The following is a 55,851-nucleotide window of genomic DNA, read 5'->3' on the forward strand; positions in this document are numbered from 1 at the left end:
GCGAGCGGATCGACCGACGGCGGTTTGCGCTGCTGACGGGCAACTAGTGCGATCATCCTGGCACGAACAGGCATGCGAGTTTGAAGGGGGTGCGGTTGATGCAAGCGCCGCCCTCGGCCTGCCCTTGCGTCACACGATCCATGACAACTGCCGCTAAACTAGCCAATGCAACGTTTTCCGCGCGGCGGCGTTTGTTGCAGGTTGATTTGCCAGTTCCAGGATGGCTTCGTCGCAAGCCTGGGGGGACCGATGTCCGATTTCGTGATCGAGGAAGGGCTGCCCTATCCGCTGGGGGCCCATTGGAGCGGCCATGGCACCAATTTCGCGGTGTTCTCCGCCAACGCCACCAAGGTCGAGGTCTGCCTGTTCGACGGCGAGCGCGAGACGCATCGCTTCGAGCTGCCCGAATATACCGACCAGGTGTTTCACGGCTTCATCAACGGCGTACAGCCCGGCACGTTCTACGGCTATCGCGTGTACGGCCCCTACCAGCCCGACGGCGGCCACAGGTTCAATCCGAACAAGCTGCTGCTCGATCCCTATGCCTGTGCCCATGCCGGCAGCCTGACCTGGAATCCGGCGGTGTTCGGCTACAAGATGGAGACCGGCGACGATTTGACCTTCGACGAGCGCGACAGCGCGCCGTTCATGCCGAAATGCGTGGTGGTCGATCCCAATTTCGACTGGGTCCAGGAAGCGCAGCGGCAGGACGTGCACTGGGACGAGACCGTGGTCTACGAGACCCACGTCAAGGGTTTCACCAAACAGCATCCGGGCATCCCCGAGAACCTGCGCGGCACCTATGCCGGCTTCGGCGCGAACGCGGCGATCGATCATCTGAAGGCGCTCGGCATCACTTCGGTCGAGCTGCTGCCGGTGCATTCCTTCATCAACGACAGCAATCTGCTCGAAAAGCACCTCACCAATTATTGGGGCTACAACACAATCGGCTTCTTCGCGCCGGACCCGCGCTATGCCGCCGACGTGCCGAACAGCCTGCGCGAATTCAAGGAGATGGTGTCGCGGCTGCATGGCGCCGGGCTCGAAGTCATTCTGGATGTCGTCTACAACCACACCGCCGAAGGCAATGAGCGCGGCCCGACGCTGTCGTTCAAGGGCATCGACAATGCGAGCTATTACCGGCTGCTGCCCGACAAGAGGCGCTACTACATCAACGACACCGGCACCGGCAACACGGTGAACCTGTCGCATCCACGGGTGATCCAGCTGGTGATGGACAGCCTGCGCTACTGGGCCGGCCACATGCATGTCGACGGCTTCCGCTTCGATCTCGGCACCATCCTGGCGCGCGAGGTCTATGGCTTCGACGAGCAGTCCGGATTTCTCAAGGCGATGAACCAGGACCCGCTGCTCGCGACCGTCAAGCTGATCGCCGAGCCCTGGGACTGCGGCCCCGGCGGCTATCAGGTCGGCGGCTTCCCGCCGGGCTGGGCGGAATGGAACGACAAGTATCGCAACACCGTGCGCGATTTCTGGCGCGGCGAGGCGGCGCCCGGCGCGCTCGCGCCGCGGCTGCTTGGCTCGCACGACGTGTTCAACCGCGAGGGCCGCCGCACCTGGGCCAGCGTCAACTTTATCACCGCGCATGACGGTTTCACGCTGAACGACTGGGCGAGCTACAACAACAAGCACAACGAGGCCAACGGCGAGCACAACAACGACGGCACGTCCGACAACCACTCCTGGAATTGCGGCGCCGAAGGTGCGACCGACAACCCCGAGATCCGCACTTTGCGCGAACGCCAGAAGCGCAACATGCTGGCGACGCTATTGGCCTCGCAGGGCACACCGATGCTGCTCGGCGGCGACGAGTTCGGCCGCACCCAGCGCGGCAACAACAACGCCTATTGCCAGGACAACGACATCTCCTGGTTCGACTGGAATTTTTCCGACGACGCCGAGAAGCTGCTCGCCTTCACCAGGCGGATGATCAAGCTGCGGCGCGACTATCCGATCCTGCGCCGCAGCCGCTTCCTCTCCGGCGATCGCGATTCCCAGCTTGAGATCCGCGACGTGGTCTGGATCAACAGCTCGGGCGTGGAGATGGCACAGGCCGACTGGACCACCGGCTGGATCAAATGCTTCGGCGTCGTGCTCGACGGCCGCGCCCGCAAGACCGCCATCGCCCGCGCGGGCGAGGACGACACCGTGCTTGTGATCCTCAACAGCTACGAGGGCGAGGTCGACTTCAAGCTGCCGCCGACGTCCGCCGGCCCGCAGTGGTCGCTGCTGCTCGATACCAACGCGCCGGAGGAACCGGCGGGCGCGCAGTTTGGGTTCGGGGGCACCTACAAGACGGCCGGGCGTTCGTTCGTGCTGCTCACGGCCGGTGAGATCAAGTAGGGCGGATTAGCCGAAGGCGTAATCCGCCGCAAACCGACCACGGATGGCGGATTACGCTTCGCTAATCCGCCCTACAAAGTTGCTCGCCGCGGCTGGCGTGCAGCTCCACTCAGACCGTGCAGGCCTGAACGATCTTCGGCAGATAGCCCTGGCAGAAATCCAGATAGGTTCGCACGATGGTCGATTGGTGACGGTGCGGCGGATAGAGCAGATTGAGCGACCACTCGGGCAGCGGATGCTGCGGCAGCAACCGGACCAGGCGTTTCTCTTGGATCGCCGCCGCTGCCAGGAAGGGCGGCAGCTCCGTGACCACGTCGCCGCGCAGCGCGCGGGTGCACAAATGATGATAGTCGTTGGTGGACAGCACAGCCTTGGGCTCAACCACATGCCCGCCCAGCTCCCATCGCACCTGGGTGTCGATCCGCGATGCCCATACCGCGCACGGCAGGTGACGTAGCGCGTCCGGATCTTTCGGTTGCCCGAAGCGCTTGACCAAGCGCGGACTGGCCACGAGCACATTGCGGAACGACAGCACGCGGCGCGCCACCATCGCCTCGTGAACGATCGCACCGACCCGAAGCGCGACATCGATACCGTCCTCGACCAAATCGACGCGACGCTCGGTCGAGTAGAGGTGAACCTGGATGTCCGGATAGCGCTGCTGGAAGGCGGCCAGCAGCTCCCACCACGGCTCGAATGTCTGCGGCAGCGACAGGCGCAAACGTCCCTTCAACTGCATCTGGTCGTTGACGACGGCCTGCTCGGCTTCCAGCAGCTGCTCGATGCCCTGGACGGCGCGCTCGTGCAGCCGCGTGCCGGCATCCGTCAGTTTCGCGCCGCGCGCCGATCGCTCCAGCAACTGGACCTTGAGCTGCCGTTCGAGGTCCCTGATCCGGCGGCTCAAGGTCGGCAGCGGAACGTCGAGGCGGGCGGCTCCCGCCGAGAGGCTGCCGGCCTGAACGACCGCGACGAACATCCTGACCGCGTTGAGATCCATGCGAGCAGCCTATCATATCTGGAAGGCTTGTTGCCAATCGTAGGCATTCATTTTCATATCTGGTTGGCCTACCTCTCCGGCCATGAGGGACCTCGCCTCCGGAGAGCCTATGAAAACGAGCATCCTGACAGCCATGACATTCGCGCTCGCAAGTTCGGCCGCATCGGCCCAAACACCAGCGTCACCGCCGCAACCCGTCACCGTCGCGAACTACGCGCGGGCACAAACCGACGTCTATTTCGCCGGCGTGGTCAAAGGCGGCGGCTTCGGAAAATTCCGTCATGGCCGCGAGCTTGCACCACCGGTGCAGCAAGGCATCGTCCGCCCCAACCGCGACACGCTGTACTCGTTCGCGATCTTCGATCTCGATGCCGGGCCGGTGACGATCACGCTGCCGGACGGCGCCAGGCGCTTCATGGCGATGCAGATCGTCAATGAGGACCAATACACAACTGGTGTCTATTACGGCGCGGGCAGCCACACCCTGACGCGCGAGGCGATCGGCACGCGCTATGCCATTGCGGTGCTCCGCTTCCTGGTCGATTTCTCTGATAGCGAAGAGATCCGGCAGGTTCACGCGCTGCAAGACGCAATTGTATCGAACCAGCAGCGCCCCGGTACGTTCGATATTCCGAACTGGGATGAAGCCAGCCTCAACAAGGTCAAGGCGGCGCTGCTGCAGCTCGGCACCACGGTCTCCGATACGCGGCGCATGTTCGGCGCCGACGCGCACCAGGTCGATCCGGTGAAGCATTTGATCGGCAGCGCCATGCTGTGGGGCGGCAATCCCGAGAAGGACGCGCTTTATCTCCCGGTCACGCCGGCGCGCAACGACGGCAGCACGGTCCACACGCTGACGGTGAAGAACGTTCCCGTCGATGGTTTCTGGTCGCTCACGGTCTACAACAGTGACGGCTATTTGCAGCCGAACCCAGCCAACCTCTATGCGGTGAACAGCATCACCGCCGCGAAGGCCGCCGATGGTACGACCACCATCCAGTTCGGCGGCTGCGACGGCAAGGTCGCCAACTGCCTGCCGATCACGCAGGGGTGGAATTACACGGTGCGGCTGTTTCAACCGCGGCCCGACGTTCTCGATGGCAACTGGAGATTTCCCGAGGCGCGGCCTGCGGATTGAGCCGCATCCGATGTAATGATCCCTCCAAGGTCCCCTCCCCGCGACCCCGTCGGCCAATTGACATTCGCCGTCGGGGTGCCAGACTTCGCGGAAAATTAGGGGTGGAGACCTCTGGATGGCCAATCTTTCGGCCTCGAATCACGTCGCCCGTGTTTTATCGGCGGCCAATCAGCTGGCCGGCGTCGACACCGAGGCGCGGATTGCTGCGTCCTGGCGGCGCTGCGTGGTCAATCACAACCTCGATCCGGCCCGGCGCGGGCCGCCGCAGACCCTGACCGAAGCCGAGGTCCGGCATATCGCCGAACCGATGGAGGATTTGATCCAGGTCGCGATCCCGGAGCTTGAGGATCTTGCCCGCCTGCTCCACGACTCCGGCTACTGCGTCAACCTCGCCGATCCCAACGCCACGATGCTGGTGAGCCGCCTGCCCGGGGGCGACTACGCGCGGATGTTCCTGGAGTGGAAGATCTACACCGGCTCGAACTTCGCCGAGACCTTCGAGGGCACCAACGGGCTCGGCACCGCGCTCGCCGAGCAGCGGCCGATCATCGTGCATGGCGACGAGCATTTCCGCGAGCAGTGGCACATGTTCACCTGCGCGGTGTCGCCGCTGTTCGATCATGCCGGCCGGCTCGCCGGCGCCGTCAACATCTCATCGTGCCGCAGCGATCTCGGCCGCAGCGCGCATGAACTGGCGCTCGCCGTCACCGCGGAAGCGACGCGGCGGATCGAGCAGTCGTTCTTCCGCCGGCGCTACCGCGCCTCATGGATCGCGACGCTGCCCGGCGACGGCCACGGCATGCTCGCCTATGACGACGACCGCCGCGTCGTCGGCGCCTGCCGCACCGCGCGCGGCGAGTTCGGGCTGACCGATGCGATGATCGATGACGGCATCGACCTGTCGCGCCTGGTTCAACTGGACGATCGCGCGACGCATTCCGCGGACGAACCGGTCACGCTGCGCCGTGCCGACGGCACGCCGTGGGGCCGCGGCTACCTCGCGCCGCCGGTGCGCGCGCGCGTCTCCCGCCTGCCGCCGGCCCCATCGCGCGAGGCGCCGGCCGGACAGTTTTCCGGCCTGCACCGGCTGGCGGGGCGCGATCCCGTGCTGATCAAGGGCGTGAAGCGGCTGATGACAGTCGGCAATCTCGATCTGCCGATCCTGCTGCGGGGCGAGACCGGCGCCGGCAAGGACGTGTTCGCGCGCGCGATCCATGCGGCGAGCAATCGCGCCGGCCGCAACTATGTCGCGCTGAACTGCGCGGCGATGCCGGAGAGCCTGATCGACGCCGAGCTGTTCGGCTACGAGGCCGGCGCCTTCACGGGCGCGCGGCGCGAGGGATCGAAAGGGCTGATCGTGCAGGCCTCTGGCGGCACATTGTTCCTCGACGAGATCGGCGACATGCCGCTGTCGCTGCAGACACGTCTGCTCCGCGTGCTGGAGAACCGCGAGGTCTGGCCGCTCGGCGCGCTGAAGCCCGTCGCCGTCGACATCCGCCTGATCAGCGCCACCCATCGCGACCTCGCGCGGATGGCCGAGGACGGCAGCTTCCGCTCCGACCTGTATTACCGGCTGCGCGGCATGGAGATCCGGCTGCCCGCCTTGCGCGAACGCACCGACCGCAGGGACATCATCGTGCAGATCGCCGACGAGGAAGCGCCGCTCTGCCGGATCGCGCCCGATGCCTGGGCGCAGCTGATGGCCTATCCGTTCCCCGGCAACATGCGCCAGCTCCGCCATGTGCTGCGGCTCGCAGGCGCCACCGCCGAGGGCGGCGTCATCACCGAGGCCGATCTCGATTTGCCGCCGTTCGGCACCCGCCATGTGGAGGCCGATCACGCGGCGGCCGAGCGCGCCGCGATCGTCGATGCGTTGCGGACCAATGACGGAAGAGTGACGAACGCTGCCAAGGCGCTCGGGCTCAGCCGCGCGACGTTGTACCGGAAGATCAAGGCGTTAGGGATCGAGCTGGACGGCTAGATCAGAACGGCACCTGTTGTTCCGGCCGTGCGGGAAAGGTGCTATCCTACGCCTTTCATTCAACGCCACGGAGCGGGTCCCATGACACGGTTTCCCCTCGCAGTGGTCGTTGGCCTGTTTGCCGCGACCATTTCGCAGCCTGCCGCCTCGGATTCTACTGAACAACGATTGGGCAAAGTCCATTTTGCGACATCCTGCAAACCGGAAGCGCAGGAGGCGTTCGATCGCGCCATGCTGTATCAGCATTCGTTCTGGTACAGCGCATCGCGACGCACCTTCGAGGAGGTGCTCGAGGCCGACCCGCAATGCGCCATCGCCTATTGGGGGATCGCGCTCAGCTATCTCTACAATCCGCACGGCCCGCCGCCGCCGGAGAACCTTCCGCTCGGCCTCGAAGCCGTGAAGAAAGGCCAGGCGCTGGGCGCGAGCACTCCGCGCGAGCGCGAATACATCGATGCGATCGCGGCGATGTATGTCGACTATGACAAGGTCGATCACCGCACCCGCGTGCAGAGATTCCTCGCGGCTGAAGAGCAGGTCGCGACGCACTATGCCGACGATGACGAGGCGCAGATCGCCTATGCGATCACGCTCAACGTCGCAGCATCCCCGAGCGACAAGACCTATGCCAACCAGCTGAAAGGTGCGGCGCTGCTCGAGCCGATCTTCAAGCGCCAGCCCGAGCACCCCGGCATCGCCCACTATCTGATCCATCTCTACGACTATCCAGCACTCGCGGAGAAGGGCCTGCCCGCGGCGATGCGCTATGCGAAGATCGCCGAACGCGCGCCGCATGCCCAGCACATGCCGTCGCACATCTTCACGCGCGTCGGCTACTGGAAGGAGTCGATCGCCTCGAACAAGGAATCCGCGCGCATCGCCAAGGAAGACGGCGAACAGCAGGATCAGGCGCACGCGATGGACTATCTGGTCTATGCCTATCTCCAGCTGGGCCAGGACAAGGAGGCGCGCGCGGTGGTCGACGAGCTCGGCAAGCTCGAGTTCAAGCAGGATCGGTTCGCCGGGCCTTACGCGGTGGCGGCAAGCCAGGCCCGCTATGTGTTCGAACGCGGCGACTGGAAGGGCGCTGCGGCGCTTGTAGTCCGTCCGACCAAGTACGCTTACGCGGACGCCATCACATATTTCGCACGGGCGGTCGGCGCAGCGCGCTCCGGTGATCCGGCCGCGGCCAAGGCCGACATCGCCAAGCTCGTCGAGCTGCGCGACAAGTTGAAGGACGCCAAGGACGCCTACTGGTCGAACATCGTCGACATCCAGCAGCAGATCGCGAGCGCCTGGGTGCTATATGCCGAAGGCAAATACGACGAGGCGCTCGGCGCGATGAATGCCGCCGCGGAGGCGGAAGACAAGACCGAGAAGCATCCCGTCACACCGGGGCCGCTCGCGCCGGCGCGCGAGCTCTACGCCGCCATGCTGCTCGATCGCGGCAAGGCCGCCGACGCGCTTGCCGCCTACGAGGCCGTGCTCAAGAAGGAGCCCAACCGGCTGGCGGCCTATGTCGGGATGATCAAGAGTGCCAGGGCGGCCGGCGATCAGGCCAAGACCCGGGAATGTGCCGATCACATCGCCCGGCTCACCGCGGATGCGGATCTATCGCGGCCGGAGCTGATCGAATTGCGCCAGACAACCGGAAGCAAGCTGTGATGCCGGTGACCACATGGCGCAACGGTGGTGCGGCGCTGCTCGTCGCCGTTGCGCTCTGTCTTTGCCACGTGCGGCCACTTGGCGCGATGGAGATCCTCGGCCAGGCCGGCGTGCTCGGCGAATGGGAGCTGACCGGGCATCTCACCGAAAGCGGACCGGATGCGCGCAAGCAGTTCGCCGGACCGCTGAAGATGAAGCATGTCGGAATCTGCGCCCAGGATGGACCCGAGGAACGCGCCGGCGAGATCCGGCTGCAATTCACGGGCACGGATTCGCAGGTCACGGCCGAACTGGTGCTGGACGGCGCGCCCTGCACCTACAGTGCCCGCAAGACGCACAATTACGAGGGCACGCTGTCCTGCGAGGGCCGCGCGCCTGTCCCGCTGCTGGTGTGGCTCAAGTAGCTGCTCCCGTCAGGCCGCCGGTCGCGAGCGGCGCAGCCATTCGTTCAGATCGATGCGGCCGAGGCGCGCCTCGCCCAACGGCACGAGCGAGTGCTCCTCGACCCGGCCGCCCCAGTAGAGCGCGTCTGGGTCTCGCACCACCTGACGCGGGTCGCCGATCGTCTTCAGGTAGCGGGCCACGATTTCGTTGAACGGCGCGCGTTCCGGTCCGGCAATCTCGACGATGCCGTTGCGCGGCGGCTCGAGCGCCACATCGGCCACAAGGGCGGACACATCCTCCGCCGCGATCGGCTGGAACAGGCCAGGCGAGAGTCTGACGGTGTTTCCAGCTGCACCCGCATCAGCGATGGCTCCGACGAATTCCATGAACTGCGTCGCGCGGATGATGGTGTAGGGGATGCCGGACGCCTCGATGAGTTTTTCCTGGGCGACCTTGGCGCGGAAGTATCCGTTCTCGGGCGTGCGGTCGGTTCCGACGATCGACAGAGCGACATGGTGCTTGACGCCGGCCGGCGCCTCCGCCGCCAGCAGGTTGCGTCCGGAAGTCTCGAAGAACGCCATCACCGCCTTGTCCTCGAATGATGGCGAGTTGGCCAGGTCGATCACGACAGCCGCGCCGGCCAGTGCCTCCTTGAGCCCCTCGCCGGTGATGGTGTTGACGCCGCTCTTCGGCGAGGCGGCGACAACGTCGTGGCCGCGTTGCCGCAGAATGGCAACGGTCCTGGAGCCGATCAGTCCGGTGCCGCCGATCACAACGATCTTCATGATTTGGTCTCCCTTGTCGATGACCAGAGATCTAGCGATCTCGGGACGAGCCTGTGCTTCAAGCTTGCCGGCGGCAAGCGCGATGAGCGCCGCGGTTGATCGACATATCGACGAACGTTGCGGACTCGCAAAGCGAGATCGCGCGGACGTGCGGCTGACGAGGAGAGTTGAAGAACTCGCGCCACCGTATCGATCGCTCCTGCATGCGCGACAGCAATTATATCATGCCGCTCGCGTTGATTGCCCGTTCGTCAAATTGATCAGGATTGGTCAGCAGTGCTGATTGACTTGGGAGCCATGCCGCTCGTCGCGGCTTCAGGAAAACTCGTTCCAGCTGACGCGCCGCGCGTCGATGTCGCCGAGCGTGATCGGATCGTGGATGTTGCGCACGCTCTGGAAGCCGCTGCGCAGATAGATCAGCGGATCGACCGTGGTCACGGCGCGGACATGCTGGACTTCGCCGATGAAGATCGAATGGGTCTTGGTCTCGAGCTCCTGCGCCAGCACACAGTCGAACGCCGCGACGGCATCCTCCAGCACCGGGGCGCCGGTGGCGCCAGTGGTCCAGCGGCCGAAGCCAAAGCGGTCGTCCCCGTTGACGCCCTTCTGGCCGGAGAAGGTCAGCGCCAGCAGCGCGTGGTCCTCGTTCAGGAAGTTGATGACGAAATGGCGCTCGGCGCGGATGCGCTCATGCGCGCTGGCATTGCGGTTGACGCAGACCAGCACCGAGGGCGGATTGTCCGACAGCGAGCAGGCCGAGGTCACCGTCAGGCCGGTGCGCTGTCCCGGCTCGCGGCCGACCGTCACCAGCGCCACTGCGCCTGCGCAATGCCGCATCGCCTGCTTGAAACTCTGTGCGTCGACCGTCATGCCCTGACCCTGAACCGAAATAGCTCCCTCAAAGATATGCGAGACGGGGTGCGAGGCAAGCCCCGCACCCCGCCTATCTGTCATGCAGCCTTCTCGAACTCGGCGCCGAGATGCTTGAGCCGCGGCATCACCTCGTTCTTGAGCAGGTCCAGCGAGTGCCGCCAGGCTTCCGGCTTGTGCTTGTAGTCGAAGCCGAACACGCAGAGCACGCCGAAGCCGCCGACCTCCCGGTAGATCTTCTCGATCTTCTCGGTCACCGTCGCGGGCGAGCCGACGACCCAATTCCGGCGTGCGCAATATTCGACAGTGACGTCGCTGTCGGGCACGTCGGGCGCGTGCTTCAGATAGTCCTTGAAGCCGAAATGACCGAGCAGCGGCAGGAAATACTCGCCCATCATCCGGCCCATCATGTCGCCGGTCGACAGCCTCCACGCCTCCTCATCAGTGTCCGCCACGAACACTTCGCGCACCAGCCGCCAATCCCTGCGGCTGGGCTTGCGGCCGGTCTTGGCCGCGCCGGCTTCCACCGAGTCCCAGTGGCTGCCGACATAGGCTGGGTTGAGGTTGAGGCTCATCGGGATGAAGCCGCGCTCGCCTGCGAGCTTGAGCGTGTCGGAATTCTTCGACAGGCCGGCGACGCCGATCGGCGGATGCGGGCCCTGTAACGGCTTGATGTGGGGCTTGAGGAAGTCGAACATCGTGTCCGGCTTCGACACCGTCCAATACTTGCCCTTGTGCGTCCAGGGGCCCGGCTCCGACCACATCTTCAGGATGATCTCGAGCGCCTCGCGGGTCATGTCGCGGTTCTGGCCGGACATGCCGTCGACATTGAACATCGCCCAGTCGCTTGGCAGGCCGGAGGCGGCGACGCCGAAGTTCAGGCGGCCGTTCGAGAGATGGTCGAGCATCGCCACGCGGTTGGCGAGCTCCGCCGGGTGATGATACGGCAGCAGGAAGCCGCCGGGTCCGATGCGGATGTTCTTGGTCTGCAGCAGCGCTTGCGCGACCAACAGGTCGGGCGACGGATGCGGCTCCCACGGCGCGGTGTGATGCTCGCCGATCCAGGCTTCCTGATAGCCGAGCTCGTCGAGCCAGCGCAGCGTCTGCAGGTCCCAGTCGTGGCCCTCTTTCAGTCCGCACTCCGGCGGGTGCGAGGGCATGGTGAAGTAGCCAAGCTCCATGTGCGTTTCCTTCCTTCGCTTGAGGTTCAGTCATGCAATGCGTCTTGCCGCGCATTCGAAGATGCGTTGAGCAAGCGCTGTGCCAGCGTGGAAATCGCAGGAGAGGAGGAGAAAGGCGGCGTTTTCGGCTAGGTGCAAGCCATGCCTCGGGCCGAGCGAGGCGCTTGCCGCCTCATCGTCGCGAGACGGTGTCGCAGCGATGAGACGGACGCGGCGTCGGAAATCAACCGGCCGCGCGGCGCGGCAGCTTGTTGGAATCCGGCTCCGATGGCGCGGGAAGCTGCATCAGGATGGTCTGGCCCATCGAGGCGATCTCGATGCCCTCCTCCTGGAAGCGCCGCTTCATGCGGCGGTTGAACTCGCGCTGCACCGACCAGCGGCCGCCGTCGGTGCAGCGGATCTGGCCGACGATGGTCACGACGGAGCCGTCGACCTTGTCGACGCCCCACAATTCGAGATCGCCGCGGATCAGCGCGCGATACGCCGTCTCCTGGCGCATTTGGGCGACGATGTCCTTCAGCACGTCGCCGGCGCGGTCGGTGTCCTCCTTGTAGGACACGTTGACGCTGACCGCGGCATTGCCGGCGCCACGGCTGGCATTGGTGATCGTCGTCACCGCGCTGAACGGCACGATATGCACCGAGCCGTCGCCGGCACGCAGCCGCATGGTGCGGATTGAAACGTTCTCGACCACGCCCGACAGGCCCGACACCGTGACGGTGTCGCCGACCTGCACGGTGTTCTCGATCAGCAGGAACAGCCCGGTGATGAGATCCTGCACCAGCTTCTGCGAACCGAAGCCGATCGCGATACCGACGATGCCGGCGCCGGCGAGCAGCGGCGCGACATTGACGCCGATCTCGCTGAGCGCGGTGAGCCCGACCACCGCGACGATGATGCAGAACAGCGCGGTGCGCAGCATCGGCTGGAAGGTGCGCAGGCGCGCGGCGCGGGCGAAATGTCCCTCGCGCGACAGCGTATCGATCTGCCGGTCCATCAACGCATTGGCGACTTCCCAGATCACGGCCGCGGCGAGCGCGGCAATGCCGATCGTCACCAGGGCCGAGATCAGCCGAGAGCCGATCTGGCCGCCATAGAACCAGACGACGGCATCGACGCCCCACACCTCGAGCAGCGCGACGAAGCCGACCACGGCGATCACCGTCGTGACCACCTTGCGCAGCAGCGGCAGATAGCGGTTGGCGCGGGTCTCGAGCCCCGGGAAGCGCTGCATCAGGTCCGGGCTGATGCGGAAGCCGCGATCGATCAGGCTCAGCACCACCATGGTGACGAGCCGGGTGACCAGCAGCACCGCGACGGTGCCGACGAAATATTGCAGCAGCAGCGAATAGCCGTTGCGGATGTTGAGCGCCCACACCGCCCACAGCGCGAGATCGAGCGCGATCGCCAGCACATGCCAGAGCGAAGCGAGACGATTGCGCGTCCGTGCCGCAAGGCCGGTGCGATCGGCCGGCGCGCGGATGAATTCGGCGACCTGGCGGCGGCATTGCAGGATGATGACGACGACGAAGAGGTGCACCACCAGCATCACGAGCCGGAGCAGCGCGGCGTAGCCGGCGCGATGCAGCCCGAGCAGCAGCGCGACATTGGCAAAGGCGATGCCGGAGACGCCGACGGCGACGATGCGCCGCGCCCAGATCTCGATATAGGCCGCGGTCTCGGCACGGACCCGAAACAGACCGAACGGCCCCGCCAGCGCGCGTACCGCGCAGATCAGGACCCGCGAGAACACATAGGCGTTGACGACGGCGAGGATCACCAGCCGCGTGGTCGACTGATCGCCGATCTCGGTGCCGAGCAGCGCGGTGGCGATGCCGCCGAACACCACTACCGGCAGCAATTCGAGCAGCAGGCGGCCGAGCACGAAAGGCAGCCGGACCAGGGACTGCCAGGCCCGCGCCAGGCTGAGCCGGCGCCGATGCAGTTCCGGTTCCGGCGTGACGTCGGCGACCGACGACGGCGGATCGACGCCGGCGAGCGTCTGCACCGGCACGCGCGCGGTCTGCGGCAGCCGCGCCTCGAGGAACGCGACCGGCCGCTTGATCAGGCGGAACACCACCCATTCGGCAGCGAGCGCGCAGCCGAACACAAGCGCCAGCTTCCAGGCGATATCGATCAGCAGGCCATAGGCGGCGGGATCGTTGGCCGTACGCACGAACCAATAATAGAACGCGGGAAAATGCGTCAGCGTGCGCGCGACGTCGGCGACCTCGCGCGACATCTCGCCGACCTGCTCGGACACCATCAGCAAAAGCTGCGCGCCGAGGCTGTCGGCGGTGAGCGGGATCGGCGAATGCTGCTCGGGTGCGGGCTCCGCCGAGGGCTGGGCAGCAGCCTGCGGCGAGGCATTGGCGATGGCGCGCAACGTGTTGATCATCTCGCCGCGCTTCTTGTCGTCCTGCAGCGTCTCAAGCGCGCGCTTCGCCTGCTCGGGCGTCAGTGCATCGCCGGTACTGGGCTGCGGCGGCGCCGGCTTTGCGCCCGGCTGCGCAAGCGCGGGCGAGACGAACAGGGTGAGGATGAGAAGAATCGCAAAACGAAATCTGTGCGACACGATGGCCTCTATTAAAAGTCATTGCGCGACGGCTGATCCCTGGAAGGAATCAGCTCTCGCGCTCGCGCCATGTCGGATGCTCCTTTTCGCTCCGATGATGTGTCGGAAGTTTGCCTCTGTGGCGGCCATGTCTTGGCATTTGCCGCAACACAGACGTCACAAGTGTTGAGCGGCGTTTACGCATGCAGCGCGCACCCGGCTGGCCGGCCGATCGGCTCACCACACGTCAGGGATGAAGCCGCGGAATCTTTCGCTTGACGCAGGCCAGCGGCCGTGATGTTCTTATTTTGTTCTTTTGGTTCCGATTACGTTTCGAGGTGATCATGCACGATGTCTTTGCCGAGGGCGGCCCGATCAAGCTGTTCATTCACGACGATAGCGAGACACCGATAGAATTCATGCGCGACCTGCTGCGCACGGTATTCGGCAAGTCCCGGAAAGAGGCGGTTGCCGCCACCGCACGGATCGAGACCCTGAACGGAATCGCCTGCGGCCCCTATCCAGCGGCCGTGGCCCAGGCGCTGTTGGAGTCCGCCCAGCAGCTGATCCGCAGCAATGGTCATTCGTTGCTGATCACGAGCACAGCTGCCGATGCGGCCCGGCCGTGTGACCTCTGTGGCGCGCTGGATCCTGTGACGGACGTTTTTCTCAGTCGCAAGACGGTCTGCCTGTGCAGCAACTGCCTGCTCGCCGCCAGGGCCAGTTCGGAAAAGCTGCCGGGCGAGGAGTTCCGATATGCCTTCATAGCACTCGATTGGCATTTTGCGGGAGTGCCACGCAACCAGATCCTGACCCGGTCGCGGCAATTTCCCGGTCACATGCGTGCCGATGTTCAGATCGCGATCGACCGGCTGTTCGATACGCCGCTCCATTTCTTCGGCCTCCATGAGGAGCATCGCTACGAGACCCTCGCTTTCGCCGCGCTGATGGAAAACAGCCGCAACGCTCCGGCGATCGCGCCGCCGCAATATCACGACGTCGACGTCGGCGAGTCCGAGCCGGTGAAATGCCTCACCAATGGCTTGTGGCTGTGCCAGACCGAAGAGCTGCGCTACGCGGTGCTGCTCAGCTACCATCGAGATTATCGGAGCGAGCCGGGCTTGCGGATCGAGCTCGCGGTGCCCGCAGGCATCGCCGGAAACGCCTTGGTGCAACGGACCTTTGCCGAGCTGGAAGCGGCCGTGCATGCGGCACGATCCTATCGCGGCAAGATTCTGTCGCTGGAAGATGCCGCCGACTATCGCGGCCGCGCCCGCGGCGTCACCGTGCATCGGCTGCCGACGGTTGCGCGCGATGACGTGATCCTGCCGGAGCGGACGCTGCGGCTGCTCGACCGCAACGTGCTCGACTTCGTCGAAAGCCGCGATCTGCTGCGCAAGCTCGGGCAGTCGACCCGCAAGGGCATCCTGCTGTACGGCCCGCCCGGCACCGGCAAGACCCACACCATCCGCTATCTCGCCACCAACCTGCCAAACCACACCACGCTGATCATCACCGCCGAACAGGTCGGCCTGCTCGGCGCCTATATGAATCTCGCCCGCCTATTGCAGCCGACCATGGTCGTGATCGAGGATGTCGACCTGATCGCACGCGACCGGGAGGACATGGGCGGGCCGTGCGAGGAATCCCTGCTCAACAAGCTGCTCAACGAGATGGACGGCCTGAAGGAGGATTGCGACATCCTGTTCCTGCTGACCACCAACCGCCCCGAAGAGCTCGAGAGTGCGCTGGCCGGCCGGCCCGGCCGCATCGACCAGGCGATTGAGGTGCCGCTGCCTGACGAGATTGGACGCGGCAAGCTGATCAGACTCTATGGCAAGGGCCTGCCGCTCGAACAACCCGTCATCGACGAGGCCGTGCGACGCACCGAAGGCGTCAGCGCCGCCTTCATCAAGGAGCTGATGCGCCGTCTCGCCCAGGCCAGCATCGTCCGCGATGGCGGCGGAGAGGTCACCACCTCCGACCTCGACGGCGCGGTCAGTGAAATGTTGTTCGACGGCGGGCAGCTGAATGCCAAGCTGCTCGGCGGCGCGCAGGGGATGAGCGCGGGGTGACTGGCCGAGAGGCTCGGCTGGTCGTCAGCGGTGCGTCGTTTGCGGCAGCAGCAGGTCCCGCTCCTCCCGTGCGACGCGCGCGAGCTCGTCGGCCATCCGCGTCAGCACGCCCTCCCAGGCCTGCGGTCTGTCCTGGCGAAACAGCCGCATGGTCGGATACCAGGGCGTGTCGGCGCGATCGCGCAGCCAGCGCCAGTCGAGCGCATAGGGACACAGCATCCAGACCGGGCGGCCCAGCGCGCCGGCAAGATGCGCCACCGAGGTGTCGACGGCGATGACGAGATCGAGCGCGCAGACGGCCGCGGCGGTGTCCGCGAAATCGCCGAGCATCGGTGCGAGGTCGACGATATCGGCACCAAGGCCGCGCAGCACCGGAGCGTCGTCCGGCCGCGGCTCCTTCTGCAGGCTGTAGAGCTGCACGCCTGGTTTGACCAGCCGCGGCAGCACGGCATCGGCCGGCAGCGAGCGCTGGTGGTCGCCCTTGTGCCTGGCATTGCCGGCCCAGACCACGCCGGCCTTCAGCGCGGACACACCGGCGAGCGCCTCGCGCCAGCGTGCGAGCTTGGTGGCGTCCGCCTGCAGATAGGAGACCGCCGATGGAATAGTCTCGACGGTGGTGCGGAAAATCCTCGGCAGGCTCAGCAGCGGCAGTTGCAGGTCGAACGGCGGCAAGGGCTCGCCGCGGGCGAACACCGCGACATCGGGCAGCATCGGCCGCAGCAGCGAGACCAGCGCCGGCTGCACCTGCAGAATGATCCGGCCGCCTCTGCCCGCCAGCATCGGCAGATAGCGGACGAAATTGATGGCGTCGCCGAGCCCGTATTCGGCAAACAAGAGCAGAGTGCGTCCTTCCAGCGACTCACCCTGCCATTCCGGCTCGTCGAACACGGGATCGCCTTCGCTGAGCATCTTGGTCTTGCGGCGCCACTGATACTCCTCAAAACCCTCCTCGAACTCGCCGTTCATCAGGAGGAAATGCGCGTGGTTGTAATGCGCCAGCGGCTGCTCGGGATCGAGCGCGATAGCGCGGCGCGAGGCCACCAGCGCCGCATCGATCTCGCCGGCATTGCGCAGCGCGACCGCAAGATTGGCGTGGCCCTTGGCGTAATCGGGTTCGAGCGCGATGGCCCGCCGATGCGCCGCGACCGCCGCCTCAACCAGGTTCTGCGCCTCGAAGATGATCCCAAGATTGGTGTGCGCGGCGGCATAGTCCGGCTTGAGTGCCAGCGCCAGTTCGGCGCAGGCGATGGCGTCGTCGACCTGTCCGAGCTCGAACAGGCAGGCGCCGAGATTGTTGAGGATGACGTGATCGGACGGATCGCGAGCCGAGATATGCCGATAGATGCGGACCGCCTCCTCGCGCTCGCCCAGCTCGTGCAGCACCATGGCCAGCAGGCGTCGCGGCGCGAAATTGTCGGGTTCGAGCGCGATCGCGCGACGATAATGCACGACTGCCTCCTCCAGCCGGCCCTGGCGGTAGAGCGCCGCGCCAAGGCCGCTCTGCAGCCCCGGATGGTCCGGCTCCGCGGCAAGCCCGCGGCGATAGGCCGTGACGGCAGCATCGTGCTTCTTCTGATCGGTCAACGCGTTGCCGAGGTTGAGCCATACCCCGCGATAGGCCGGATCGCGCGCGATCACCTCGCGATAGGCCTGCTCCGCCTCGACCGGGCGCTGCTGCCCGGCCAGCGCAACGGCGAGGTTGAACCGCGCCCGCGTCAGGCCGCCATCGAGTGCGATCGCGCGGCGAAACGTCGCCTCGGCCTCGTCGAAGCGCGACAGCTCGCACAGCGCAACGCCGAGCTTGATGTGCAGGCCGGCATCCTTCGGCCGCAATGTGATGCCGCGCTGGAACGCCGCCACCGCGCCCTCGTGCTCGCCCTTCACGGCGAGCGCATCACCGAGCGTGGCGAACGCCGGTCCGTGATGCGGATCGAGGCTGAACACCCGGTTCAGCAGCACCGCGCCTTCGGCGGCGCGATCGGTCACGAAGGCGATGACGGCGGACAGATGCAGCGCCGGAACATGGTCGGGATCGGCGGTGAGGATGTCGCCGCACAGCGTGCCGGCCTCCGTCGCGCGGCCCGCGCCATAATGCGCCACCGCATCCAGCAACATCCGATCAACAGCCACACTGCCCACGATACCGCCCCCGCCTCTCAAGACCCCGATGGGGATTAAACGGGCGGCGTAGCGAATTCCGGCACGCGAATCCGGATTGCGCTCTTACCTCCCCTTGAAAAGGGGAGGTCGCTTTGCTCGCAGAGCAAAGCGGGTGGGATCAGCTGTCTCCGCGAACAGCGGTGCCTGTGGCTGGACCCCCATCCCGACCTTCCCCCTTTCAGGGGGAAGGAGAAGAGATCAGGGCCTGCACCTCTTGACGCTCACTCCATCATGTAACATATGACGTTACATGATACGTGATAGCCGTCTATCCGGTGTCCTGCACGGCCTGCTCCACATGATCGGAGCGGGCGAACCGGTCACGTCGGAGCAACTTGCACGGGCGATGGCCACCAACCCGGTGGTCGTGCGCCGCGTGATGGCGGGCCTGCGCGAGCAAGGCCTGGTCCGCTCCGAGAAGGGCCATGGCGGCGGCTGGACGCTCGCGCGCGACCCCGCCGACATCACGCTCGCCGACATCTATCGCGCGATCGGCGCGCCCACGATCGTCGCGATGGGCCATCGCTCGGAAAATCCCGGCTGCCTGGTCGAACAGGCCGTCAACGACGCGCTGTCAGGCACGTTTCGCGAGGTCGAGGCGATCTTCCTGAAGCGGCTCGGCGCGGTGACGCTCGACGCGCTCGCGAAGGATTTCAAGCGCCGGCTTGCCAAACACAAACAAAGCCTCGAGGATCAGATTCATGCAGCAAAGTGAGCAGGCGAAACCGCTTCCGTTCAACGACCCCGCGCACTGGGACAAGATGGTCGCCACCTACGAGGCGCAGTCGCAGCCGTTCACGACACACTTCGCCGAGGCCGCGGTCGCGATGCTCCCGATCGGCCCTTCATCGAAGGTGCTCGACGTCGCCACCGGCACGGGGGCCGCGGCGCTTGCGGCCGCGCGCAGGGGCGCCGACGTCACCGCGATCGACTTCTCGGCCGGCATGGTGGCACGGGTCCGCGCACATGATGTGGCGAATATCGCGGCGCGACAGATGGACGGTCAGGCGCTCGACTTGCCGGATGCGGCCTTCGACGCAACGGTGTCGGTGTTCGGCGTGATGCTGTTTCCGGACTGGCACGCCGGACTGCGCGAGATGGCGCGGGTGACGCGCCCTGGCGGATCGGCGGCGATTGCGGTCTGGAAGAGCGCCGACGGCGCCGCCGTGCATCTCTTGCTCTCACAGATCATCCGGCGGCTCTACCCCAATAACGTCACGCCGATGCCGTGCACGGGCCTCGCCGAACTCGCCGATGCCGGCCGCCTCAGTGCGGCGATCGTCGCGGCCGGCTTCCGCGATCCTGTCGTCGCCGAGATCACCCACGACTTCAAGCTCCATGTCGCCAATCCCGCCGACGTCGACAAACTGTTCGAGTTCATGCCGCATTGGAGCGGGCTCGACGCAGAGCAGAGCGCCGCCGTCGCGCGCGCCTTCCGGAGCGCGATCGAGCGCGGGCGGGTCGGAGACACCTTCGCGATTCCCTCGACCGCACTGATCGCGACGGCGCGGCGGCGCCAGCGCCACGCCTAGCAATCGCCGCAGATCAATTGCGGATCAGAGCACGCTAGTGCTTGTCGTCGTCCTTGTCTCCGTCACTCGGTGGCTGCAAGCCGGGGCTGTTGGCCCAGCGGTCGAGGTCCTCGATGACCCGCCGGTGGCTCGGCCGCAGCGACGGCGGACCGCCGGGCTCTTGCGACAATTTTCGGGGCAGCTTGACCTGTTCTGGCATTGCGAGGCTCCAGAGCTGGGCGGTGTGCGGGCCATTCGCGGCGACCGTTACGCAATGCGCGGATCGCCGGCCGCAACGAAGGCGCGAAGATTATTTGTGATCTGACGGCTTCGCCGGTGCTGCGACCGGCTGCACCGGAGCAGCCTGCTCCCACGGCGCCGGCAGGATGACCCGCGCTGGCGGCAGGGTCTGCGCGGCACGCTGTACACCGGAATTCACATGCGCCGGCTGCGGCTGGTCGCCGGCGTTATCGGCGCGCGCGACGGCGATGGAGATGCCCAGCGCCAATACCGCGAGGCCGAGTCCCGCGCCGATCGAGGCGGCAACGACGCCGGTCCGCGGCCTGTTCAGGATGGCAGGATGAGATGAGGTCATCGCAACTGCTCCTCACGCAATACACATGGTTCGGAGCCGTGCGGGACGCGTGCGCCGCGCACGGCTCAAGGCGGTGATCAGGTCTTGATGTCGGCCGGCAGCTTGCCACCATTGGCGGCGAGCTTGGCCATCACCTGCTGATGCAGCCAGACATTCATGGTGGCGGTGTTGTTGGTATCGCCGGTGTAGTGCAGCTCATTGGCGAGCTCCTTGCGCGCAGCAAGGCTGCTGTCGAGGCCGAGCGCCTTCATCAGGTCGACGATCGAGGTGCGCCAGTCGAGCTTCTCGCCGGTGGCAGCCGCCGCCTTGTCGACGATCGCCGCGACGTCGACCGTCTGCGCCGCGGATGTGCCGGGTGCCGGCGATGCAGACGTTGACGTCGATGCCGGTGCGGCGCCGGGTGCAGCCGTCGCTGTGGTCTCAGCGGTTTTGCCGTCAGGTGTCTTGGCCTGGGCGCCGTGGCCGAAGATTGCACCCATGATGCTTCCAAAAATGCTCATGATCTCTCACTCCGTGCGCCCGGGACACCGTTGGGTCCCGTGACTGGTTCCAGTGACGGGTGGACGATAGGCAGGCCATTGGCCGAGCGGAAGATGACCATCGTCACTATCGGAGTGTGGGACGGCGTGGTGCAGTTGGAGAGAGAATCGTGCGGTCCTGCACCGCACGTCGCGCGCGTTTCATCGTACGCCCCACGTGCGATGAAGTCAGCCGTCCCGGCCCGATTCGCCAGCCCCGAGAAGTCGGGGCGGCTGACACAAACGTGTGCGGAGTTATGTGAACTAGAGCGTTTTCGAGCGAAGTGGACACCGGTTCGCGTGAAGAAAACGCGTCAAAACAAGAATCTGGAGCTTCGGCTCTGATTCAATCAGAACCGAAAATGCTCTAGAGCTGACGGCGGCGAATGGTCTGGGCCAGCTCGACGAAGCTTTCGGCGATGCCGACGCCGGTCTTGGCGCTGACCGGTTTGACACTCGACTTGGCGAGCTCGGCAATCGCGCCGGCGCTGCCGGCAGCTTCCGGCAGGTCGATCTTGTTGAGCAGCGCCCGGTAGGGCCGGCCCGGGAAGCGCTCCTCAAAACCGCGGACCAGCTCGACCATGCGGGTCACCGTCTGCGGCCGCGTGACATCGGACACGATGATGGCAGCGGATGCACCGGTGACATAGACGGTATCGAAAATCTGCGTACCGAAATCGCCGTCGGTGTCCCACAGCACGAGGCGCATCGGGTCGCTGCCATCCGCCGGCACCACGTCATGGCTCAGGATCTCGACGCCCAGCGTCGATTTGTACTGGCCCTCGAACCGGTTGTAGATCAGCCGATAGAGGATCGAGGTCTTGCCGACCCCCATATCGCCGAGCAGCATGACTTTTGCGGTGAGCATCAGCGGGCCACTTCGCCTCGGTAGACCGTCTCGAACGCCACGCGGCGGTTGCCGCCGGCGGTGGCGTCGAGCCGGTCGGTGATCGGCATCGTCGCGGCGCGCGACACCAAGATCAGCCGCGACGGATCGACCCCGAGCGCGGTCAGCTTGCGCTGCACCTGCTCCGCCCGCTTGCGCCCCAGCGTCTTGTTGGTGCCTTCGGTGCCGCTCTGATCGGCGTAGCCGACGATCCGCAGCCTGAGATCATTGTTCGTCAGCAGCCCGGCGAGCTCGTGCACCTGCTGCTCGGCCTGGTCGTTGTCGAGGAATTCGTCTGAATTGTTGACGAAGAAGATCGCGGTCGTGGCGATGAAGCGGTCGAGCCGCGCCGCCGGACCGTCGGCGACGGATTGCAGCTTCGCATATTGCTCGCTCAACTTCGCGTATTGCACGCCGAGCTTGTCATATTCCGCGGCCAGCGCGGCATATTTCTGGTCGCCCGACTTCGCCTGCGCGCCCATCGCCTCGCGCATCTGGTCGAGGCTCGCCTGCAGGCGCGTCAGGCTCTGCTGCAGGCCTGCAATGCCGGCCTGCGATGCCGCCGCCTGCTCCGGCGTGGACACCAGTCCGATGCGGTCGACCACCTTGTAGGGAGCCGCGGCCGCAGCGAGCGCGTCGATCAACGGCGCCGTCTCCAACTGGCTCGGCTCGATGCCCGAGACGGCCATGCTTCGGCTGCCGTGATCGAAGTCGAGCCGCAGCGGGAAGGTGGCCAGCAACGGCTGCTTCGCGGCAAGCTGCTCCAGCGCGGCATGGGTCCGCCGTTCCAGCAGGGCGCGCGTCACCGAGGTCGCGGCAAAATAGAGCAATAGCGCGGCCACAGCGGCGAGCACGGCAAACAGGATCACCTTGCCGCGCCGGCTCGCGATCCGCCGCGGCGTGTCGTCGGTCTCGATCGCGGTTGCGAGCGAGGCGAGCATCGGCGCATCGCAATCCGCGCCGCGGTCGATGCGCTCGATCGCATCGAAGAACAGCGAATTGATCCTGGCGTTGTCGGCGGGGCGCAGCGGCCCCAGGCACTCCGCCGCCAGGATGAAGCGGGGCGATGCGCGCAGCGCGAGCTGCCGTCCGCCGAAATCGAGCGTTTGCAGATTGCCTTCGCCGGCCAGGGCCTGCACGGAGAATTCGAGGATCGCCGCAACCATGGCGCTGAGCAGGTCGGCGCGCTCGTCGACGGTCGCCTCGCGCTTCCAGTCGGCGACCAGGCGGCCATTGCCGCGTTCGATGATCAGCAGCCGGTTGATCTGCGGCGGACTGTCGGCGAGCACGAACTCGCTGATCGGACGTCCCGTCACCAGCGACTTGACCCGCCCGACCCACAATTGCGCCGAGGTCAGCGCATTGATGCGCTGCTCGAGCGAGGCAACCAGTTCCCGGAACGCGTTCGCAACCGCGGCGCTGACCAGCCGGCCGACGATCGGATAGAGCGCCTCGATCATCTGCTCGCGCGAATTCTTGATCTCGCTGCGGATCGCGGAGACCACGACCGGCGCAATCGCGGTGGCGAGCTCGCGCGGCCGGTTGACTTCGGCGCGCTCCAGCGCCTCAACCAGAATGCCGGCGGTGGCCGTCTCCAGGCGATCGGCGTTGCCGACATAGCGCTGCAGCGAGTCGAGGTCGGCCTCCAGCGACGTCAGACGCGTCGCTTCGGGCTGAAACAGCAATGTCTTGAGCTGCTCGATCTCGCGGTTCTGGCCGGCAGCAGCTGCCATGCTATTTGCCCGTGCGGCCGGATCCCAATCCGCTGATCGCAGCGCCGAGCTGGGTGATGGCCGCACCGACATCCTTCAGCGAGTCGAGGCGCTTCTGCTCGGTATCGCGTTCGAGGTCGGAGAGCCGCGCCTGCAGCGCGGTGAGCTCGTTGGTGAAGTCCGCCTGCATCTGCTTCAGCGATGCCTGCATCTCCTCGCGCAGACCCGAGAGGTTGGTCTCAATCGAGCGTTGCGCGCCGCCGAACAGGAGATCCCGGACCTGATCGATCGCCGCCATGCCATGCGCCGCGGCATCCGCGCCGTTGCCGGCCGCCGCGTTTGCCAGTCCATCCGTATCCTTGGTCTGGCGCTCGATACCCTTCATGGTCATTCCCTGTTTAGTCAAAGCCGCGCAATCCGGACCTGCCGTGTCAAAAAGCAAATCCGAAACAAACCTATAGCCAATTTTGTCGGCGCGGCCCAGAGAAACGCGAGCAATCTCAGCCGGGTCAACCGCGTGGTGTGCGATTGGGAGCAATTATTTCTAGTAAGTTATTGCCTTTATTGCCAGTTCCGTACGGTTCTTGACCTGGCATTTCTCCAGGATGGTGCTGACATAGTTCTTCACCGTGCCCTCGGCCAAATGCAGCCGTTCACCGATCTCGGTGTTGCTCTTGCCCTCGACGATCAGCGTGAGAATTTCATTCTCCCGCGCCGTCAGCCCGTCGCGAACCGGCAGCTTCGCCGAGACGCGCGGGCCGCGCAGCCGCTTGAACTCGTCGAGGATGCGGGCGGCGACGCTCGGCGAAAGCCCGGACTGGCCGTTGATCACCGCGCGGATGGTCGATGCGATCTCCTCCATCCTGGCGTCCTTCAGGAGATACGCCTTGGCGCCGGCGCTGACCGCCTCGAAGATCAGGTCGTTGGTCTCGAACGTCGTCAGCACGACGATCTGGGTCTGCGGCAGCTCGCGCAGGATCCGCTGGGTCGCCGCGATGCCGTCGACACGCGGCATCTGCAGGTCCATCAGGATGACGTCCGGCCGATAGCGCCGCGCGAATTCGATGGCCTGCTCGCCGTCGGACGCACCGGGAAGGATCTCGAAATCGTCGTTCTGCTGGGCCAGCAGTGTGGCGATGCCTTCCCTGATCAGGGTCTGATCCTCGGCGATCAGCACCCGCACTTTCTCAATTCTGCTCACGGGCTTCAATCATCCTCTCGAAGGTCTTGAATGCGCGGCAACGACATCAATCGGCCAGCAGGCCGGCAGACGCTGCCGGCGGCACCGCCACGGGGAGCGATATCCGGACCAGCGTTCCCTGTCCGGGCGCGCTCTCTACCGCGCAGCTTCCGCCGACGAGTTCAGCAAATTCGGCCATCCCGATCAATCCGAAATGTCCGGGAGTGGGCACCGCGCGATCGAAGCCGCGGCCGTCGTCGCGGATCTCGACAACGAGCTTGCGACCGACCGCGGCCGGCGCTTCGAAGGCGTGAAACGAGACGCGGCGTGCCTTCGCATGGGCCTGAACGTTGCGCAATGCCTCGCTGAGGATGCGTTGTACCGTCAAGCCGCAATCGCGCAAGCCCGGACGCGCCTCTTCGTCGATCTGGATCGACACCCTGACGCCGCTGCGCGCGGCGAAGTCGCTGAGCAGTCCCTCGACATCGGGATCGAGCTTCAAATCGTCGGGCGTGCGCAGGCGATCGATGGCCTCGCGGGCGCGCGAGAGGCCGCTCGCTGCGGCGTCTTCGGCGGTCGCAAGGCTGTCCGCCACGCGCGCCGGGTCGGCCGACAGATAATGCCTGATCAGCCGGATCTGGGTCAGCAGCGCCACGATCGAATGCACCAGCGTATCGTGCAGATCGCGCGCCAGCCGCAGCCGCGTCCGCGCCAGCGAGGCAAAGCGCACTTCCGCGCTCGCCGCCTCGAGCTGCTGCTCCATCAGGCGGCGGGCCCGGCGCTCGCTGCCGAGCAGCGTTTCGACCTGACGTCCCGCGAAGTCCGGCATGGCGATGACGAAGTAATGCGACTGCGTGCCATTCCACAGCACGACCGCCGTCATCGGCTGCGCGATGTCGGGCGAGGCACCGCGGACACCGGCCAGTGCGATCATGTTCCGCTGGCCTGCGGCAAGCGCTGCCAGCTCGGCCTCCATGCCGACCAGCAGCATGCATTCGCAACAATCGACGCCGATCGCGGGAAGCCATTCGACCAGCCGCCCGATCTTCCGCTGCATGCTTCGGTCGGCACCGATGACGGCGAGACCGATGACGTCGGCTCCTGCGGCCGCAAGCAAATCCGCGCTCAAATCGATCATGCGTTGCCCATCAACTCAGCGAGCAGCCCACTCTGGCGTAAGCCGGCAGCGGCCGCAAACGAATATGACTTTCGTCATAACTGATCCTGACTTTCGTCAGATGCCACTGCTGCTCGAAATGAGGTTCTGTCTTACGAATGAGCAACAGCGCAAGCCATGATGTGCCACATGCCGGCGTCCATGGCGATGCCGGCCGGGCGCCGCGCCTCGCGGAAGGTCGCGCCAGTCGGCCGGAGTGTGAGCTGACAATGAAGGCCGCGCCACGGAAATCGTTGGGTATCGAGCTCATGTTGGCGGAAGCGGAAAAGCCTGCACGGCGCCGGCGCCTGAGCGCGACCCAGAAGCTGGCGTTGCAGGAAGCGCTCGCCGGCCGCCTGCAGCTCTACCCGCGCGGATATGCCGCGAGCAAGACCGGGCCGTTCCACTCGCGCCGCGCCATCCTCGGACTGGTGCGCGCCGGCCTGATGAGCCTCAGCGCGACCGCGCGCTATGCGGCGGTGACCCGGCGCGCACGGGACATGTACACGGCGCCGGCGACCAGCGAGAGCGAGTAGCGCGCGTCATCGGGGTCCTGCGCACCTCCGACCGACGCCTAGTCCGGCAGAGGCGCGCCCTAGGCCGCCGTCACGTTGCCGCCAAGCCTCGGATTATCCAAAGGCCTTCTCGAGCTGAGAATTGGCGGCAAGCGCGGATCGTGAAACCGGGTGTAATACGGCTCCACCCAGGCAAGGTCTCCCTGAAACGTCCAGGGGAAAAGCTGCTGCGGAACATTGGTGAGAGCGCCGAAGCTGCGCTCGTCCTGCACCGCGCGAACGACCAGGTCGGCGAGCCGACGGATCGCTCCGTTGTTCTCCGCATAGAGGTCAATCTTCCGGCGGCTGGCGAGCTCGGCGCAGAACGCCAGCGGGATCAGCGCAAAGTTGTGGTAGTGCAGCGCGCGCTCGCCGCGCTTCAACTCGCGTTCCAATTCGCCGTGGGCGCCGATGTCCCTGATGCCCTGGCGCGCCCGGGAAATGCCGGCATCGACCAGATCAGCCCGATCCGTCAGGGTGCCGATCGACATCAGATCGAGCCCGGCCCAATAGACCAGATTGTTGCCGAGGTGGTTGATGCGATCGGAATCGCGGGTTTCCTCGGCAATCCGGATCAGCCACGGCTTGATCTGCTGGAAGCGGTGATCGGCCCTGGTCGACGCGTTGGGGAAGCGCAGCAACGCGAGCGCGAAATCGGTCCCGGCCCAGGAGCGTTCGAAATCGCCCTGATAGTTCGCGCCGATCGTCAGCAGCGCTCCTCCCCTCGCCCAGCCTGCGAGCAAGTCCATGACGCAATCCAGATCGCGTTCATCGGCGGCCTTGTTGACCTGCGCAATGAACGCATGCAGCGGCTTGATGGCTTCCGCGTAACCGCCTGCATCCCGGTAGAAGCCGGGCGGATCGACCGATGTCAGCGCCGGTGGCGCCTCGCATGTCCGGGCCGCTGCCGGCTGCGCGAGGCAAGCAAGGACGATCGATACGCCGATCGCCGCGAAACGAACATCAAACTTCATTCCAAGCAACTCCGCGAGCCACCGCGGGAATGAGACGCCGCGTCGTGAGCGCCGGCGCAGTCATCGACAAACGCGCGAAACATGACAACCAAATCTCATGTGATGCGTACCAGAACCGAGTTCAGGTGCGGTTCAGATTTTGAAGCATCGTCCAGCAATGCTCTGCCGCGCACTGACGATCACGGGAATATGAAGGTAATCTGCGAAGATAATCTTTACAGTTTACCTTCATATATGCCAGGATGATCGGCATGAACAATGCAGCGGCCCGTACCGGATCAGCGCGCACATCGGCGCTCGCTGAGGATCTTCGTTTGTTGATCGGAACGCTGAAGCGCCGGCTGCGCGAGCAGGGCCAGCGTGAGGATCTTCCGCCGTCCCAGGTCGCGGTGCTGCTGCGCCTCGAAAAGGACGGCCCCGCGACCGTGTCCAGCCTGGCGCGGTCGGAAGGGATGCGTCCGCAGTCGATGAGCTCGGCGATATCAGCGCTCGAGGCCGCAGGCCTGGTGCGCGGCGCGCCCGATCCGGACGACGGCCGCCAGACCATCATGTCGCTCACCGATAGCTGCCGCGAGCGGCTGCGCACCGGCCGTGCTGCGCGGCAGGACTGGCTGTCGCGCACCATCGCCGCGCGGCTGTCGGCGCGGGAGCAAGATGAACTCGCCGCCGCCGTCGGCTTGCTGAAACGGCTAGTCGCGGATTGATGCCGGCCGCGCCGCGCCAATAGTGAGAACAGGAAGCGATCATGGCTCTGACGACGCTCGATCCAATCACCGCCCTCATTGTCGTCGATCTGCAATCAGGGCTCGTCGGCGCACCGTTCGTGCATCCGTTCGGAGACGTCGTGGTTCGCGCCCGCGCCCTCATCGATGCGTTTCGACGGCATGGACTGCCGATCGTGCTGGTCAATGTCGACGGCACGGCACCCGGACGAACCGAGCGGCCGCGCCACAGTGGACAATTTCCCGACGGCTGGACCGACTTGATTCCGGAGCTCGATCGGCAGCCGGGCGACATCGTCGTGACCAAGCGGACATGGGGTGCGTTCGCCAGCACCGATCTCGAGAAGCAGCTGCGCGCCCGCGGCGTCACGCAGGTCGTGGTCGCCGGCGTTGCGACCGGCACCGGCGTCGAATCCACGGCACGGCAGGCCTATGAGGCCGGCTTCAACGTCACACTCGCGATCGACGCCATGACCGATGCGCGGCCCAACGCACATGACTACAGCATCGAACAGGTGTTCCCGCGGCTCGGCGAAACCGGCTCGACGCAGGCGATCATCGATCTGCTTGAAAGGACCAACGCGCATGAACTGGCTTGACCTCGTCGCCTACTTTTTCGGCGGCGCCTTCCTCACCAACGCGATCCCCCACGTCGTCGCCGGCATGATGGGCGAACCGTTCCAAAGCCCGTTCGCGAAGCCGCCCGGCGAGGGCCTGTCGTCATCGACCGTCAACATCGTGTGGGGCTTCTTCAACCTCGCCGTCGGATATCTCCTGGTCTGCCGCGTCGGCGACTTCGGCTTGAGAACGACCAGCGACGTCGCAGCGCTCGGTCTCGGCGGCCTCCTGATCGGCCTGTTCCTGGCGCGACGGTTCGGACGGTTTCACGGCGGGAATGAACCGCAGAGACCATGAGACGCGTCTTTCGATCGCTCGCAAGCTTCAACTACCGGGTCTGGGCGGCCGGCGCGCTGATGTCCAACATCGGCACCTGGATGCAGCGCGCCGCCCAGGACTGGCTCGTCCTCACCCAGCTGACGCAGCATAGCGCATCGGCCGTCGGCATCGTGATGGCGCTGCAATTCGGGCCACAGCTATTATTGATGCCGTGGAGCGGCTTTGCCGCCGACCATTTCAACCAGCGCAGGCTGCTGATGGCGACCCAGGCGACGATGGGCGCGCTCGCGCTGGGCCTCGGAATTCTCACCATCACCGGACTGGTGCAGCTCTGGCACGTCTATGTGTTCGCCTTCTTGTTCGGCTGCGCGGCAGCGCTCGACGCGCCGGTACGCCAGACCTTCGTGGCCGAGCTGGTCAGCGATACCAACCTGTCGAACGCGATCGCGCTGAACTCGACCTCGTTCAATGCCGCGCGCATGATCGGCCCGGCCGTCGCTGGCCTGATCATCGCCTCGGTCGGCACCGGCTGGGCCTTCCTGTTCAACGGCGCTTCGTTCCTGGCGGTGCTGACCTCGCTGACCCTGCTACGCACCTCCGAGCTGCGCCCGAACGCGCGGGCGCATCCCACCAAGGGCAGCGTCATGCAGGGCTTCCACTATGTGTGGTCCCGCCCCGATCTCCGGGCGACGCTGATCATGCTGTTCCTGATCGGGACCTTCGGACTGAACTTTCCGATCTTCATCTCCACCATGGCGGTCGGCGTGTTCCACACCGATGCGCGCGGCTTCGGCCTGCTGTCCTCGGTGATGGCGCTCGGCACGATGTCGGGCGCGCTGCTCGCCGCGAGCCGCGACCAGCCGCGGTTCTCTTCGCTGATGCGGGGCTCTGCGATCTTTGGCCTCGGCTGCACGCTCGCCGCCCTGGCGCCGAGCTATTGGCTGTTCGCCGCCGCGCTCGTCGTGATCGGCGTCGCCGCACTGACCGTCGCCAACACCTCGAACGCGCTGATGCAGCTCGCGACCGAGCCAGCGATGCGCGGGCGCGTGATGGCGCTGCGGCTCGGCGTGGCGCTCGGCGGCACGCCGATCGGCGCACCGATCGTCGGCTGGGTCGCCGATCACCTCGGCCCGCGCTGGGCACTCGGGGTCGGCGCCGCCGCCGGCTTTGCCGCCGCACTCGTTGCCCTCGGCATGCTGTCGCGGACAACCGCCGAAGCCGGCCACGGCAGCCTGCCCCCGGCGGAGTGAACCAGGTCTCCTTCGACGGCGTGACTGCGCCGCGCCTCAGACGAAGGCGCTCAATCCCGTGATCGACTTGCCGACGATCAGGGTGTTCATCTCGCGAGTGCCCTCATAGGAATAGATCGCCTCGGCATCGGCCACGAAGCGGCCGATATGGTTCTCGAGCAGGATGCCGTTGCCGCCGAGCAGTTCGCGCGCATAGCCGACGGTCTCGCGGCATTTGACGGTGCAGAACGCCTTCGCCAGCGAGGCATGCTCGTCCAGCATCACGCCTTCGTCCTGCATCTGCCCGAGCCGCAGCATCATCGCCTGCGTCGCAGTGACGTTACCGAGCATCCGGACCAGCAGGTCCTGCACCAGCTGGAAGCCGCAGATCGGCCTGCCGAACTGCTGCCGCTCGGTTGCATAACGAAGCGCATGTTCATAGGCGCCCATTGCGCAGCCGACGGCAAACCACGCCACGCCGGTGCGGGTCATGCGCAGCACCTTGGCGGTGTCCTTGAAGGTGTTGGCGTTCTGCAGCCGGTCCGCCTCGGGCACGCGGCAGTCCTTCAGCGTGATCAGGCCGTTCTGCACCACGCGCAGCGCCATCTTGGTCTTGATCTTCTCGACCGAGAAGCCCGGATTGTCCTTGGCCACGACAAAGCCCTTGACCTGGTTCGAGCCTTCCTCGCGCGCCCAGATCACGTTGATGTCGGCGAAGGTGGCGTTGCCGATCCACTTCTTCTGGCCGTTGAGGATCCAGACGTCGCCCTCGCGCCGGCAGGTGGTCAGCATCCCGCCCGACGTCGCGGAGCCGACCAGCGGCTCCGTGAGACCAAACGAGCCGATCTTCTCGAAGCGCATCATCGCAGGCAGCCAGCGTTGCTTCTGGGCCTCGTCGCCGCACAGATAGATCGAGCCCGCCGAAAGCCCGGTGTGCACGCCCCAGAAGGTCGCAACCGAGGAATCGACCCGCGCCAGCTCCATCGCGACGAAGCCGTTCAGCAGCCAGCTGCCGCCGGCCGCGCCATAGCCCTGGTAGCCGACGCCGCCGATGCCGATCTCGGCCATGTCAGGGATGATCGCGAACGGAAATTCGTCGCGGCTCCAGAACTCTTCGATGACCGGTGCGACCACCCCCTCGGTGAATGCGCGCACACGCTGCACCAGCGCGCGCTCCGTGTCGTTGAGGACGGTGGCGATCCCGTAGAAGTCGCCGTTGATCGGCGGCGGCGCGTAATCCGGCTTGGCTGACCGTGTCGCCTGCGCGTTAGCCATGGTGTCCTCCCTGATGGCGATGCTTCGCCTTTGTCTCGCGCTCCCGACAGGACCGACGCCCTGCCGGGATTCGTCTCATCGCGACGTCAGGTTGGCTTGTTCGGGCGGACGCTGGCGCGGAACTCCTCGAAATTCTCCTTCATCCGGTCCTGGATGATCTTCACCGCTTCCGTGGTCGACTGCCGCGCCGTCGACGCGCTGTCCTGCGCGCCCTTGACCGCGATGTCGAACACCTTCCGCGCGAATTCGGTTTGCAGAGCGAGGTTCTCATGAATTTTGCCGAGCGGCTTGTATTCGCGCGCCAAGGTCGAGGCCTCGCGCAAGCCGGCCTCAATCACCTCGCGCTGCTTCTGCGCCACCGATTGCGCGCCCTGGGCCGCAACCTTCGCGCTCTGGCCGAGCGCCTCGAGGTTCTTCTTCTGGGCCTGCAGCAATTCGTCCACGTTCAGCTTCGGCAAGCCGAGATCACTGCCGAACTTCCGCAGCATGTCGATGTAAGAGGTATTGTCGGTCACGATATCCTCCCTGGTTGCTGTGTTTAAGGCTTCTGCCGTCCGCCTCCGGACGTTGGAACGAGATCCCTGAAGTAGCTCGTCGTTCGCGAGAGCAAGGATGACGACACGGCCTGGCGGCTCTCGTCAGCCAGAAACGCTTCGATCAAGTCGGCGGTTTCCTTTGGCCGCGTCACCATGAACAGATGTCCGTCGTCGATCAGCCGCAGCTCGGCGTTCGGGATCAGGCTCGCCATGATCTGACCGTTGACCGGAGGGACCAGCGGATCGTCACTGCCCATCAGGATCAGCGTCGGCTGCGGCAGCGACCACAGCCAGGGCAGGCTGGTCCAGCCGGTCATCGCGAGCAGTTGATAAAGATAGCCCATGCTGCGCGCGCCGTGCATCGCGGCCGCATGCCGGCCGATCAATGACGGATCGTCGCGAAACGCCCCGCCATAGATGTCGGCGGCGATCGATTTCATATAGCCCTTGTCGGTGTAGCGGCGCGGCGTCGCCATCTTCCACAGCACCGACGGACTTGCCGGCACCATGGTGAAACCCGGCGCGGTCGCGGCAAGCACCAGGCGGCGGCAGCGCTTTGGAAACTGATGCGCGAATTGCTGCGCGATGCCACCGCCCCAGGACACGCCGGCGACATCGACCTCGGCGTAGCCCAGCTCCGCAACGAGCCCGGCGGCAAGCCGCGCCAGGGTCGACGGACGATAGGGCCATGCCGGCCTCGGCGATCCGCCGACGCCGGGCACGTCGAAGATGATGGCGGTGGTGCCGCTCAGCGCGTCGAGGAACGGCTTCGCCAGCTCCCAGTTGGCGCCGATCCCGTTGAACAGCAGTAATGGCGGGCCGCTGCCGCCGCCGTGTCGGATCGCAACCTGAAGCAGCTGGCCGTCGATCGTGATCTGCCGCGTCTCGATCGTGCCGCGCTGCCTAACTGGCGCCGGCCCGGCCTTGTCAGCGCTGGTGAGATCGTCAGTCAAAGACGTAGGTCCCCGGTGCCGCGGCAAGAGATGGATAGCGCGCGCTGCCGAGCGAGGCGGGCGCCGCCACCTCGTCGCCCGAACGCGCCTGCAGCCAGTCGCGCCAGTCGAGCCACCAGCTGCCCTTGCGCTTCTCGGCCGAGGCCATGAACGCATCGGGCTTGTCCCTGGAGATCGGCCCGATCATGAAGGACGCCTTCGGATTGCTCGGCGGATTGAGCAGGCTCTGCAGGTGCCCGCTGTTCGACAGCACGAAGGTGGTGCCCTCGCCCATGATCTGGGCGGTCTTGTAGACGCCCTTCCACGGCGTGATGTGGTCGGTCACCCCTGCGACCACGTAGCTGTCGGCCTTGACTTTGCTCATGTCGATCGTCTTGTCGTTGAGCGTCAGCTTGCCGGCGTTGACGAACGGGTTGGAGAAATAGAGATCGAGATAGTCGCCGTGCAGCGCCGCCGGAAGGCGGGTCGTATCGGCGTTCCAGTACAGGATGTCGAAGGCCGGCGGCTGGTTGCCGAGCAGATAATTGTTGACCCAGTAGTTCCAGATCAGGTCGTTGGGCCGCATCCAGGCGAACATCCGCGCCAGGTCGTGGCCGTCGACGATGCCGCGCAGCTGCGAGGTCGCCTTGGCCGCGCGCATGGTCTCCGGCGTCATCAGGCAGCCGAACGTGCTCTCCTCGGCCGAATTGGGATCGAGCAGGCAGACCGCCAGCACCAGGTTCTTGATCTTCTTCTCGGCGGCGCTGCCGAGCGTCGCGAAATACGCCGTCGAGGTGATGCCGCCGGAGCAGGATCCCATCATCGAGATGTCCTCGCTGCCGGAAATCTCGCGCGCCGCGTCGACCGCCTCGTCGAGCGCGGCGACATAGGTGTCGAGTCCCCAGTCGCGGTGCGCCGCGGTCGGGTTACGCCAGCTCACGGCAAAGACCTGGAAACCGCTCTCCAGCAGGAAGCGGACCATGCTCTTGTCCGGCGACAGGTCGAGCGCGTAGTACTTGTTGATCTGCGGCGGCGTGATCAGCAGCGGCCGCTTCCTGACCGTCGGCGTCGTCGGGGTGTACTGGATCAACTCCAGCAGCTCGTTGCGGAAGATCACCGCGCCCGGGGTGGTCGCGAGGTTCTCGCCAACCTTGAACGCGCTCATATCCACCATCGACGGCATGCCGCGATTCTGCGTCAGATCGCCGATGTAGTTCTTCAGGCCGCTCCACAGGCTCTGCCCGCCGGTGTCGATGAACTTGCGGACCGCCGCCGGGTTGGTGAGCATCGTGTTGGTCGGCGCGACCGCATCGATCAGGATATCCGTGATCAGATGCGCGCGCTGCTTGTCGATGTCGCTGAGGCTGGTTTTGTCGACCAGCCCGTTGACCGCCTCGCCCCACGCCAAATAGGCCTTGAGCAGGCCGGAGTGCAGCGAGCTCTCCTTCCAGGTCGGATCGGCAAACCGCTTGTCGCCGGCCTTCGGCGCGCGCTCCGACTTGCCGGCAGCGATCGAGCCGAGCTCGCCGACGAAGGACAGCCACTGCTCGGTTGCGACCTTCGGCTCGTTGATGACCGCCTTGAACAGGATGCCGGCGCCCTCGACCAGGTCCTGCCCCTGGATACCGACCAGCGGATTGAGTGCCAGCGTGTTGCGCGACGCGGCCTCGGCCATGTCAGACGCCGGGGAATCCGGACTGCGATTTTCCGTGCTCATTGCTTTGCTCCCGCCGCGGGGATCAGAAGGGCCAGCGTTTCGGCGATCAGCGCCGGCTTCTCCGAACCTTCGACCTCCAGCGTGTTCAGGGTTTTCATGATCACCTGGCCGCCGTCCCTCGGCTCAACGCCGGACAGCACGACCCGCAGCCGCACCCGCGCGCCTGATGGCACCGGCGCCAGGAAGCGCACCTTGTCGACCCCGTAGTTCAACCCGGCGGCGGCATCGCGCGGGATGATGCCGACCTGCATCGCCAGCGGCGCCACCATCGCGAGCGTCAGATAGCCATGGGCGATCGGACCGCGGAACGGACTCTCCCGCTTCGCGCGTTCGACATCGACGTGAATCCATTGATGGTCGCCGGTGCAGGCCGCAAAATTATCGATACGCTGCTGATCGATCGCGACCCAGTCGGAAAGTCCGAGCTCCTTGCCAACGTGCTCGCCGAGGCCGGCCAAAGTGAGGTTGCTCATGATGTCGTCCTCCTCGATCCATTCTTGGCTGTGTTGAGCCGTCACATGTCGCCGTACAGCTCGCGCAGCTCCTTCTTGTTGATCTTGCCGACGCTGGTCTTGGGAATGCTGTCGATGAACAGGATCTTGCCGGGGATGCCGTATTTCGAGATGACGCCCTTGTCGGCGAACACCTTGAGATGATCCTTGATGGCCTCATCGCTGAGGCCGTCGGCACCGGACGGTCTCTTGACCACGAGCGCGAGCGGCCGCTCGCCCCATTTCTCGTCCTTGACGCCGATCACCGCAGCCTCGGCCACGCCGGCGCATTGCGAGATCAGATCCTCGATCTGCAGCGAGGAGACCCATTCGCCGCCGGTCTTGATCACATCCTTGATCCGGTCGGTGATCTGGACGTAGCCGCCCGGGCTGACCACGGCGATATCGCTGGTGTGCAGATAGCCGCCTTCCCAGAGCTGCTCCGAGCCTTCGGGATTGTTGAAGTAGCCCTGGGTGAGCCAGGGCGCCCGCAGCACGATCTCGCCGGGCGACTTGCCGTCATGCGGCACGTCCTTCATGTCGGGATCGACGATGCGCAGGTCGACCAGCGGGCCGGCCATGCCGGCGCGGGTGCGGAATTCGACCTCGCCGTCAGGATCGCCGCTGAGATCCCTGGATTGGACATGGGACACCGCGGCAAGCGGGCCGGTCTCCGACATGCCGTAACCCGCGAAGATGTCGATGCCGGCCTCCATCGCCTGCTTGGCGAGCGCCTTCGGCAACGCCGAGCCGCCGATCACCATCTTGAGGCCCTTGAGATCGACCTTGGCCGCGGCGGCGGCGTTGAGCAGCATCTGCAGGATGGTCGGCACGCCGTGGGTGAAGGTGACGCCTTCGCTCTTGATCAGCTTGACCAGCATCGCCGGCTCGTAGCGGCCAGGATAGACCTGCTTGGTGCCGGCCAGCGTCGCCGACCATGGAAAGCCCCAGGCGTGAACGTGGAACATCGGCGTGATCGGCATGTAGACGTCGTCGCGCGAGAAGCGCCCCTGCGACCCGGCCATGCCGAACAGTGCAAGCCCGGCGATCGTGTGCAGCACGAGCTGGCGGTGGCTGTAGTAGACGCCCTTCGGCAGACCGGTGGTGCCGGTCGTGTAGAAGGTGGTGGCCTGGGTGTTCTCGTCGAAATCGGGAAAGTCGTAATCCGGCGAGGCCGCCGCAAGCAGGCCCTCATACTCGCCGATGAAGGACAGGCTGCCGGTCTGCGGCGACGGCTTGTCCGACATTACGATCATCCGCTTGACCTTGGGCAGCTGCGCCTTGATGCCTTCCAGCAATCCGATGAACTCTTCATTGACCAGCAGCGTCGATGCGCCGGCGTGATCGATCGTGTAGGCGATCTGCTCCGGCGACAGGCGGACGTTCACCGTCTGCAGCACGGCGCCCATCATCGGGATCGCGAAGAACGCTTCGAGGAAGCGATGGCTGTCCCATTCGAGCACGCCGACGGTGTCGCCGGGCTCGACGCCGGCCTTGCTGAGCGCCGAGGCGAGACGGCCGATCCGCTCTCGGGTCTGTCGATAGGTCTGGCGCTTGAGATCACGATAGACGATCTCCTGGTCCGGCGCCTGGACGCTCGGCGTGTGCCAAAGCTGCTTGAAGATCAGCGGATAGTGATAGGCGGATTTGGCAGTCTGAATCAGCCTTCCAACCATGGAAGCCTCCCTCGACCTGGCATGTCCTCCGACCGTTGCGTCCGCAGTTCTAAGCGAGCGGATCGTATGGTCTGCCGTGCTGCATCACGACGGTCTGACCGTGTGACATTAGGACGAAGCCTCGCGTGACGCCCGAGATTTGTGAAGGTCCGAAACGGACATCGGCGGGGTCTCAACCGGACAAGGTGCTCTCATCGATGGCGGCGGTCTTGCTGCTGCGCAGCAAGGGAGGCCCATTGATGAGTCTTGGGTTTTGGCGCGAACCGGCTATGTTCCGAGGGCTCGCGAACGGAAATCCACTCGGGCCAGGTTTGCGGCGCACTGCTTTCCGACCGAAGGAAAGGCTGGTTCACTTTGCAACCAACCACGCGACTGAAGAGGCCTGTGGGCTCCCGCAACGACATCCTGACCGTCGGCACCGGCGACAAGGTCTATGAGACGACCAAGCTTGGCGCTGTCTTCGACATGCTGGCGGGTGCCGGCGTCCCGGCCGACGCCATCCTGCGCGACACCCGTATTCCGCTGGCCGATGTCCACTCACCGCAGGCGCGGATCTCGCTGACGCAGCTGATGACGGTTTGTCAAAACGCCCTGCGCCTGTCGACCGACCGTCACCTGCCCTATCGCATCGGCGCATCGATCCACATCTCGACCTACGGAATGTACGGCTATGCGTTGCTGTGCTGCCCGGACTTTCGCAAGGCAATGGAATTCGCGATGCGCTACCACGCGCTCGCCGCGCCGCTGGCGACGATCGAATTCACCGAGGACAAGGCCCATGCGAGATGGACCATCGAACCCAATCTGCACGCACTTGCCGATTCCGCCCTGTACCGGTTCGTCGCCGAGATGCAGATCGGCATCCACATTTCGCTGATGCGCGACATCATGGGACCAGGCTTCGCTCCGTTTGAAATCACGCTCGCCTATCCGCAGGCACAGGACTTCGATCTCCCGCTCGACCACGTCGGGTGCCCGGTGCGCTTCGATCAGCCGGCCAACCAGATCGTCTTCAAGGCGCAGTTGCTGGACCGGAGAGCGGATCTCGGCAACAAGACGACGTATCCGACCATCGTCGCGCTCTGCGACGAGTTGCTCGGAGACTTGAGATTGCGGACCGGCATTGCCGGAAAAATCCGCGCCATCCTGCTTCGCGACATCGCAAACCCGCCGACCTTCGAGGCCATCGCCAAGCAGCTCGGCGTGAACGACCGATCGTTGCGCCGCCAGCTTCGTCAGCAGGGCTTTTCCTTCCGGGGGCTGCACGACGAGCTGCGGACCCAGATTGCGCTGAAATATCTCCGCAGCACGACGCTGGCCAATGACGACATCGCATTGGCGCTCGGCTTCAGCGATGCGGCAAACTTCAGGCGTGCGTTCCACCGCTGGACCAACAAGGCCCCGAGCGATATCCGCGGCGAATAATTGCGGGCCACGATCGCCCCCCGCCGCGCTTGCGCGGACGCCCGCGCTAATACGCGTAGGACGTCTTGCCCGGCTGCACGGTCAACCGAAAGGCGACATCGGTCGAACCATCCATCAGCTCGATCAACTGGTCACACACCAGGCATCGAAACTCGCCGGCGATGCCTCCCTTCGACGTCAACTCGATCCGGCGATAGCCGGCCTGGCAATGGGGGCACGTCACGTCAGATTTTCGCATGGAATCAGCAAACCGTTGCTCTCTCTATTTTCCATATGCCCATCGTCAGAAATGTGACGGCGTCACGATCTGTGCGAAACGGACGCTGTCTTCGCTGACGTTATCGATGACTGTAGACGGGTGCTGGCGGGCGATAGGGAAACGCCGAGACCCCGAAGTTGCGGCCATATTGCTGCTGCACCGCCGGGACGTTGACCACGCCCACCTTGAGGTCCTGCGATTTCGCGTCGATCGGCGGCGTGTTGGTGACGGGCGGATTGACCTGATCGACCTGCTTCTTCAACCGCTCATTGATGCAGCCAAGCGAGGCCGCATCGCCGCAGCGCTCGGCCGGCGCGCCGGGGCTGCCACCTCTTGCTGCAGCCCGGCCGGTGCCGCCACTGGCGTCGCGGTTAAGGTTGAGCGCCGGCGGCGGTGTGCCGACGACAATTTCCGGCAGCGGCGTGTGTTGCTGCGTCTGCGCCTGCGCCTGCATCGCCGACAATCCGGCAACGGCGACCGCCAACATGATCACTTTCATCGGTACTGCTCCTTGCAGAACCACAATTGTTTCAAACGATAGGAAGCCAAGGGCGGATATCAAGGACAGATATCAAGCGAGGATATCAAGGCAGCGATATGAATCCGGGCGGCGCGGCCTTGCTATTTCCCTCCCCGGGCCTGGATCACAAGCGCGTTGAGCCGCGTGTTGAGCGCGACGAGATCGACGCGCCCGATGCGTCCGACGCCGCCGAGGCATTTGCGGCCACATCCGCCGCCACCGCCACCGGCACGGCCCGGTTCGCCGAAGGTCGCGACCGGTACGGTGCCGGTCACCCGAAAGCCGCGGGCAAACAGCCGGGCGCGCACCGCCACGCAATAATTCACCGACAGATAGGAGAAGCGGGTCTCGCCATGACCTGCGCGGTACTTCATGACCGCGGTGCACAGGTCGCGGCCGGCAAGACGCCATGCCTGCGCAAGATACATGACGCCGAAGTGAATGTTGTTTTCGGGAATCGCGAGTTCGGCAAGCGAGCCGGAGAAGCCGAGCATGCGCGCGGTCGAGGGCAGCAGCTGCATCAGCCCGATTTCACCGACGCCGCCGATCACGTCGGGATTGTAGCCGCTCTCGACGCCCATCACCGCCTCGGCGATCTCGGGCGCGAGCCCGCTTCCCGCCGCCTCCTTCTCGATCAGCGCGCGATAGCGCATGCGCGCGTCCGACACCGCGGGCTGGCTTACCGGCGGAGGTGGGAGCGTTTTCCCGCCGGCGTCCTTCGCGGCATCTTTGGCCGGCGCGGCCGGCTTCGTCGTCGCCTCGGCCGGCGGCTTTGCCGTGGCGTCGACTGAAGGGTCTGTCGACTCGACAGCGGCAAAGCGCATGCTGAATGACGACGCCGGCCTCTCTCCCTCGGCATGGGCGGGATGGACAAGACAAAGCGCGAGCACAAGACCGCCGGCTGCGATGCGGCTGCCCCGGTGACGAGCAGGATCAAGCAGCTTCCGCCATCGGCTGAGGCTGCCCGCCTTCATCGTTGAGGCACCGTCATTCATCGGTCGCTTACGGCCCTGATCGTCGCGTGTCCGCATGATTTACTGGATCGTGGGAACCGCCCCCGCTTCCGCGGCGTGCTCATGCGCCGGCTGCTGGGCCGGCGCACTCGGCTGCGGGGCAGCCGCCGCGCCATTGTGGGCGACGATCTTCGGCAGCTCCTCGCGCAGATAGGCGATCAGCTCCTGAACCAGCCGGTCCCAGACCTCGATCTGCGCCCGCACAAAGTTCGGCGCCACGCCGCCGGCCACGGAGATATCGAGGCAGAACATCAGGAATGGCTGGCTGAACTGCAGCCGCCCGAACCGCCGGGTCGTGTTCCAGCGATTGACGAGGTCGAGCGGCAGCTCGCCCTGCACCTGAAGCGTGGTGACCAGCGTGGCGTCGACAAAGCTCTGCTCCTCGCCGACGAGCTGGTTTCCCGGCCGGATCTCGAAGCCGAGCCCCGCCGTCGCCGAGCGCAGATAGATCGTGTTGGCGACCGGATCGGTCAGCGTTTCGACGCGATAGCCGACATTCTGGAAGCTGTCGCGCAATCCGTCGATGGTGAGCTTGGTGATGATCTCGGACATCTTTATCTCCGTATTACTTTTTCGACGCGTCGAGCAGGCTCGACAGTGCAAGCTCGTTGAGGACGGGCGGATGTTGCTTCAGCAGCTCGGCGAGGTAGGCCCGCCGCATCATGTTCGACCGCTCGGAGCGGATCTGCAGCACCAGCTGGTCGCGCACTTCCGGCAGAGTGCGGGTATAGGACGCCTTGGTGTCGAGCAGCTTGATGATGTGCCAGCCGTCGTCGAGCTTGATCGGCTCGGACACGCTGTTCTTGGCGAGCCCCATCACCTGGTTGCGGATCTCCGGACGGATCTGGCTCTCGGCAACCCAGCCGAGGTCGCCGGCATCCTTGGCGGCGTTGTTGTCGCCGCGCGCGATCGCCGCGAAGTCGACTCCCGGCGCCTTCAGCTTGCGCTGCACGTCGTCGAGCTCCTGCTTCGCCTTGTCCTCGGCGGCCTTGTCGCCCTCCTTCGGAGCAGCGACGAAGATCTGCGCGAGCTGGAATTGCCGCGGCATCAGGAATGCGGCGCGATTGGCCTCATAGACCTTCTGCAAATCGTCCTCGCTCGGGAAATTGGCCGGTGGCGTCGACACCGATTGCAGGTAGAGCTCGACCACCGCGCCCTCGCGCGCCCGGTCGAGCTGCGCGGCGACGGCGGGTTGCTGATCCCACTTCTTCGCCACCGCTTCCTGCAGCACGAGGCGGTTGGCGAGCAGCAGCCGGACCGCCTGGCTGAGCATGGCCGGATCCTTGGCCAGCGCAGCCTGCTCGCGCGGCGCGAGGGCTGCGACATAGCTGCGGAGATCATCGGCGGAGACGTTGGTCTCGCCGACCCGCGCGATGACGTTCTCGGGCGCGGTGGGCTTCGGCGCGGCCGCGACCGGAGCCGGCGCAGGCGTGGCGGCGGCTTGCGCCTGCGCCGCAGGCTGTGGCTGCGGTTTCCTGACCGGAGCCTGCACGGCGCGCGGCGCGGGAGCCTGGGTCTGAGCCTGCGCCGAGACATCGAGCGGCGCAACGAAAGCCGCAACGGCGGCGGCGAGACCGATCGACCGAAGCGGCCTCACGATAGTGGCGGTCGTCATGGATTCACCTTCTGATCGAGGAATTTGTCCTGGCTTTCCTGCAGCTGATTCTGGATTTCGACCCGGCGCTGCTGAATCATCGGCTCGCGCGAGACCACGATCTCGCCGATGGTCAGGTCCTTGTAGCGCTGCACCATCTCCTTGCCGGCCTTGATCAGCTGGGTGTTCTTGGCAATGCAGCTCTTGGTGCTGGCCTTGTAGGCGGTGGCCTCGCCTTCGAACTTGGCCCGCTCGGCGTCCTTGGTGCGGGCAACGGTGGCCGCCTCCTCATACGCCGACTTCCACTTCTCCAGCGTCTCGTCGCGTTCGGCGAGCCGCTGATTGAACTCGTCGACGGCGTCGCGATGTTCCTTGTCGGCCTTCTTCAGCTGCGCCTTGAGGTCGTCGACCTCCTTCTTGGCCGCCGCCTTTTCGCGATCGGCGTCGGCGACCTTGGCCTGCAACGCCGTGCGCTGGTCTTCCAGCGCGCGGGTCTGTGCCGTCGCGCTACGCAAGGCGTCGCGCAGGCGGTCGGTCTCGGACTGGGCGAATGCGGTGCCGGAGCTCAATGCTCCGATCACCATCATCAGGACGAAGAGTGCGGTGCGCATGGTCAGAACTTCGCGTTGAGGTCGACTTGGAGGACGTCGACGGCATAGGGGCTGCCGGCGATGCTGTTGGCGCTCATCCAGCGCAAGGTCGCCCAGACATTCTCGCCGAGACCGATATTGCCGCCGACGAAATAGCCCTTGAGGTTGGTGCCGCCGAGGCCGAAGTCGGAGTCGGCGAAAGCGTCGATGGTGGCGTCGGATTCCAGGTATTTGTAGCCGGCGTGGACGTTCCAATCCCAGAGATGCTTGATCTCCCTGTTGCCGACGGTGACGCGGCCGAGCCAGCCCTGATTGCCGCCGTTGAACGCGCCGGGCGTGGTGCCGCCATCCGGGCTCGGCCCGCGATTGTTCATCAGCACGCCGTAGGTTGCCGCGGCCGCGTTCATGAAGGAGCGGCTGAACGCGGTGTTGTAGACATACTCGCCGTCGAGCACGATGTGGGTCGGATGGAATTGTCCGAGATCGAGCTGTCCGCTGACGACCACCGGCCGGTACTGGCTGACCAATCCGAAATATTCGAACTGGTTGATCGTGCCGCCATTGTTACCGGTGCCCGGAGGATCGGCGATGATGTTACGCAGCGGGAAATAGGTATTGCCCTTCTGCGCGAAGGACGGCCGGGTCAGGTCGGTGTCACAGACGTCGGATGCGGACGAGACCCTGCAGGGGCTCGAGAACTGGCCCTGAACATTGTCGAAGTCGTAGAAGGCAACGCCGAACCGGAATGAGTATTCCGGGCTGAACCGGGCATTGAAGCCGACCTGGCCTCCGAACAGCCACTTGTCGTGGCTGGCAAACTTGCTGGGCGGCGAGTTCAGGTTGCTCGGATCGGCCGGTAGGTTGCTGCCGGCATTGAAATCGGTGTTGTAGATCGGGAACGCACCGCCCACCGCAAACGGCGTGAAGCCTTCCCACACCTCGTGCTTGGCCTGAACGGCAAAACCGTCGAAGCCGAGCTCCCTGTACCAGACCAGATCGGTCGGCGACCAGAATGGATTGTCGATGCGACCCGCCGAGATCCTCAGATCGTCGCCCCAGGTCTGCCAGTTGATGTAGCCGCGATCGAGCCAGACGCCATACTTCGAGAAGTTGCCGCCACCGCCGCCAAGGGTCTGGTTGGTCGACACCGGCGAGCTGTTCTCGCCGGTGGCAATGCGCAGGCCGGCGGTGAACCCGTACAGCAGGTCGGCTTCCATGCCGAGCCGGCCGCGGAAGCGGAACTGGTTGCGATCCTGCGTGGCGTCGTAGGTCGGACCAAACGCAGTGCTCGAAATGTCATACGGCGGCCCCGTATTGATCGCGTTGTAGTTGGCTGCGCCGGCCTGGTCGTTGCCGGTCGGGAAATAGTTGCCCTGATAGCGCACGCGCGCATCGCCATAGAAGCGGATGCGTTGCGCCCATTCCGGGTAGGTTCCGGGCGACGCCCAGTTCTCTTTCTGCGCCTTGGCCATCACCTCCTGCTTAATCTCTTCCCGTAACTGTCTTTTGACGACTTCGGGAACGTAGGTGACGTGCCGCGTGCCGGGCGGCTGCGCCGCCGCGGCGGCGGCGGTTGCGGCCTTGGTGGCGTCGTCGGCCTTGGTCGTGGCGTCCTTGGCGGCCTGGCGGGAGACATAGGCCTCGTCCTCGGCCTGCTTGATCAGCGCCTGGGCCTGCTCCTCCTTGAGGACACCCTGCTGCACCAGCAGATTGACGAGGTTGACGGTGGCATTCGACGATGTCGGCTTGGTGCTCGACACCTTCGGCTTCTTTGCGTCGGTCCGCTTCGCCGCGGCGGCGGGACCCTGCTCGGCAGCCTGGTCCGCGGTCTGGCCCACGGCCGGCGTTGCGCAGGCCAGCGCGCTCAGCGACACCGCAAGCGGCAACGCGCGCCATTCTGCGTGAGCTCGTTTCTTAAACATCAGTCCCCCAGTTCTCACTCGCACATTGAATTTCGAAGGTTGGTCGTTCGTCAGTCGGTCTGGTCAGCTCGGCCGTCGCGCGGTGACGCGCGTGACCACCGGCATCGGCATGTCCTTGGGTGGCGGCTCGCGCAGCGTCAGGCTTCCGATCACCTCGTTGCGAAGCGCCGCATCGATCTCCGGATTGCCGGAGGACGGCGTCAGGACGACGCGGGTGACGTGGCCGGAGCCGTCCACCCACAGCCGCACCTGGATCTGCGTCGCCATGTTGCGGGTCTTCGGATTGGCGCGGATCGCCGCCTCGACCTGCGAGGTGATGATCGTGGTGTACCAACCCCAGCGGCTGCCACCGCCGCCGCCTCCGCCATACGGGTTGCCACCGGGCTTGCCGCCGAGATTGAACAGATCGCCGGGTCCCGTCGGCTTGGCATCGAGCGACAGAGGACCGGGCGGCTCGTCGTTCTTGGCGTCCTTGGCCGGTTCGTCCTTCGGCTTGTCGACCGGCTTCTCTTCCTTGAACTCGGGCTCCGCCATCTTGGGCTGCTCGATCATCTTCTGCTCGGGCTGCGGCTGTGGCGGCGGAGGCGGAGGTGGCGGCGGCAGCGTCACATTGACGATGGTGAGATCGCGCACCTGACGCGGCGGCGGCAGATCGTCGTGACCGAGAAAGAAATAGACGATGCCGCCAAGGAACAGCGCGACCACCGCCACCACCGCGCCGTAGCGCAGCAGCGCGCTGCGCTCGCTCTTCCGGGCGGCCGTGTTGCGGGCAGCCGTCGGCGGCGCCGCGGCTGTTGCGGGCGCGACGGCAACATCGTGATCGTCGGCTGACGGCGCGGCACGCGCGTTCTGGTCCCGCATCGGCGCGTTCATGGCGCGGCCTCCACCGAGGCGCGGTCGAGCAGCCTGTCATTGACGTATTGCATGACGAAGCTGGCAAGCGCGTCGAAGTCCGTGGTCTTCAGGATGACCTTGGTGTCGGGGCCTGCTTCGATCGCTGCGTGAAAGGTCTCGACCTCGCTCAGATAGTCGACATAGGCCATCGCGTCGATCGACAGGCGGGCCCACGGGCATCGCGAGATCGTCAGCCGCAGCGGGTTGTCAGCGGGCTCGCGGCCTGCGACGTGCCGGCGCAGCACATCGGCGAGCTTGACCAGCAGGGCCTCGCCATGGACGGGAAATGCCACCACCTCGCCGCGCGGCTCATCGCGCACGTCCGCGGCGACCGGCACCACACCGAACTCCGCGCCAATACCGGCGCCGATCGGCACCTGCGAGACGGGCTCGGCGCGCGTGACGTCCGCGGCACCGCAGCCGTGATCGAATGATCGCATCATGCCGCTCAGCCACGACCGCAGCGTCCTGCGCTCGGTCAGCGGGAAAGGTGATGGCTGCGTGATCATGGCGCCGCTTCCCGACTGGCTCACTTCACGAGCGGTTTGGTGGCGAGCCCGACCTGGCTCAGGCCGATACGGCTGAGCAGATCGAACACATCCATCACGCTCTGGTACTGCGCCTGCGCATCGCCGCGCAGCACCACCGGAAATTCCGGCGTCAACGCCTTCTGCTGAATCAGCCGCTGCTCGAGCTCGGCCAAGGTCACCGGAATGGTGTCGAGGAAGATCTTGCCGTCATTGGCGACCGTGATCGCCTTGGTGGTCTGGGTCGCAAGGCTCGGCGCCGCCGAGGCCTTCGGCAGATTGACCTTCTGGCCCTGCACGGTCGCCGTCGTCATGATGATGAAGATCACCAGCAGCACGTAGGCGAGGTCCAGCATCGGCGTGATGTTGATGTCGTCATAGGGCTTGGAGTCGGCCTGGATCTGCATGGCCGTTACTCCGCAGCGATGCGGTGTTCGACCGGGTCCGGCCGGTCGGCGGAATAGAATTCCGCCATCTTGGTCACGAACTCGTCGACGAAGACCTGGATGTCGTTGGTCAGATCCTTGATCCGGGAGATCAGGTAGTTGTAGCCGAACAGCGCCGGGATCGCGACGCCGAGACCGGCGACAGTTGCGACCAGCGCCGCAGCGATGCCGGGCGCGATCGCGTTGACGTTGACGTCGCCGCTCGCCGCGATCGCCGCGAAGGTGATCATGACGCCGACCACGGTGCCGAGCAGGCCGAGGAACGGTCCGCCGGAGATCGCGATGGTCAGCACCACCATCAGGCGGTTGAGGCGCTGCATCTCCTTGACGACGCCGCTATCGAGCGCCGCGCGGATCGCCGCGATCGAGACCGCCGACAGCACCGGAGCGCGCTGCGAGTTGCTGAAGCGGTGGCGGATTTCCGCGGCGCCGATGTGGTAGATACGGTAGAGCGAGGACGAACGCATCATCTTGGCGTCGGCCTCGGTGAGGCGTCCGCCCAGCGTCGAGATATCGTCGGCGTCGCCGCGATCCAGCATGGTGAGATCGGCCGCGATCTCGCGGAACCCCTTCATGAACTGGGCATTCGCCTTGGCCTGCTTGCTGAGATACGAGGCTCTGTCGAACATCACCACCCAGCTGACCGCGGCCATGATCAGCAGAATGCCGATCACCACCCAGCCGTCGAGCGTCACCGACTTCAGGATCACCGCGAAGTAGCCGGACAGCCAGCTTGCAGTCTCCTCGTCGACGCTGAATGCCATCAGCTTGGCATGGTCGGGGCCCTGCCCGATCGCCATCACCTTGATGAGTCCGGCGGGCCGCGCGACCTTGCTGATCTGCAGCTCGTCGATGTCGCCGACGAAGCCGGCCATCGCGGCGGCTACGGGCGCCGGCGTTGCCGCCGCATCCGGCGTCGCCGCGGGCGCGGCGCCACCGTCCGCAGCCGGCGCATCAGGGGGCACTGATGGTGTTGCTGCGGACGGGGCCGGCGCAGGCGCGATCGGAGAAGCACTGGAGGTCGACGAGTCTCCTCCGATCAGGCCAACGGTATTGAGGGCGGGCAGGCTCGCGCTGAGCGCGGCGTAGGATACGCCGTCGAGATAGAGCGTGACCTGACCGTTTCCGGCGACGACGGCGACATGATGCCAGCTGCCGGCTGCCACCGGTGCTCCGGCGCTCGAGCGCTGCACGGAGCCCGCATTGGTGACCTCCACAAACGGGCTGCCATTGTCGACACCGACCACCAGTGCGTTGGCGCCGTCACGCCGGCTGAACAGCGCGGCGTTGGGCTGCAAGGCGGCCGGCTTGATCCAGGCCGACCAGGTCAGCGCAGCACCATCCGGCGACGCGAGCGACGGCGAGGCCGGCACGGTTACCGGCGCGCGGCCGTCGAGCCGCAAGCCGGTCCCGATCAGCGAACCGTCCGCCGGCTGGCCGACGCTTTGGGCGTTGTTGGCCCACACCGAGGAATCGATCGCCGGCGTGCCGCGCTCGTTGAAGTGATAGACCGTCAACGTATCCGGATCGTAAGTGCCCTTGGGATCGCTGGTCGCGAGCGCTTTCTTGTTGCCGTAATAGAGCCAGATATCGGTCCGCGCGCCCGGCGCGATGTTCGGCACCGCGACCCAGACCAGGCCTTCGCCGAGCAGCGAATCGAACTTCTCGATGTGATGCTTCAGCGGCGTCTTGTCGTCACCGGCGACAAACCGCAGATCGCTGCCGTCGTCCTTCGCCGAGCTGAAGCGGAAGTTGCCGACATGCAGCCGCACCAGCACCGGCGCCCCGCCGATCGGATCGGTGACGTTGGCGCCCGACGCGCTGACGTCGATCGTGATCTTCTTGCGCAGCGACCATTCGTCGTTCCACCACGCATTGGCGGGCGCGAGCGACGCCACCAGGGCGACGAGCCCGAACAACAATGCCGTCGCGGCGTTCGCAATGCCTCGGCGCAGCGCCGGCCGGCGCGTGCCCCGCTCGAGAGTAAGACCCATCCCCATCAGAATTCACCCCAGATTCGGAAGTTCACGCGCGGACTGTTTGCGTGCGTGTATTGTTGAGCGACCCCGGGCACCGAAAGCGCGACCATGCCGTTGAAATATTCGAAGGTCTTGAATCGGGTGCCGAGGCCGTAGCTCCATGCGACGAATGACGATTGCTGATCAGGCAGCGGCTGCTGGATCGACGCGTAGCCGGCATCGAAGAACGTGAAGAAGCGCCAATCGTTGAAGGTGATGAAGCGCGGCTTGCCGTCGCCGGTTTCGCTCTTGAGCTCGCCTTGCAGCATGCTGCCGACATTGGGGGTGCGCAGCTCGAAATTGGCGGCCGCGCCGTTGTCGCCGAGCACCTCGGACTCGAGATAGCCGCGAACGGTATCGAGACCGCCGAGGCTGAACTGCTCGCTCGAGACCAGCGGGCCGTCGGCAATCTGGCCCTGCACCTTGCCGTAGAGCTGGAACCCTTCCGGCAGCTCCTGGGTATGCGAGACGTCGAGGTTGAGGTGGGTGAAGCTCGGCGAAGCCTTGAAGCGCTTCGCGTCGAACTCGTCCCACGGGCTGCTCAGCGTCCGGATGTTGTAGGTGACGCCGGCATTGAACTGCGTCGTGAACTTCTCTTCCTGGAACGTCGCTCCATAAGTCGCGACGACGGGATAGTAAGTAACAGGTGACGAGAACCCGTCGGTGCCGAGCTTCACGGTCTGGTCGAAATGCTTGTAGTCCATGCCGACCGACAGCGTGTGGAACAGGCCCTCGCGCGTCGGCAGCGTGATCACGGCGCGCTCGCCGATGATGGTGCCGGGACCGACCACATTGGTGCCGCCGATCGTCGCGACATTGCTGTTCGACTTGACGCTGTAGAACAGCAGATTGAGCCAATCGGCGTTCGGTATCCGCGCCATGTAGGAGCCGGAGAAAACCTCGGCATCGCTCGGGCGCTCCGGCGCGACCTGATAGGTGAAGCTCAGGGAATGCCCGAGCTGCCACAGATTGTCGTAATGCACGGTGGCGGAGACGCGGCTCGCCGTGGTGGACGGCGATTGCCGGTTGTTGGCTTCGAGGCTGGCGTGGAACGGCGCCTTGTCCTCGACATTGAGATCGACGTCGACGGTGCCCGGCGCCACGCCGGCACGCAGCGCCGGAGTCACGCGGCGATCCGGCCACTGGTTGAGCGACACGATGTCCTTGGTGACGTCACCGAAATTGGGAACGGTGCCCTCCTTCAGCGAAGGCGCGCTGTCCTTGATCCGGTCGAGATCGAAATAGCGCGAATTCTTCACGCGCAGCCGCCCGACCTTCAGCTCGGTCACCTTGAGAGTGACCACACCGCCGGTCACGTTCTGCTGCGGGACCGCGACGCTGACGGTCTGGAAGCCCTTGTCGTGATACGCCTTCTCCAGCGCGGCCCGCGCCTTCTCGACGTCCTCCGAGGTCTTGTTCGGACCGAGGAAGGGATAGATCGCCTCCTCGATCTCGACCTGCGGCAGCCTATCGGCGCCCTGCACGGCGAAGTCGTCGATGTCGAAGCGCTGCAGCGGCGCCGACGGCTTTTGCGCCGGTGCATTCGCCTGCGCCGGCTGCTTGTCCGCCGCCGGCGCTGCGGCCGTAGCTGCATCTTTCGCTGCTTCCTTCGCCGCGCGCGCCGGAACGATGGCTGCCACGGAGCCAACCACGGTGAGTGCCGCAGCCGACACGCACAACCCGATCCGGCATCGCTGACGATGCCCAATAGCCCAATGATCTCTTCGACTACGCACAGACGTCCCACTTACTTCGCGCAGACGCGCGCCATCGCGACAGGAAGGCCGCGATGACGACGCCTTACTCAGAAGACGACTGGGCGAACGCAAACCCGCAAAAGAATCTGCGGCAGCGCAAAAGAAATTTTTGGTTTGTTAGGAAATCGAACGGCGTGGCGTCGATTCGGCGAATGTCGTCAGCTCATCAGCACCACACCGCCAGGCAGCGATGTGATCCGCGCGCCGAACAGTTGCTCGACCTGGGCGACGAAATTGTCGAGCTTGTCGACCTGGAAAGTGCCGTTGACGAGCCGACGTTTCAGTTCCGCGTTGGTAATGATGATCTTTCCGGCGCGGTACCGGTTCACTTCGTCGACGACGCTCGCCAGCGGCCGGTCGCGGAAGATCAACAATCCGGTCTGCCAGGCCGCGACCTGCTTGGCGTCGACCGGAAGCGATGCCTGCAAGCCCGCGCGCGAATAGGTGACCTGTTCTGCTTTACGAAGCTGTACGGAACGGCCGTCCTGCTCGACGGTGACGATGCCGTCGAGGCACGTCACCGAAACCACGCCATCGAGGCAGCGCGCGTTGAAATCGGCCTGCAGCGCGCTGATGCGTCCGTCGCGCGCCAGCATCACCAGCGGCGTCGAAGACGACCTGCGGGCGACCACCGAGGCCTCGCCCGAAATCAACTCGACCCGCGTCTCGTTCGGCGCGGGCCGCAGCGCAAGGCTGGTCTGGGTGTTCAATTCAACCGAAATGTCGGGCGCCAGCATCACCTTGCGCTGTTCGCCCTTTCCGGTCCGGTAGTCGGCCGAGAGCTCCTCGATCGACGGCCACATGTCGAGCGGCGGGCGGATCATCACATAGCCGGCCGCGGCTGCGATCGCACCGCCGAGCACGATGCGGCGCGTCAAGAGGCGTGACGGCCGGGGCGGCAACGCCACCACAGGGGCCGCTGCGGCCTGCTCATCGGCGAGTTCCTTGGCCGCGGCGCTGGCGCTGCGGAGCAACCGGGCCGCCGCCCTGAAAGCATCCTCGTGGTCGGGACTTTGCGCGCGCCAGCGTTGCAACGCGTCGACGTCAGCGCGGGTCGGCGCGCCGGCTTTCAGCCGAACAACCCAGTCAAGCGCCTCATCCAGCAACGGATCGGGCCCGGAAGTGCGGGGCGGCTCGTTCACGACGGATTGCTCATCACCCTGCTCGCCAAACCTCAACCTCCTGATCGCGTCGAGCACATAGCGAAGGTCGCTTTATAGACGATTCCGACGGCAGCAGGGCACCGCAATCGGCCGTTGCGCACAACGCAGGCAGAAACATCCGGCAATCGCAGCTTGCTCCCGGTCGCGCGCCGGGAGGCCGCGCGGCGATCGCATGCCGGGCCGATCAGGCCCGCGCGTGTTTTCAAGCGGCGCAACACTTCCGGCGAACCTTTCCGACGCACCCAAACGGTCCTTATGAGATCGCGCTCTACCCTATAGACGACGGAAGGCCCGCTATCCCGCAGAACAGAGTTTGAAAATCCTGCAGCTTGTGCCCCTGATTTCAGGTCAAGCGCCTGCAGTTGTTGGAAATAGTTCCGGCAACAAATTTCTACGGCCGGCTCCGCGTGACGGCATGCGCCGCGGCCGCGGCGAATGCGATCACGTACGGGGACGCGGACCGCCGAGACGACGGATCAGAGTATAGTCGAGGCAATCGGCACAATGGCTCAGCGCCAACTTCAAATCGCTTTCCACCGTTCGCACGCTGACACCGAGGCGGGTTGCCACATCGCTCGGCGTCCGTCCCTCGATCGTAATACTATAAAGCACATCGCGCGGCCGCTCCGGCAATTCGGCCAAGGCACGCTTGAAGGCATCAATATCGGAGCGCGCCTCGACGATTCGCGCCGGGCTCGGTCCGTCGTCGCTGACGTCGAGCAATGAATCGATTTCGGCTGCGCTGACGCGGAGATTCTGCGCCTTCTGGCGATCCCGGGCGATGTTGATCGCGATACGGAAGATATAGTCGGCGGGGCTGCGGATCGGCACCGCGTCAGTGACCCGCTCCAGCCGCAGGAACGTCTCGTGCAGGGCTTCGTACGCGAAGTCCGACGATCCCAGGCGGCGGGTCAATTTCTTGACCAGCCCGTCGTAGTTATCTGCAAGCTGGCCCCGCAGCCGCACTCGATTGATTTCAGCCACGTTCCGCGGCCTCCCAGACACCAGCCCGATATCCAGATTGAATTGTTCTTGAAGCTGCCCATCTCGTAACGGCCGCGCACAACACATTTATGACGGCAACAAGTCGACACCGAACGACACGCAAGCTGGTTGCATCGCGTCACATCCAAACAATGAACTGCTGCTCGCGCTTGCGAAGCCGAACGGGCCCGCATAATTGGATCAGGCCGGGTCGAAGACCAAAGTGATCTGAATATTGAGCCGGTCGGGTAGCGCCGACGGGATCAACGGTAGCGGCTGCGCCCGCCGGATCGCGTCGACCGCAGCCTTGTCGAGCACGGCCTGTCCGGAACTGGTCTTGACCCAGACATCGAGCAGGGTGCCGTCCCGCTGCATGGAGAACAGCGTCTCGACCGCCCCATGCAGCCGACCAAGCCGCGCCGCGTTCGGATAGCGCTGGTAGCGTGCCACGTGACGAAGCAGCGCCTGCTGAAATTTCACGGCGACACTGTTGGGCGGCGCATCGGCGGGCGACGGCGTCGGACGCAGACTCGGCACGGCCGGCTCCGCCGGCATCGGCTCCCGCGCCGGGGCCGCGGTCAGATTGTCGAGCGGCGGATCGGAGCTCTCCAGCGACACCTCGGTCCGGCTTGCGAGGGTCGCGGTTTGCGGCTGCGACACGGGCGCAACCGGAATCGGCGCAGGCGATGGGCTCGGCAACAACCGAACCTGGACGATCGAGCTCTGCTCCCGGCTTGCCGGTCCAGCCGGCGGCTGCAACCGGATCCAGTAGATTCCCCCGACGAACAGCAGGGCCGCGATCGCCGGCACCATGAGCAGACGCAACACCTCGCCCGAGGTCCACGCGCTCGGATCCTCGGGATGAAACAGCAGCGTCATCGGCCTCAAGCCGCGCACGCCATCCGCTCCGCTGGTGTCGTTGTCGATCATTGGAACGATTTCACCCGGATCGCGATCCGCACCGGCTGCGACGCATTCGCGGGCGTCGTTCGGCTGACGGTCAATCCTTGCAGCGCCGCGGTCACGGCGGCATCACGGTTCTGATCGCCGGTCGATCGCAACAGCTGGGTTCGCTGGATCGTGCGCGAGGGATCGATCCACAGATCGACGACGAGCTGATAGCTGCCGCCGCGAGACCCGATATTCTTCTGCAACGCTTTCTGAAGGTCGAGCTGCAGGCTTTCGCTGTAGTCGCGCAGCGCGCCGGTATCGTTGCCGTCACTGCTCGCCCGCACCTGCAGCGTGCCGAGCGACAGATCCGCGGTCGCAAGCGGGCTCGCCGGCGGATGGTCGGCGCGCGCGACGCGCGAAGCAAGCGTGATGGCATCCGGACGAATGTACTGGACCTTTAGATCGGTTCCCGCCAGCAGCACATTCAATGCATCCTCGGGCGTGAGGCTGCCTTCGACCGATGTCGACTTCCGTCCCGTCGCAGAATTGCTCTCATAGAGCACCTGAACGCCGGTTCGTTCGCCATAAGCCTGCAGCGCGCTCGCAAGCTGCTGGGCCGGGATGTTGAATTCGATCGCTGCGGATGCCGTGACGGTGTCGCGCTGCTGCGCGGCAACCGCGCAGATGCTGCCGATCAGCAGCGCAGCACAAATCCCGAACAGATACCGCGACGTTGCGGAGGCTCCCGGAGCGCCAGCGCCGATCGCAGCGCCCGCGCGTGCACCATATGATCCGACTGCCGTCATAACCTTGCTTCGGCCCAAAGTGACCGTGGGTGAAATTCGGCCAGCATGTCTGTGCGGGTTGACCGTCCGGCCGGCGAGCCTGCGTTCTTTATATCTGGAATGTGACGGCCGTCTAACCGGCAGCATGATCGGCCGTAGTGCCGGGAATTTGTGCTGACCTTTCAGCGCGAAAAGTTCCCGAACAGCGCCGGAGCGGCGCCGGGCTCCAGGCAAGCGACGCGGCGCGGGCCAAAAAACGAGCGAGCGCTCTCTCAGAAAAATTGATCATCCCCCTTTTCCGAACGGCAGTTCGTGGGCTAGGAATTGAGCAAGGGCGCAAAGCCCGGCCCGGATCGGCGACCAAAATGAATGGTCCGGGGACATAGCCAGGGAGGCAACGTGGGTCTCGCGCGTCAGCGGCCGGGGACGAATGCGTTCGCGATGGACGTGCTTTGCGCACGCATTCTCGAACGTCATCGGGATTCCATCCGGGTCCAGAAGCCGCATCTCGCCGTTCCGAACCTCACGCGCATCATCGGCGCGACGCTGACGCTTTCCAACAGGCACGGCTTTCACGCCACCACGCTGCGCCAGCTCGCGGAGGCGTCCGGCCTCAGCATGGGCGGCCTCTATACCTATTTCGACAGCAAGCCGACGCTGCTGTCGATGATCCTCGGCGAGGTCGCCGAAACGGCCGCCGAGGTCCTCACCGCACCGCCCGCCAGCGTGAAGCAGGATGCGCGCAAGCACCTGCACTGGATCATCGCCACCCACGTTCGCATGAGCGAGGCGATGCAGCCCTGGTTCGTGTTCTCCTTCATGGAAGCAAAGTCGTTTCCGCCCGCGGAGCGCCAGCGCGCCATCGAGATGGAGGTGATGACCGAGAAGATCATCGCCGACGTCCTCAAACAAGGCGTCGCCAGCGGGGTGTTCGCCATCGACCAGGTCACGCTGACGGCCTCGCTGATCAAGCCGCTGCTGCAGGACTGGTACGTCAAGCGCGCGAAGTACCGCAGACGCGGCACCTCGATCGAGGCCTACATCAACGCCGTCGGTGCCTTCGTCGACGCCGCGGTCGCCGGCAGGACGCGGCCGGGTCGCATCACGACCGGCTCCCGCACGAGATCCAGGCCGACAGCGCAGCCATAGCAGCAGGAAGGACGAGGAATGAAGCGATTGCGGTTCAATCAACAGGAGATCGTCTTCGCCGTATTCGCCGTGCTCTTCCTGGCGTTCTCGATTTTCCTGCGCGGCTTTCTGACGCCGGAGAACATGCTGACGCTGCTGCAGAACGTGGCGGTGCTCGGCATTCTCGGGCTTGCCATGGCGCTGGTCGTGATCGGGCGCGGCATCGACATCTCGCTGATCGCAGCCCTCGCGGTGCCTCCGGGTCTCGTGCTGCAGATGGTGCAGAATGGCCACTCGCTGCCGGCCTCGCTGCTGACGGCCGTGCTGCTCACGATCGCCTTCGGCCTGGTCAATGGCTGGCTGATCGCCTACGCCGAGGTCCCTTCGCTGTTTGCGACGCTGGCGACCGGCCTGCTGCTCGCCGGCCTTGGACAGGCCGCGCTGTTTCAGCTCGACGTCGTGCAGTGGAGCGACGGCATGCAGGGCTTCGAGCGGCTTGGACAAGGCACCATCCTCGGTATCCCGACCTCGATCGTGATGTTTGCGATCGCCTGCGTGGTGGTCGCCTTCCTGCTGCGGCAGACACGCTGGGGCGCCTATATCTACGCGATCGGCGACAATCCCTATGCGGCCCGCGTCACCGGCATCCCCTCGCGGCCGATCATCGTGCTGCAATATGTCGTCGCGGCCCTGATCGGCTGCTTTGCAGGCCTGGTGATGGCGGCGTCGGTCAACTCGATGCCGACCCGCGTCTTCAATTCGACCCTGATCTACGACGTCATTCTCGTCGTCGTGCTCGGCGGCATCGGGCTGTCGGGCGGCCGAGGCGGCGTGCTCAACGTCATCATCGGAACGCTGCTGATCGGCACCATGCTGAACGGCATGACCATCATGGACATTTCCTACGCCGGGCAAAACCTCGTCAAGGGCGTCGTCCTGCTGCTCGCCGTCATCACGGATTCATTCCTGAATCCGCGCAACGAAGAAACCGCACAGCAGGGCGACATCTGAACCAAGCTACAAAAAGATCAATCACGACCAAGGAGGAAGCAATGAAGTACGCTGTCAGGACTGCCAAGGTGATCGCCACAGCGCTCGGGCTCGCGGCCATCGCCGCACCGGCTCTGGCCCAGCAGGGCCTGGACGAGCCGTTCCAGAAGCCGTTCAAGGAGGCGCTCGCCGGCAAGACGGTGGCCTACGTTCCGGTCGCCATGAACTTC

Annotated in this window: 55 protein-coding genes (2 of these 55 cut by a window edge); 18 read left to right on the plus strand and 37 right to left on the minus strand. The window is 65.3% G+C overall.

The features are described from left to right. Together AC066Y_RS02310 and glgX are read left to right on the plus strand one after the other, a co-directional pair. A protein-coding gene (locus AC066Y_RS02310; protein WP_478272466.1) for a tetratricopeptide repeat protein crosses the window boundary here: on the plus strand, positions 1-47 show its 3' portion. The gene continues 1,315 nt to the left of window position 1, outside the view; only the last 47 of its 1,362 coding nucleotides appear in the window; its start codon lies beyond the left edge, outside the window; it ends in the stop codon at positions 45-47. A 202-nt stretch (positions 48-249) separates the two neighbouring features. Continuing rightward, positions 250-2,364 carry a glycogen debranching protein GlgX gene (gene glgX / locus AC066Y_RS02315; protein WP_478272467.1) on the plus strand — a complete coding sequence of 705 codons (2,115 nt, stop codon included), beginning with the start codon at positions 250-252 and terminating at the stop codon, positions 2,362-2,364. Positions 2,365-2,473: 109 nt separating this feature from the next. Here glgX and AC066Y_RS02320 read toward each other — a convergent pair whose 3' ends face one another. Then, positions 2,474-3,361, minus strand: coding sequence for a LysR family transcriptional regulator (locus AC066Y_RS02320; protein WP_478272468.1), 888 nt, complete (start codon positions 3,359-3,361; stop codon positions 2,474-2,476). Positions 3,362-3,470: 109 nt separating this feature from the next. Between AC066Y_RS02320 and AC066Y_RS02325 the strand changes: the two genes are divergently transcribed. The 4 genes from AC066Y_RS02325 (at position 3,471) to AC066Y_RS02340 (ending at position 8,549) form a co-directional block, all read left to right on the plus strand. Then, the gene (locus AC066Y_RS02325; RefSeq protein WP_478272469.1) at positions 3,471-4,499 is read left to right on the plus strand and encodes a DUF1254 domain-containing protein; all 1,029 of its coding nucleotides are present in this window, start codon (positions 3,471-3,473) and stop codon (positions 4,497-4,499) included. A gap of 115 nt (positions 4,500-4,614) precedes the next feature. Continuing rightward, entirely contained in the window at positions 4,615-6,480 is a 1,866-nt protein-coding gene (locus AC066Y_RS02330) for a sigma-54-dependent Fis family transcriptional regulator (RefSeq protein WP_478272470.1), read from the plus strand. An 81-nt stretch (positions 6,481-6,561) separates the two neighbouring features. Beyond that, entirely contained in the window at positions 6,562-8,145 is a 1,584-nt protein-coding gene (locus tag AC066Y_RS02335; RefSeq protein ID WP_478272471.1) for a hypothetical protein, read from the plus strand. After that, positions 8,145-8,549, plus strand: coding sequence for a hypothetical protein (locus tag AC066Y_RS02340; protein ID WP_478272472.1), 405 nt, complete (start codon positions 8,145-8,147; stop codon positions 8,547-8,549). Before AC066Y_RS02335 ends, AC066Y_RS02340 begins: the two co-directional genes overlap by 1 nt. 9 nt (positions 8,550-8,558) lie before the next feature. Here the strand turns inward: AC066Y_RS02340 and AC066Y_RS02345 are convergent, their stop codons facing one another. The 4 genes from AC066Y_RS02345 to AC066Y_RS02360 form a co-directional block, all read right to left on the minus strand. Then, positions 8,559-9,314, minus strand: coding sequence for an SDR family oxidoreductase (locus tag AC066Y_RS02345; RefSeq protein ID WP_478272473.1), 756 nt, complete (start codon positions 9,312-9,314; stop codon positions 8,559-8,561). Positions 9,315-9,629: 315 nt separating this feature from the next. Beyond that, on the minus strand, positions 9,630-10,184 hold the full coding sequence (locus AC066Y_RS02350; protein ID WP_478272474.1) for a flavin reductase family protein: 555 nt from the start codon (positions 10,182-10,184) through the stop codon (positions 9,630-9,632). 80 nt (positions 10,185-10,264) lie between these two features. Then, positions 10,265-11,365, minus strand: coding sequence for an LLM class flavin-dependent oxidoreductase (locus AC066Y_RS02355; protein WP_092122775.1), 1,101 nt, complete (start codon positions 11,363-11,365; stop codon positions 10,265-10,267). A gap of 223 nt (positions 11,366-11,588) precedes the next feature. Beyond that, positions 11,589-13,940, minus strand: coding sequence for a mechanosensitive ion channel domain-containing protein (locus tag AC066Y_RS02360; protein WP_478272475.1), 2,352 nt, complete (start codon positions 13,938-13,940; stop codon positions 11,589-11,591). Between the two features lie 323 nt (positions 13,941-14,263). On the opposite strand from AC066Y_RS02360, the gene AC066Y_RS02365 reads away from it, so the two are divergent. Continuing rightward, positions 14,264-15,994 (plus strand): ATP-dependent Clp protease adaptor ClpS, encoded by a 1,731-nt coding sequence (locus AC066Y_RS02365; protein WP_478272476.1) that lies wholly within the window; start codon positions 14,264-14,266, stop codon positions 15,992-15,994. Positions 15,995-16,018: 24 nt separating this feature from the next. Here AC066Y_RS02365 and AC066Y_RS02370 read toward each other — a convergent pair whose 3' ends face one another. After that, complete coding sequence (locus tag AC066Y_RS02370) at positions 16,019-18,109, minus strand: tetratricopeptide repeat protein (protein ID WP_478272577.1); 2,091 nt, start codon at positions 18,107-18,109, stop codon at positions 16,019-16,021. A 295-nt stretch (positions 18,110-18,404) separates the two neighbouring features. On the opposite strand from AC066Y_RS02370, the gene AC066Y_RS02375 reads away from it, so the two are divergent. After that, entirely contained in the window at positions 18,405-18,869 is a 465-nt protein-coding gene (locus AC066Y_RS02375; protein ID WP_478272477.1) for an Rrf2 family transcriptional regulator, read from the plus strand. Further along, the gene (locus tag AC066Y_RS02380; protein ID WP_478272478.1) at positions 18,856-19,686 is read left to right on the plus strand and encodes a class I SAM-dependent methyltransferase; all 831 of its coding nucleotides are present in this window, start codon (positions 18,856-18,858) and stop codon (positions 19,684-19,686) included. The genes AC066Y_RS02375 and AC066Y_RS02380 overlap by 14 nt, the downstream gene beginning before the upstream one ends. 34 nt (positions 19,687-19,720) lie before the next feature. Here the strand turns inward: AC066Y_RS02380 and AC066Y_RS02385 are convergent, their stop codons facing one another. The 8 genes from AC066Y_RS02385 to AC066Y_RS02420 form a co-directional block, all read right to left on the minus strand. Further along, the gene (locus tag AC066Y_RS02385; protein ID WP_176534052.1) at positions 19,721-19,885 is read right to left on the minus strand and encodes a hypothetical protein; all 165 of its coding nucleotides are present in this window, start codon (positions 19,883-19,885) and stop codon (positions 19,721-19,723) included. Between the two features lie 90 nt (positions 19,886-19,975). Further along, positions 19,976-20,260 (minus strand): hypothetical protein, encoded by a 285-nt coding sequence (locus tag AC066Y_RS02390; RefSeq protein WP_478272479.1) that lies wholly within the window; start codon positions 20,258-20,260, stop codon positions 19,976-19,978. Positions 20,261-20,337: 77 nt separating this feature from the next. Next, positions 20,338-20,760, minus strand: a complete 423-nt coding sequence (locus tag AC066Y_RS02395) for a DUF3597 domain-containing protein (protein ID WP_478272480.1) — start codon at positions 20,758-20,760, stop codon at positions 20,338-20,340. Positions 20,761-21,145: 385 nt separating this feature from the next. Next, complete coding sequence (locus AC066Y_RS02400; protein ID WP_092122751.1) at positions 21,146-21,646, minus strand: Rab family GTPase; 501 nt, start codon at positions 21,644-21,646, stop codon at positions 21,146-21,148. Continuing rightward, the gene (locus AC066Y_RS02405) at positions 21,646-23,397 is read right to left on the minus strand and encodes an OmpA family protein (protein ID WP_478272481.1); all 1,752 of its coding nucleotides are present in this window, start codon (positions 23,395-23,397) and stop codon (positions 21,646-21,648) included. The genes AC066Y_RS02400 and AC066Y_RS02405 overlap by 1 nt, the downstream gene beginning before the upstream one ends. A 1-nt stretch (position 23,398) precedes the next feature. Further along, entirely contained in the window at positions 23,399-23,761 is a 363-nt protein-coding gene (locus AC066Y_RS02410; RefSeq protein WP_224924685.1) for a hypothetical protein, read from the minus strand. A 159-nt stretch (positions 23,762-23,920) separates the two neighbouring features. Continuing rightward, the gene (locus AC066Y_RS02415) at positions 23,921-24,577 is read right to left on the minus strand and encodes a response regulator transcription factor (RefSeq protein ID WP_478272482.1); all 657 of its coding nucleotides are present in this window, start codon (positions 24,575-24,577) and stop codon (positions 23,921-23,923) included. Between the two features lie 46 nt (positions 24,578-24,623). After that, positions 24,624-25,694 (minus strand): sensor histidine kinase, encoded by a 1,071-nt coding sequence (locus AC066Y_RS02420; protein ID WP_478272483.1) that lies wholly within the window; start codon positions 25,692-25,694, stop codon positions 24,624-24,626. Between the two features lie 248 nt (positions 25,695-25,942). On the opposite strand from AC066Y_RS02420, the gene AC066Y_RS02425 reads away from it, so the two are divergent. Next, a complete protein-coding gene (locus AC066Y_RS02425; protein ID WP_244549755.1) occupies positions 25,943-26,248 on the plus strand; it encodes a hypothetical protein in 306 nt (101 codons plus the stop codon). A gap of 59 nt (positions 26,249-26,307) precedes the next feature. On the opposite strand, the gene AC066Y_RS02430 is transcribed toward AC066Y_RS02425, so the two are convergent. Then, the gene (locus AC066Y_RS02430; protein ID WP_478272484.1) at positions 26,308-27,240 is read right to left on the minus strand and encodes an alginate lyase family protein; all 933 of its coding nucleotides are present in this window, start codon (positions 27,238-27,240) and stop codon (positions 26,308-26,310) included. Between the two features lie 251 nt (positions 27,241-27,491). Here AC066Y_RS02430 and AC066Y_RS02435 point away from each other — a divergent pair, with 251 nt between their 5' ends. The 4 genes from AC066Y_RS02435 to AC066Y_RS02450 are packed head-to-tail and all read left to right on the plus strand — an operon-like array spanning position 27,492 to position 30,109. Next, a complete protein-coding gene (locus tag AC066Y_RS02435) occupies positions 27,492-27,944 on the plus strand; it encodes a MarR family winged helix-turn-helix transcriptional regulator (RefSeq protein WP_478272485.1) in 453 nt (150 codons plus the stop codon). Between the two features lie 41 nt (positions 27,945-27,985). Further along, positions 27,986-28,561 carry an isochorismatase family protein gene (locus AC066Y_RS02440; RefSeq protein WP_478272486.1) on the plus strand — a complete coding sequence of 192 codons (576 nt, stop codon included), beginning with the start codon at positions 27,986-27,988 and terminating at the stop codon, positions 28,559-28,561. After that, positions 28,548-28,877 carry a hypothetical protein gene (locus tag AC066Y_RS02445; RefSeq protein WP_212316957.1) on the plus strand — a complete coding sequence of 110 codons (330 nt, stop codon included), beginning with the start codon at positions 28,548-28,550 and terminating at the stop codon, positions 28,875-28,877. The genes AC066Y_RS02440 and AC066Y_RS02445 overlap by 14 nt, the downstream gene beginning before the upstream one ends. Beyond that, a complete protein-coding gene (locus tag AC066Y_RS02450; RefSeq protein WP_478272487.1) occupies positions 28,874-30,109 on the plus strand; it encodes an MFS transporter in 1,236 nt (411 codons plus the stop codon). The genes AC066Y_RS02445 and AC066Y_RS02450 overlap by 4 nt, the downstream gene beginning before the upstream one ends. Positions 30,110-30,145: 36 nt before the next feature. Here the strand turns inward: AC066Y_RS02450 and AC066Y_RS02455 are convergent, their stop codons facing one another. From AC066Y_RS02455 to AC066Y_RS02480, 6 genes are all read right to left on the minus strand, one after another. Further along, positions 30,146-31,363, minus strand: coding sequence for an acyl-CoA dehydrogenase family protein (locus tag AC066Y_RS02455; RefSeq protein ID WP_478272488.1), 1,218 nt, complete (start codon positions 31,361-31,363; stop codon positions 30,146-30,148). 86 nt (positions 31,364-31,449) lie between these two features. Continuing rightward, positions 31,450-31,878: a phasin family protein gene (locus tag AC066Y_RS02460; RefSeq protein ID WP_143046799.1), complete on the minus strand. Its 429-nt coding sequence runs from the start codon at positions 31,876-31,878 to the stop codon at positions 31,450-31,452. A 23-nt stretch (positions 31,879-31,901) separates the two neighbouring features. Then, positions 31,902-32,852 (minus strand): poly(3-hydroxyalkanoate) depolymerase, encoded by a 951-nt coding sequence (gene phaZ, locus AC066Y_RS02465; protein ID WP_478272489.1) that lies wholly within the window; start codon positions 32,850-32,852, stop codon positions 31,902-31,904. Next, a complete protein-coding gene (locus AC066Y_RS02470; RefSeq protein WP_478272490.1) occupies positions 32,845-34,548 on the minus strand; it encodes an alpha/beta fold hydrolase in 1,704 nt (567 codons plus the stop codon). The genes phaZ and AC066Y_RS02470 overlap by 8 nt, the downstream gene beginning before the upstream one ends. Continuing rightward, on the minus strand, positions 34,545-35,021 hold the full coding sequence (locus tag AC066Y_RS02475; RefSeq protein ID WP_212316953.1) for a MaoC family dehydratase: 477 nt from the start codon (positions 35,019-35,021) through the stop codon (positions 34,545-34,547). The genes AC066Y_RS02470 and AC066Y_RS02475 overlap by 4 nt, the downstream gene beginning before the upstream one ends. Before the next feature lie 41 nt (positions 35,022-35,062). After that, positions 35,063-36,715 (minus strand): fatty acid--CoA ligase, encoded by a 1,653-nt coding sequence (locus tag AC066Y_RS02480; protein ID WP_478272491.1) that lies wholly within the window; start codon positions 36,713-36,715, stop codon positions 35,063-35,065. A 384-nt stretch (positions 36,716-37,099) separates the two neighbouring features. On the opposite strand from AC066Y_RS02480, the gene AC066Y_RS02485 reads away from it, so the two are divergent. Next, complete coding sequence (locus AC066Y_RS02485) at positions 37,100-38,140, plus strand: AraC family transcriptional regulator (protein ID WP_478272492.1); 1,041 nt, start codon at positions 37,100-37,102, stop codon at positions 38,138-38,140. Between the two features lie 46 nt (positions 38,141-38,186). Here the strand turns inward: AC066Y_RS02485 and AC066Y_RS02490 are convergent, their stop codons facing one another. From AC066Y_RS02490 to AC066Y_RS02565, 16 genes are all read right to left on the minus strand, one after another. Continuing rightward, positions 38,187-38,363, minus strand: a complete 177-nt coding sequence (locus AC066Y_RS02490) for a hypothetical protein (protein ID WP_224924689.1) — start codon at positions 38,361-38,363, stop codon at positions 38,187-38,189. 115 nt (positions 38,364-38,478) lie between these two features. Beyond that, positions 38,479-38,898: a hypothetical protein gene (locus AC066Y_RS02495; RefSeq protein WP_478272493.1), complete on the minus strand. Its 420-nt coding sequence runs from the start codon at positions 38,896-38,898 to the stop codon at positions 38,479-38,481. 122 nt (positions 38,899-39,020) lie between these two features. Beyond that, positions 39,021-39,743 (minus strand): lytic transglycosylase domain-containing protein, encoded by a 723-nt coding sequence (locus AC066Y_RS02500; protein ID WP_478272494.1) that lies wholly within the window; start codon positions 39,741-39,743, stop codon positions 39,021-39,023. 210 nt (positions 39,744-39,953) lie between these two features. Next, the gene (locus tag AC066Y_RS02505; protein WP_478272495.1) at positions 39,954-40,484 is read right to left on the minus strand and encodes a YbjN domain-containing protein; all 531 of its coding nucleotides are present in this window, start codon (positions 40,482-40,484) and stop codon (positions 39,954-39,956) included. Between the two features lie 13 nt (positions 40,485-40,497). Further along, positions 40,498-41,547, minus strand: coding sequence for a peptidylprolyl isomerase (locus AC066Y_RS02510; protein ID WP_478272496.1), 1,050 nt, complete (start codon positions 41,545-41,547; stop codon positions 40,498-40,500). Further along, complete coding sequence (locus AC066Y_RS02515; protein WP_478272497.1) at positions 41,544-42,137, minus strand: hypothetical protein; 594 nt, start codon at positions 42,135-42,137, stop codon at positions 41,544-41,546. The genes AC066Y_RS02510 and AC066Y_RS02515 overlap by 4 nt, the downstream gene beginning before the upstream one ends. A gap of 2 nt (positions 42,138-42,139) precedes the next feature. Then, entirely contained in the window at positions 42,140-44,038 is a 1,899-nt protein-coding gene (locus AC066Y_RS02520) for a putative porin (RefSeq protein ID WP_478272498.1), read from the minus strand. A 63-nt stretch (positions 44,039-44,101) separates the two neighbouring features. Beyond that, the gene (locus AC066Y_RS02525; RefSeq protein WP_478272499.1) at positions 44,102-44,911 is read right to left on the minus strand and encodes a TonB C-terminal domain-containing protein; all 810 of its coding nucleotides are present in this window, start codon (positions 44,909-44,911) and stop codon (positions 44,102-44,104) included. Then, complete coding sequence (locus AC066Y_RS02530) at positions 44,908-45,441, minus strand: hypothetical protein (protein WP_478272500.1); 534 nt, start codon at positions 45,439-45,441, stop codon at positions 44,908-44,910. Before AC066Y_RS02530 ends, AC066Y_RS02525 begins: the two co-directional genes overlap by 4 nt. Positions 45,442-45,461: 20 nt before the next feature. Beyond that, on the minus strand, positions 45,462-45,866 hold the full coding sequence (locus tag AC066Y_RS02535) for an ExbD/TolR family protein (RefSeq protein ID WP_092122695.1): 405 nt from the start codon (positions 45,864-45,866) through the stop codon (positions 45,462-45,464). 5 nt (positions 45,867-45,871) lie between these two features. After that, complete coding sequence (locus AC066Y_RS02540; RefSeq protein ID WP_478272501.1) at positions 45,872-47,905, minus strand: DUF2341 domain-containing protein; 2,034 nt, start codon at positions 47,903-47,905, stop codon at positions 45,872-45,874. Next, positions 47,905-49,563 (minus strand): ShlB/FhaC/HecB family hemolysin secretion/activation protein, encoded by a 1,659-nt coding sequence (locus AC066Y_RS02545; RefSeq protein ID WP_478272502.1) that lies wholly within the window; start codon positions 49,561-49,563, stop codon positions 47,905-47,907. Before AC066Y_RS02545 ends, AC066Y_RS02540 begins: the two co-directional genes overlap by 1 nt. A 275-nt stretch (positions 49,564-49,838) precedes the next feature. Next, positions 49,839-50,822, minus strand: coding sequence for a FecR family protein (locus AC066Y_RS02550; protein ID WP_478272503.1), 984 nt, complete (start codon positions 50,820-50,822; stop codon positions 49,839-49,841). A 462-nt stretch (positions 50,823-51,284) separates the two neighbouring features. Beyond that, positions 51,285-51,827 (minus strand): RNA polymerase sigma factor, encoded by a 543-nt coding sequence (locus tag AC066Y_RS02555; protein WP_229171442.1) that lies wholly within the window; start codon positions 51,825-51,827, stop codon positions 51,285-51,287. A gap of 201 nt (positions 51,828-52,028) precedes the next feature. After that, a complete protein-coding gene (locus AC066Y_RS02560; RefSeq protein WP_478272504.1) occupies positions 52,029-52,757 on the minus strand; it encodes an energy transducer TonB family protein in 729 nt (242 codons plus the stop codon). Further along, positions 52,754-53,524, minus strand: coding sequence for an STN domain-containing protein (locus AC066Y_RS02565; protein ID WP_478272505.1), 771 nt, complete (start codon positions 53,522-53,524; stop codon positions 52,754-52,756). The genes AC066Y_RS02560 and AC066Y_RS02565 overlap by 4 nt, the downstream gene beginning before the upstream one ends. Before the next feature lie 420 nt (positions 53,525-53,944). Between AC066Y_RS02565 and AC066Y_RS02570 the strand changes: the two genes are divergently transcribed. The 3 genes in view from AC066Y_RS02570 to AC066Y_RS02580 are tightly spaced (at most 41 nt apart) and all read left to right on the plus strand, a layout consistent with a single transcriptional unit that may run on beyond the window. Then, positions 53,945-54,652 (plus strand): TetR/AcrR family transcriptional regulator, encoded by a 708-nt coding sequence (locus AC066Y_RS02570; protein WP_478272578.1) that lies wholly within the window; start codon positions 53,945-53,947, stop codon positions 54,650-54,652. Between the two features lie 18 nt (positions 54,653-54,670). Then, positions 54,671-55,642, plus strand: coding sequence for an ABC transporter permease (locus AC066Y_RS02575; protein WP_207833677.1), 972 nt, complete (start codon positions 54,671-54,673; stop codon positions 55,640-55,642). Between the two features lie 41 nt (positions 55,643-55,683). Continuing rightward, positions 55,684-55,851: the 5' portion of a sugar ABC transporter substrate-binding protein gene (locus AC066Y_RS02580; protein ID WP_478272506.1), read on the plus strand. Its footprint extends 849 nt past the window's final position; 168 of the gene's 1,017 nt are visible here — the first part of the coding sequence; the start codon lies at positions 55,684-55,686; the stop codon falls past the right edge of the window.

The sequence above is a fragment of the Bradyrhizobium sp. USDA3010 genome, from assembly GCF_056429065.1.

What these genes read in the sequence shown, in the direction of transcription:
- AC066Y_RS02430 (WP_478272484.1), bottom strand. Translation starts at nt 27,240, where the DNA reads ATGAAGTTTGATGTTCGTTTCGCGGCGATCGGCGTATCGATCGTCCTT.
- AC066Y_RS02420 (WP_478272483.1), bottom strand. Translation starts at nt 25,694, where the DNA reads ATGATCGATTTGAGCGCGGATTTGCTTGCGGCCGCAGGAGCCGACGTC.
- AC066Y_RS02325 (WP_478272469.1), top strand. Translation starts at nt 3,471, where the DNA reads ATGAAAACGAGCATCCTGACAGCCATGACATTCGCGCTCGCAAGTTCG.
- AC066Y_RS02540 (WP_478272501.1), bottom strand. Translation starts at nt 47,905, where the DNA reads ATGGGGATGGGTCTTACTCTCGAGCGGGGCACGCGCCGGCCGGCGCTG.
- AC066Y_RS02385 (WP_176534052.1), bottom strand. Translation starts at nt 19,885, where the DNA reads ATGCCAGAACAGGTCAAGCTGCCCCGAAAATTGTCGCAAGAGCCCGGC.
- AC066Y_RS02330 (WP_478272470.1), top strand. Translation starts at nt 4,615, where the DNA reads ATGGCCAATCTTTCGGCCTCGAATCACGTCGCCCGTGTTTTATCGGCG.
- AC066Y_RS02320 (WP_478272468.1), bottom strand. Translation starts at nt 3,361, where the DNA reads ATGGATCTCAACGCGGTCAGGATGTTCGTCGCGGTCGTTCAGGCCGGC.
- AC066Y_RS02380 (WP_478272478.1), top strand. Translation starts at nt 18,856, where the DNA reads ATGCAGCAAAGTGAGCAGGCGAAACCGCTTCCGTTCAACGACCCCGCG.
- AC066Y_RS02410 (WP_224924685.1), bottom strand. Translation starts at nt 23,761, where the DNA reads ATGAAGGGTATCGAGCGCCAGACCAAGGATACGGATGGACTGGCAAAC.
- glgX (WP_478272467.1), top strand. Translation starts at nt 250, where the DNA reads ATGTCCGATTTCGTGATCGAGGAAGGGCTGCCCTATCCGCTGGGGGCC.
- AC066Y_RS02455 (WP_478272488.1), bottom strand. Translation starts at nt 31,363, where the DNA reads ATGGCTAACGCGCAGGCGACACGGTCAGCCAAGCCGGATTACGCGCCG.
- AC066Y_RS02560 (WP_478272504.1), bottom strand. Translation starts at nt 52,757, where the DNA reads ATGATCGACAACGACACCAGCGGAGCGGATGGCGTGCGCGGCTTGAGG.
- AC066Y_RS02350 (WP_478272474.1), bottom strand. Translation starts at nt 10,184, where the DNA reads ATGACGGTCGACGCACAGAGTTTCAAGCAGGCGATGCGGCATTGCGCA.
- AC066Y_RS02340 (WP_478272472.1), top strand. Translation starts at nt 8,145, where the DNA reads ATGCCGGTGACCACATGGCGCAACGGTGGTGCGGCGCTGCTCGTCGCC.
- AC066Y_RS02565 (WP_478272505.1), bottom strand. Translation starts at nt 53,524, where the DNA reads ATGACGGCAGTCGGATCATATGGTGCACGCGCGGGCGCTGCGATCGGC.
- AC066Y_RS02355 (WP_092122775.1), bottom strand. Translation starts at nt 11,365, where the DNA reads ATGGAGCTTGGCTACTTCACCATGCCCTCGCACCCGCCGGAGTGCGGA.
- AC066Y_RS02345 (WP_478272473.1), bottom strand. Translation starts at nt 9,314, where the DNA reads ATGAAGATCGTTGTGATCGGCGGCACCGGACTGATCGGCTCCAGGACC.
- AC066Y_RS02525 (WP_478272499.1), bottom strand. Translation starts at nt 44,911, where the DNA reads ATGAACGCGCCGATGCGGGACCAGAACGCGCGTGCCGCGCCGTCAGCC.
- AC066Y_RS02435 (WP_478272485.1), top strand. Translation starts at nt 27,492, where the DNA reads ATGAACAATGCAGCGGCCCGTACCGGATCAGCGCGCACATCGGCGCTC.
- AC066Y_RS02530 (WP_478272500.1), bottom strand. Translation starts at nt 45,441, where the DNA reads ATGATCACGCAGCCATCACCTTTCCCGCTGACCGAGCGCAGGACGCTG.
- AC066Y_RS02365 (WP_478272476.1), top strand. Translation starts at nt 14,264, where the DNA reads ATGCACGATGTCTTTGCCGAGGGCGGCCCGATCAAGCTGTTCATTCAC.
- AC066Y_RS02520 (WP_478272498.1), bottom strand. Translation starts at nt 44,038, where the DNA reads ATGTTTAAGAAACGAGCTCACGCAGAATGGCGCGCGTTGCCGCTTGCG.
- AC066Y_RS02470 (WP_478272490.1), bottom strand. Translation starts at nt 34,548, where the DNA reads ATGAGCACGGAAAATCGCAGTCCGGATTCCCCGGCGTCTGACATGGCC.
- AC066Y_RS02405 (WP_478272481.1), bottom strand. Translation starts at nt 23,397, where the DNA reads ATGGCAGCTGCTGCCGGCCAGAACCGCGAGATCGAGCAGCTCAAGACA.
- AC066Y_RS02440 (WP_478272486.1), top strand. Translation starts at nt 27,986, where the DNA reads ATGGCTCTGACGACGCTCGATCCAATCACCGCCCTCATTGTCGTCGAT.
- AC066Y_RS02395 (WP_478272480.1), bottom strand. Translation starts at nt 20,760, where the DNA reads ATGAGCATTTTTGGAAGCATCATGGGTGCAATCTTCGGCCACGGCGCC.
- AC066Y_RS02570 (WP_478272578.1), top strand. Translation starts at nt 53,945, where the DNA reads ATGGACGTGCTTTGCGCACGCATTCTCGAACGTCATCGGGATTCCATC.
- AC066Y_RS02450 (WP_478272487.1), top strand. Translation starts at nt 28,874, where the DNA reads ATGAGACGCGTCTTTCGATCGCTCGCAAGCTTCAACTACCGGGTCTGG.
- AC066Y_RS02390 (WP_478272479.1), bottom strand. Translation starts at nt 20,260, where the DNA reads ATGACCTCATCTCATCCTGCCATCCTGAACAGGCCGCGGACCGGCGTC.
- AC066Y_RS02505 (WP_478272495.1), bottom strand. Translation starts at nt 40,484, where the DNA reads ATGTCCGAGATCATCACCAAGCTCACCATCGACGGATTGCGCGACAGC.
- AC066Y_RS02375 (WP_478272477.1), top strand. Translation starts at nt 18,405, where the DNA reads ATGATACGTGATAGCCGTCTATCCGGTGTCCTGCACGGCCTGCTCCAC.
- AC066Y_RS02475 (WP_212316953.1), bottom strand. Translation starts at nt 35,021, where the DNA reads ATGAGCAACCTCACTTTGGCCGGCCTCGGCGAGCACGTTGGCAAGGAG.
- AC066Y_RS02335 (WP_478272471.1), top strand. Translation starts at nt 6,562, where the DNA reads ATGACACGGTTTCCCCTCGCAGTGGTCGTTGGCCTGTTTGCCGCGACC.
- AC066Y_RS02510 (WP_478272496.1), bottom strand. Translation starts at nt 41,547, where the DNA reads ATGACGACCGCCACTATCGTGAGGCCGCTTCGGTCGATCGGTCTCGCC.
- AC066Y_RS02535 (WP_092122695.1), bottom strand. Translation starts at nt 45,866, where the DNA reads ATGCAGATCCAGGCCGACTCCAAGCCCTATGACGACATCAACATCACG.
- AC066Y_RS02400 (WP_092122751.1), bottom strand. Translation starts at nt 21,646, where the DNA reads ATGCTCACCGCAAAAGTCATGCTGCTCGGCGATATGGGGGTCGGCAAG.
- AC066Y_RS02425 (WP_244549755.1), top strand. Translation starts at nt 25,943, where the DNA reads ATGAAGGCCGCGCCACGGAAATCGTTGGGTATCGAGCTCATGTTGGCG.
- AC066Y_RS02500 (WP_478272494.1), bottom strand. Translation starts at nt 39,743, where the DNA reads ATGCGCTTTGCCGCTGTCGAGTCGACAGACCCTTCAGTCGACGCCACG.
- AC066Y_RS02370 (WP_478272577.1), bottom strand. Translation starts at nt 18,109, where the DNA reads ATGTTGCTGGATGCGGTGGCGCATTATGGCGCGGGCCGCGCGACGGAG.
- AC066Y_RS02515 (WP_478272497.1), bottom strand. Translation starts at nt 42,137, where the DNA reads ATGCGCACCGCACTCTTCGTCCTGATGATGGTGATCGGAGCATTGAGC.
- AC066Y_RS02480 (WP_478272491.1), bottom strand. Translation starts at nt 36,715, where the DNA reads ATGGTTGGAAGGCTGATTCAGACTGCCAAATCCGCCTATCACTATCCG.
- AC066Y_RS02495 (WP_478272493.1), bottom strand. Translation starts at nt 38,898, where the DNA reads ATGAAAGTGATCATGTTGGCGGTCGCCGTTGCCGGATTGTCGGCGATG.
- AC066Y_RS02575 (WP_207833677.1), top strand. Translation starts at nt 54,671, where the DNA reads ATGAAGCGATTGCGGTTCAATCAACAGGAGATCGTCTTCGCCGTATTC.
- AC066Y_RS02445 (WP_212316957.1), top strand. Translation starts at nt 28,548, where the DNA reads ATGAACTGGCTTGACCTCGTCGCCTACTTTTTCGGCGGCGCCTTCCTC.